Genomic DNA, 57,465 nt, shown 5'->3' on the forward strand with positions numbered 1-57,465 from the left:
TATGCGTGCCTCCTTTCTGAAAAACAAAAAGAGCCAGAAAACACCCCTTGTCAAAAGGGGTTGGATTCCTGGCTCTCCTCATCTCCATCCAAGCTATTAACTTATTATGATAGCGCTTTCTTAAGTTATCATAGTCTAGAGTGAATGTAAACGGGTAATTTCAAATTGGGTATTGAGAAAGTAAATATAATCCTTTTACTAAATGGAGTTATGTTTTTTTACTGGCAGCATAAAAATCTTGAGGGAGGCTGTTGCAGGTGGATGAATTAGATATCGCATTCGGTATTTTACCGTTAGGAATTATGCTGTTGTCGATTGTCGGAACTTGTATTTGTAAAAACGCGTATCTGATGCCAATGCTTAGTTTGGTGATTTCTCTAGTGCTCACCTTTACCATTTTTAATGAATCATTTTTGGGATGGGTTGTAGTCTATAGCTTGATTTCCCTGGCTTTATCCTATATCACATTGATTGTGATAAGGAAAAAGAAAGAATCAGGAAAATAAAAATCCTCACTTTCTAACAGATTGTTGACTGAGGCAACTATATGTGATTATAATTGGCTTAGTCAACGATATTAGAAAGTGGGGATTTGATTTGAAAACAAGTGAATCATCTATCGAATTAAAATTCAGAAAGTTCAATCGATTTTATACAAACGTCCTTGGTTTCCTTAATGAGCACATTTACGACAGCCCGTTTTCCTTAACGGAAACACGGATATTATTTGAAGTTTATAATACGCCTAATTGTACGGCAAAAGCCCTTCAGGATAAGCTGGGGCTTGACCGGGGATATGTCAGCAGGATTGTGAAGCAGTTTGAAAAAGAAGGTTTGATCTATAAACAGAGGAGCAAAGATGACGCCCGCCACCATTATATTTTTGTCACAGAAACAGGAAAAACGATTTATAAAAAGCTGGAGGAGAAAGCCAACGAACAAGTGGAACTGATGCTGAAGGAAATCAACCAAAAGGAGCAGCACAAGCTTGCCGAGGCGATGGCAGAGATTGAAGCGATCCTTTCACAGTCGCTTTCTGCCAGAACATCAGAGATATCGATTAGAGATTATTTTCTGTCGGATGATCTTCAACTCCTTATTGAGAAACAAAGACAATTTTACGCGGAGGCTCACGGTTGGGATGACACGTTTTTAGCTTACCTTCAGGAGACATTTGACGCTGACATCGAAAACATATGGATTGCGGAAAGCGGCGGGAAATTTGCCGGCTCTGTCGGGCTGGTCAAGCATGATGATAAGACAGTCCAGCTCAGATGGTTTCTGGTTGATGCGGCTTTTCGGGGCAGGGGGCTCGGCACTCAATTGCTGGAGCATCTGGTTGCATACTGCCAAGACATGAAATTTGACCGTATTTTCCTTTGGACGGTGAGCACCATGGCTGAGGCTCGACCGCTCTACGAAAAATTTGGATTCAGGATAAGTGAAGTGAAACAAGAAGCGCCATTATGGGGACAGCAGCTGACAGAAGAACGGTGGGATTTGGAACTGGCATGAAAAGACTGCACTATGCTTGGATCATCGTCTCCGTCACCTTTTTGATCTTATTGGCGGTTCAGGGGGTGCGGCTGTCGTTTGGTGCATTTGTGGAGCCGTGGGAACGGCAATTTTCAATGGATAGAAGCACCATCTCGTTGATTTCGACGATGAGCTTTATTGTTTACGGCATATCACAGCCTGTGATCGGCCGGCTTGTGGACAAGTGGGGTGCTCGGGCTGTTTTGGCATGGAGTGCGTTACTGACAGGCGTCAGCATTTTCTTAACATACCTTGTGACTTCGCCTTGGCAGCTGTTTTTGCTTTATGGGCTGGGTGTCTCGCTTGGGGTTGGCGGAGCATCGAATGTGGCAGCAAGTGTATTGGTCGTCAATTGGTTCAGCAAAAAGCGGGGACTAGCCTTTGGGATCATGGAAGCAGGATTTGGCGCGGGGCAAATGCTTCTCGTCCCTGGCTCACTCATGCTGATCCATTGGTTTAGCTGGAAGCTGACGGTTGTGGTGTTGGGGCTGCTGTTAATCGTGATTGTTTTTCCGGCTGCCCTGCTGATGCTGAGGAACAATCCTTCAGAAAAGAAGACAGAGCCGATAGGCGGACTGGCTGCTTCAGAAAAAGAAACGGCACCTAAAACAACTGCTCTTTCAGTGACCGGGATGTTTCGAATGAGGCAATTCTGGTTTTTGATATTGCCGTTTTTGATCTGCGGATTTACGACCGTGGGGCTGATGGATACCCATTTGATTCCCTTTTCTCACGATCACGGCTTTTCCACGACGGTCACGAGTGCCGCTGTCAGTCTGCTGGCAGGCTTTAATATTGCCGGCATCTTACTGTCGGGAATTGTAGCGGACCGGTGGAGCAGCCGGAAAATCCTTTGCTTTTTATATGCGGTGCGCGCGATGTCGATCGTGATTCTCATATACAGCCACGAGCCCTACTTGCTTTTAGCCTTTGCGATTCTGTTTGGGTTAGTGGACTTTGCAACGGTAGCACCGACTCAAATGCTCGCCACCCAGTACTTTCAAAACTACTCGATCGGCCTCATGATTGGCTGGCTCTCACTCGCCCACCAGATCGGATCGGCACTTGGCGCGTACGTGCCTGGCGTCATCTATACGATAACAGGTGAGTATACACTGGCTTTTTATTTGTCGATTGGAATGCTCGTGCTGGCGAGCGTGATGAATGTGATGCTGAGGGAGCCCGCGGCGGTCACACGTGACAGTACGGCTGTGATAGAGAAATGATAAGGGCAGAGGGGAAGCATCTCTGATTTCGGAATTATTCAGAGATGCTTTTTTTGTATTTTTGTTCTAACACGAAGTCGATCATACCGACAATGCGGGCGTTTTCTGATTTTTGTTTGAAGCGCTCAGAGATTTGAACTTTTCTTGAAAATGGGGAAACACCAAATACCCATATTAGGCCAATTAACACAAAAAACATTTGTACACCTATTTCTATTAAATCATTGTAATGAGAACTGAAAAAATAAATATATAAGGTTATTAGTGTCACTGTAAATACGATTTTGACAGTGTGTTTGAATGTGAGCTGTGGTTCAATTAAACACACTTTCATTTGGTTGAGTGTGAAAGAGTCTTGTTTCATTAGGTAAGAAAGTAAATCATTATCGTTTTGACTGATAGGGTACAAGTCAGTTTCTATTTTTTTTGTGATCTCCTGATATGTATGTATATTACTTTTCATACAGTATTCCCCCTTTTTTAAGAAGATCTCCATGAATCCTCTAAAAGGATCCATGGAGATCAAGACTATTAATAATGTACGGAAGAGTCCTGCAACTGCTCCTGCTTCAGGGCCTATTTTAAATGTAATCCAATTCTTAAGTCCAGAAGTAGCGCTGTTACATATTGCAACGTCAAAAAGGTACAAATTAAGTATTCAATGTTTGAGTTATTGAATGACATAAAGTTCAGTCGGTAAGCTAAGACTGTTAGATAGATTTTGATAAAGTGGATTTGGAACCCAGTGAGCGCCGTTTGTGTCTGCCCATACACCCCGTGTATAGATGCCGTTAAGCATCCATTCTAGATCCGTTCTCCATCAGCTTCGCTTTCGGTTTCAGCTCTGAAATGTAGAGGCCTAAAAGTGTAAGCGCGCCTCCTAGAAGAGCGATCCATGTCATGTTTTCGTGCAGAATCAGGACAGAAGCGGCGATCGTGATAACCGGGACCATGTAAATATACGCACTGGATTTGACGGCTCCGAGCACGCCAACTGAATAATTCCAAGTGGCGAAGCACAGGGCGGAAGCGCCAATGCCTAGGAAAAGCATGTTAAGTGCATTCGAAGCGGATGAAAATCGGCTCAGGCCAAAATGGAAGTCGAACAAAAATAAGGCGGGCACCATAAACAATAAGCCGTATAAAAATACTCTCTGTGTCAGCTCGATGATGTGGTATTCGTAAGCGCTTAATTTTTTCATGAATATCGAGTAGCCTCCAAACACGAGAGCGGCCCCGGCTGCCATGATGTCTCCGAGCGGATTCAGACGCAGTACCACATTGCCGTTAAATGTAATCAATAAAAGCCCGATTAGTGCCGAGACAAATCCAATGAAAAAAGTCAGACGCAGTTTTTCGCCTTCGAGCAGAAAATGGGCCAAAACCGCAGTGATCATCGGTATAATGGACACGATCATGCCGACATTGGATGCGTATGTATAGGTGAGAGCTATATTTTCTAATAAAAAGTATAAGGTTACGCCAAATAAACCAGCCCCGGCAAACAACAGTTCCTGCCGCCAATTTCTGAACGGAATCATGTTGGGACGAACGAGGATCAGAGCGATAAAGCCCATCAAAAACCGATAAAATAATATTTCCATTGGAGAGAAGTCAGCCAGCAGAACTTTGGTCGAAATAAAGGTCGTCCCCCAAATCAGAATGGTCACAATGGCTGCGATATGCCCGGAAGTTTCTCTTTGTATGTTCATCTGTGAAGCTCCTTTTCAAAAATCTTCATGTATTGCTTCGGTGTCAGCCCCACCTGCCGTTTAAAAAACTTCGTCATATGGCTCTGATCACTGAACCCTGTCTGAAATGCGGCATCAATTGGTCTTACCCCTTGTTCAAGAAGTTTTTTCGCTTGATTAATCCGGATTGTTTCCATATAGCTATTAGGCGTAATTCCTTTTTGTTTTGTAAACGAACGCAATAAATGATACTTGCTCCATCCTGTTAATTCACTCAAATCATTGAGCGTGACGTTTTCGGCATAATGCTCTTCTAAAAATTCGCAAACCAATTTGACTTCGTCGGATGGTTCGGGAACGCTATTAAGGAACGTAACATCCGAATAGTGGCGAATCAGCTCTTCCAGCAGATGAAGAAACAGCTCCTCCTTACGCAAAGCTTGTTTTTCGTCTGATATCAAAATATGCAATTCCTGCAGGCTGGCTGTCAGCTCATGGCGGAATAACACATGCTGGGAGAAATAAGGGAGATGCCCGGCGCCGGTAATTTCCTTCACTGCCTTCTCCATGACATCCGGCATGACATTGATACACCGATAATCAAGCGTCCGGCCGTCAATCTGTTCACAGCTATGCGTGTCACGGGGGTTAAAGAGGAGAAGATCACCTGGATTGATGATATATTCTTGATCCTGACAGGCCAGATACCGTTGCCCTTTTTCAATAAATCCAATCACATAATAATCGTGAAAGTGGTTCGGGAACTTTTGCATAATCCCCTTGAAGCGGTAGGCTTCTATATGAAGATGTGGGTCAAGCTGCAGTGTGCGGGTTTCGTTTTGCATGGGATGCCTCCTGTCGGTATGGTGGTCTTGGATTAAGTGTAGCATGGTTTTGGGGGATTTCTTGTATGATGTTGCTGTTTAAAAAGCTAATCTTTATTGGCCTGCTTTCGTTTAGGAATCAAATTATAATATTTTCTATTTTAATAAAAATTTATTTTTCAAATATTTCAGTTATAATGGTTTGGAACAGATAGGAGGGGCAAAGATGTATCAATCAAAGAAGGTTTTATTGTTAGGTTCAGGTGAGTTAGGTAAAGAGGTAGTGATTGAAGCCCAGCGTCTTGGGGTACAGACGGTGGCAGTTGACAGTTACGAGCATGCTCCGGCGATGCAGGTGGCGCATAACAGCTATGTCGTTGATATGCTTGACCCCGAGCAGATCAGAGCCATCATTGAGAAAGAAAAGCCGGATTTGATTGTGCCTGAGGTTGAGGCGATTGCGACGGATGAATTGCTGAAGCTTGAAGAAGAAGGATTTCACGTTATCCCGAATGCCCGTGCTGCCAAGCTGACGATGGATCGGGAAGGCATCAGACGGCTTGCGGCGGAAACGCTTGGACTTGCGACAGCTGGCTATGAATTTGCGAATACATATGATGAATTTATACAAGCGGCAGCTCAGATCGGTTTTCCTTGTGTCGTTAAACCATTGATGAGTTCTTCTGGAAAAGGCCAAAGTGTGTGCCGCTCTGAAGCGGATTTAGAGAGCTGCTGGGAGACGGCGATGGAAGGCGGACGGGTGAAAAACGGCCGCGTGATCGTTGAGGAGTTTATCCCTTTCGAATCAGAAATCACACTCTTAACCGTACGTGCGGTTAACGGTACGGCATTTTGTGAGCCGATCGGTCATGTGCAAAAGGACGGGGATTATATCGAATCGTGGCAGCCGCATGATATGACAGAGCAGCAAATAGAAGAAGCGAAACATATTGCAAAAGCGATCACGGATGAGCTTGGCGGATACGGCCTGTTTGGTGTTGAGCTGTTCCTTGCGAAAGATAAGGTATATTTCAGTGAGGTATCTCCCCGTCCGCATGATACAGGCCTTGTCACGCTGGTAACGCAAAATTTGTCAGAATTCGCGCTGCATGTCCGGGCGATTCTCGGCTTTCCGATTACAGAAATCACACAGCTTTCTCCTGGCGCCAGCAGGCCCCTCAAAGCACCAGAAGAATTAGCGGATTACACTGTTGAAGGACTGGAACACGCACTGGCAGTCCCACAGACACAAGTGCGCGTCTTTGGAAAGCCAATAACGAAAGCCGGACGGCGTATGGCAGTTGCGCTTTCTGCTGCTGATACAGTCGAAACGGCGAGAGAGAACGCTAAGAAAGCATTGGATCAGCTAACGATAAAATAGAGTTTGAGCAGGCTTTGTCATCGCACAAGGCCTGTTTTTTTTCTTTCTCCATAAAAGTTTTATCATAAGAATCCGAAACCTGATTATAATGTAAAAGTCTTCCATCAATACGGGTGGTTGACACTAAAGGAGGGAGATGACAAAATGAAATTAGTTCCAAGATTCAGAAAACAATGGTTCGCTTACTTAACGGTTTTGTGTTTGGCTTTGGCGGCAGCGGTATCTTTCGGTGTACCGGCAAAAGCAGCAGAGAATCCGCAAACTTCTGTATCGAATACCGGTAAAGAAGCTGATGCCACGAAAAACCAAACGTCAAAAGCAGAACAGGTTTCCGCACCTTATGAGGGAACTGGGAAAACAAGCAAATCATTATACGGCGGCCAAACGCAACTGGAAAAAAACATTCAAACCTTACAGCCTTCGAGCATTATCGGAACTGATGAACGCACCAGAATCTCCAGCACGACTTCTTTTCCATATAGAGCAACCGTTCAGCTATCAATCAAGTATCCCAACACTTCAAGCACTTATGGATGTACCGGATTTTTAGTCAATCCAAATACAGTCGTCACGGCTGGACATTGTGTGTACAGCCAGGATCATGGATGGGCTTCAACGATAACCGCCGCGCCGGGACGCAATGATTCGTCATATCCATACGGAACTTATTCAGGCACGATGTTTTATTCAGTCAAAGGATGGACGGAAAGCAAAGACACCAATTATGATTACGGAGCTATTAAATTAAACGGTTCTCCTGGAAACACGGTTGGCTGGTACGGCTATCGGACTACAAACAGCAGCAGTCCCGTGGGCCTTTCCTCGTCAGTGACAGGATTCCCGTGTGACAAAACCTTTGGTACGATGTGGTCTGATACAAAGCCGATTCGCTCAGCTGAAACGTATAAGCTGACCTATACAACCGATACGTACGGCTGCCAAAGCGGATCGCCTGTATATCGAAACTACAGTGATACAGGGCAGACAGCTATTGCCATTCACACGAACGGGGGATCGTCATATAACTTGGGAACAAGGGTGACGAACGATGTATTCAACAATATTCAATATTGGGCAAATCAATAAATACAGCAAACTAGCCATATTCATATCTATTTTGTTTTTATGCGGATGCAGTTCGCAGACGCATTCTTCACAAAAAGAAATGACGATTCCTGTCACTCTTCATGTGGAGGATGCTAAGGGGCTTCCGGTCGAAGGAGTTCAAGTGACGATTGTCAAAGCGCCTGCGTCAGATGAGGAGCCGAATACAGAGATCGGCGAGATACTCGGTAAAACAGACAAAAACGGAGACATCAAATGGGATACCGGTAAAAAAGGCGATTATTCAGTCGCGTTAACGAAGGGTGAAACATCAGTAACCCATCAAATTTCATTAACAGAGGATAAAAAAGATCATGCCATTCCATTGGTCTTCAAAGAATAGCAGTTTCCCTGATTTTAAGGGAAACTGCCTTTTTTATTGATCACAGGAAGCCAAACTATATACTGGAAATTTATAATATGAGATAATAAGAAATAGGTATTTTTTCTTACGAGACAAAAGGGGCGCTATCCTTTCATTTATATCAATCAAACCCGGAGGAAAAAGAAGAAGATGACACAAGATTCGATGCAGCTTGCCGCGGTAGAAAGCGGTCTTCGCTTTTACAAGGCGTATAATCAAAGCCTTTCTTTGTGGCCGATTGAGTCGGAAGCATTCTATGTTTCTACTCGTTTTGGAAAAACACATATCATTGCAAGTGGGCCAAAGGGCGCACCTTCGCTCATTTTGCTTCACGGAGGCCTTTTTAGCTCTGCGATGTGGTATCCGAATATTGCGGCGTGGAGCAGTCAATTTCGTACATATGCGGTCGATATAATAGGAGACAAAAATAAAAGTATACCATCAGCAGCGATGGAAACAAGAGCTGATTTTGCAGAATGGATGAAAGATGTCTTTGATTCTCTTGGACTTGAGACAGCACACCTGGCCGGTCTTTCGCTTGGCGGCTCCCATATCGTGAATTTTTTGCTTCAAGCGCCTGAAAGAGTAGAGCGGGCGGTTGTTATGAGTCCCGCTGAAGCGTTTATTTCATTTCATCCGGATGTCTATAAATACGCTGCGGCGCTTACAGGGGCAAGAGGAGCTGAAGCATATATCAAGTGGATCACAGATAACAGATATGATCTGCATCCTTTACTGCAAAGCCAAATTATGGAGGGTGCGGCGTGGCAGGATGAACAAAGGAGCCTGAAGCCGACAGAAAATGGTTTTCCGTACGTGTTCACAGACCAGGAATTGAAATCAATACAAGTCCCGATACTGCTGATGTTCGGTGAGCACGAAGTCATGTACCATCAGCAAATGGCTTATGAGCGGGCGTCGGTGCTGGTGCCGGGAATTCAGGCTGAAATCGTAAAGGACGCCGGACACCTGTTATCTCTGGAGCAGCCAGAGTACGTCAATCAACGCGTTTTGTCCTTTTTGGGCGGAGAATAAATGAGTAAAAGGCATGAAAAGATTGGCATTCATTTTTCAAATGGTAACAAATGTTGTATAATAATAGAATTTGAATGCTGCTTTTTTGGGGGCATTTTATGTTATCATGCTTATTGAAGAAATTTTTTCCTGAAACGCTATTCGATTACTATCGTCGAATAATATAGATGGTTTTACAATTGGAGGTTTGGTTACACTGTGAATTACATCCCCTGTATGATTACGATAGGAAACTTCATTTGCGGATTGCTGGCGATTCATTCCTTGCTCTATCACAACATTCATTCAGCAGTGCTATTCATTTTTACCGGCATGTTCCTTGATTTCTTTGACGGTATGGCTGCACGTAAGCTGAATGCCGTTTCTGATATGGGAAAAGAATTGGATTCGTTTGCCGACTTGGTTACGTTTGGGGTGGCTCCCTCTATGCTTGCTTACAGTGTCGCGTTGTATACCCTGCCATTTATAGGGATCTTATGCGCATTGACGTACAGCATTTGCGGAATGCTTCGTCTCTCTAAATTTAACATTGAACAAAGCAAACTCCCGACATTTATTGGTATGCCGATTCCATTTGCGGGCATGTGCCTTGTTATTCTAAGCTTCACCTATAACCCGATCCTTCTGGCAATCGGCACTTGCGGACTTTCATATTTAATGGTGAGTAAAATAAAATTCCCTCATTTTAAAAAACATGCGGCAGAAAACCTGGAGTCCGGGAGATGGAATTAGTTCAGCAGCTCATAGCGGATTACGGTTATCTCGCTATTTTTTTGATGCTCGTATTAGGGATTGTAGGATTGCCGATTCCAGATGAAGTGATGATGACTGTTGTTGGCTATTTCACGCATACCGATGTATTGAATTATGAGCTTTCGATATTGATCAGTTTTGTCGGGGCTTTGTTAGGTATGCTGATCAGCTACATGATTGGCAGAAAAGCCGGACGCCCGTTTATCGATAAGTACGGCAAGTGGGTCGGCTTAAAAGAAAAAAGAATGATGAAAGTGGAAAAATGGATGAAGAAATACGGTCCATATTCTCTTATTTTAGGTTATTTTATTCCCGGCGTCAGACATGTGACATGCTACTTTTCGGGGATCGGCAAAATGGATTTGAAAACGTATATTGCGTTTGCGGCAATCGGCGCCTTTTTGTGGTGCTTTGTTTTTATTACAATCGGAAGGGTAATAGGGATTATTCATGTTTAATACGGCTGTAAAGATTCTGTATCGATCATTGATAGAGCTGACGAATCATCGTCTGTCATCCTATCTGATTAAAGGATTTTGCGAGTCGAAAATCAGCAAACCGGTCATTCCGCTGTTCTCAAAACATTTTCGGCTGAATTGGGATGATGTGGACGGGACGGCTGCTGATTACGGATCGCTGTCCGAATTGTTCATTCGACAAATTAATCTGGAGCGGCGCCCTGTTTCAAAAGAGGCGCATGCGGTGGTCAGCCCTGTTGACGGTGTGGTTCAGACGGTAGGAATCATCAACCCGAATCAAACCTTTACGGTAAAGGGAAAAGATTACTCATTCGCTGAGCTGACAGGCTGTAAAAGCGCGGACCATCAATACAATGGCGGATATTTCGTTGTGCTGTATCTAAGCCCGCGTCATTATCATCGTTTCCATTCTCCGATCAGCTGCAAGTATCAAAAGCTGGCCGAGCTCGGAAATCGCTCATACCCGGTAAATCAATTAGGCTTAAAATACGGAAAAGATGTGCTGTCGAAAAATTATCGGTTTGTGTATGAACTGAATGGCGGCAGCCGAAATGTCCTGATGATTCCTGTCGGCGCGATGAATATTAATTCTATCGTGCAGACAAATACCCGTGCTGAATTGGAGATCGGCGAGGAGCTGGGATACTTTTCATTTGGATCAACCGTCATTTTGATTTTTGAAAAAGACGCGTTCCAGCCGTCCACCAATTTAACAGAAGGCCAAGAAGTTCAAGTCGGAGAACTGATAGGTTACGAAGAGTAAAAAGAGGAGCTTGCATAGACGCAGCGCCTCTTTTTTTGAAGAAAGGTGAGACCCATGGAGAAACAAATCATCAGCTGGATTACAGATTATCAGAACACCGGAGATGAAGCCGTCCTGAGGCAAGTGCGGAAAGCGTGCTGTCCGATTATTGAAGCGGTTTTGCAAGAGACGGCAATAGATGAAGAGCAAGCGAACAATTTGCGCGAAAAAGGAATCGAGCGGTTTCCCTTTATCATCAGCAAATACCAAGCGGATGTGCAGCTTCCGGTTGAGACATTTTTACGAAATACATATCGGTTTTACTTTCATCAGGTGATGAGAGAATCCAGCTAAAGCTTCTTTCAACAGAGAAGCTTTTTTTGTTGGCGGAAAAAAGGAAACTTTTTCAATATCTATCTCGTAACGACTAGAGAACCTAATAGCAGTGATATCCTTTGGCGTTCAATTATCTGGACCGGGGCAGGTGTGGATGGATCATGTTGTTTTTGAAGAGGTAGATAAGAGCGTACCTTCAACAAACCTTGAAATGCCGGGAGAGCTTTTAGATGAACCGGTAAATTTATCTTTTGAAGAGGAATGATAATAATAGTTTTCAGACAACTACATTTATTAGTAAGTTAATGGAAAATACTATCCGTTATTCAGAAACCCTTGTGCCGCGCAGGTTTGTAAGAGCTTGGATATTTTTATCAGTCTGGGCGGATCTGTTCATCTTTGCGGCATTTTCCTGTATGATATAGTAAGAGTGTGCATAGCAACTAACTATAATTGAACAGGGTGTTTAAAACATGGAAAAACAATACAGAGTATTACTTTACTATAAATATGTTCCGATTGAAGATCCAGAGGCGTTTAGAGAGCAGCATCTGGCTTTTTGTAAGGAGCTTGGTTTGTTAGGCCGTATCCTTGTTTCTTCTGAAGGAATTAACGGTACGGTATCAGGAACGGTTGAACAGACTGAAAAATATATGGAAACAATGAAAGCTGATCCTCGTTTTGCGGACATGGTATTTAAAATTGATGAAGTAGAAGGCCATGCCTTCAAAAAAATCTTCGTGCGCCATAAAAAAGAGCTTGTCACGCTTCGTCTTGAAGATGATGTCGATCCGAATGAAACAACAGGTCAACATTTGAAGCCAGCAGAATTTTATGAGAAGATGCAGGACCCAAACACAATTGTAATCGACGCGCGTAATGATTACGAGTACGACCTTGGCCATTTCAGAGGTGCAGTCCGTCCTGACATCGAAGCCTTCCGCGAATTACCGGAATGGATCGAAGAACACAAAGATATGCTTGAAGGCAAAAAGATTTTAACGTACTGTACAGGCGGCGTACGCTGTGAAAAGTTTTCAGGATGGCTGGTGAAGCAAGGCTTTGAAGATGTAGCCCAGCTTGACGGCGGCATCGTGACATACGGAAAAGATCCTGAGGTGCAAGGCAAGCTTTGGGACGGCCAGTGCTACGTATTTGATGAAAGAATCAGCGTGCCTGTCAACCGTGTCGAGCATGTGATTGTCGGAAAAGACTACTTTACAGGAGAACCGTGTGAGCGTTATGTGAACTGCGCGAATCCATCTTGCAATAAAAAAATGATATGCACACCTGAAAATGAGTATAAATATATGCGCAGCTGCAGCCACGAGTGCCGCACGAATCCAAGAAACCTGTATGTGAAAGAGCATAATATGACAGAAGAAGAAGTAAATGCAAGACTGGCAGCGATTGAAACAGAAGAACATGCTTCTGTTGAATAATGGAAAGAACACCTCGGAATGAGGTGTTCTTTTTTTATAAGCTTTCGGTTTGGCTGTTTGCGGAAACCCATTCTTTTTGGCGGAAGGCTTTTTCCCATTTTGACACCACGATGCAGGCGATCGCATGTCCCGGAACGTTCACGCCTGTTCGCGCCATGTCCATGACACGGTCAACACCCGCGATAATGGCAACGCCTTCAGCCGGCAGTCCTACAGCATTGGCAGTCGCCAGCAGCACAACAAGCGAGCCAGAGGGAACAGCTGCAATGCCTTTACTGGTCATCACAAGCACAAGCATCATGAGGAGCTGCTGGGACAATGTCATGTCTACATGAAAGGCCTGCGCCAGAAAGATACAAGAAATCGATAAATATAAGCTCGAGCCGTCACAGTTCAATGACAAGCCGGAGGGAATGACGAATGATACCACTCGTTTGGGACAGCCGTATTTCTCCATTCTATCCATCAGCTGAGGGAGAATGGTTTCAGTGCTGGTGGTGGAAAATGCAATTAAAAACAGATCCCATATCATTTTCAATACTTCGAAATACTTAATCTGAAAGATGAGACCGACAAGCGGAAAGAGGACAAAGAGGATTAGGAACAGGCCAAGGAATACTGTGCCAACCAGCTTAAACATAGGAAGGAGGAGTTCAATGCCATATTGGCCTACAGAAGCTGCCATCAGGGCTAACACGCCGATAGGAGCAGTGACCATAACGATTTGCGTGAGTTTGAACATAATTTGAGCGGCGGATTCAAAGAAATTCATCACGGGTTCAGAGGCTTTGCCAATACCGGCAGCGGCGACACCGAATAAAATCGCAAAGAAAATTACGGCAAGCAAATCATTTCTGGCCATGACATCAATAATGTTTGTAGGGATAATATCGAGGATCATTTGTTTGAAATCAACAACTTTTTCAGTGTAGCCTGACAGTTCATTGATATCTTTTTTCGCCAAATGGGAAAGATTAAGCCCGACACCTGGTTTTAAGACATTTGCTAATAAAAGACCGAGCGCCAATACAAGCGTGGTAATCACTTCGAACCAAATGATTGTCTTGATACCGAGGCTGCCCATTTTTTTCATGCTCCCGCTTCCTGCGGCTCCGATGACAATGGTAGAAAACACAATCGGCACAACAATCATTTTAATCAAGCGGATAAATCCATCTCCGACAGGCCTGAGTGCCATCCCGAAATCAGGAAAAAAGTGGCCGATCATCGCTCCGGCAGCCAAAGCGATTAAAATTTGAAACGCGATTAATTTTTTCAAATGAATCCCCCTTTAGAATGATAGAATGAAGGCATATTCATATCATTCGTGATTCTAATGCAAACCCCTTTTTTCAAGTTATTTTATTTTGGTAACGCTTTCATTATGTTGGCGAAAAAGTCCCCCGCAGCAGGGAGGACTTTTTTACTTCATTTGAATGTGCTTCATATTATCTTCAGAGATATTTGTAAAAATAACCGGTGTTACGGCTGAAGCGGCATGCTGCTTGATGTAATCAAGATCAAATGTGAGAAGCAGTTCACCTTGTTTGACGGCTTGTCCGCTCGTGACATGTGCTTCAAAGCCTTCCCCATTCAATTTGACGGTATCAATGCCGACATGAATCAGGATTTCGGTGCCTCCGGCGCTCATAAAGCCGATGGCGTGTTTTGTTGGAAAGATCGAGACGATCTCGCCGTCCGCAGGTGCGACGACTTTTCCTTCTGTTGGATTAATCGCGATCCCCTCGCCCATCATTCTTTCTGAAAAGACTTGATCGGGCACGTCCCCCAGAGAGACTGTTTCTCCTTTGAGCGGATAAATAAAGGCCTCGCCGGAAACAGGATTTTGCTGCTTGTCCGTTTCCGTGTCCAGCGCGGCGGCGGTGCCAGAGACGCCTCCGGCCATGATCGTTTTGATGTCGTCTTTTAAGGCATCGGATTTTGTTCCGAATATCGCCTGAAAGTTGTTGTTGATTTCGAGCACACCTACTGCGCCAAGCCGTTTTAATTCATCTTTGCTGACTTTGCTTGGCTGATGAACGGTCACGCGAAGCCTTGTGATACACGCATCCAGATTAGCGATATTTTGCTGTCCGCCCAAGGCCTGCAGCACGTGAAAGGCAAGCTGGTCTTTTGCGACTGGAGCTTTCTCCTCATTCTGACCGTCTTCATCTGTGTCACGGCCGGGCGTTTTCAAATTCCATTTCAGAATCGCAAATCGGAACAAATAATAATAAATGAAAGCAAACACGATCCCGACAGGAATGACAACCCAGCCGTTTGTTGACAGTCCGTAGTTCAAGACGTAGTCAATTCCGCCGCCTGAGAACGTATAGCCGTGGCGGACATGGAATAAATCACAAACGACAAAGATGACGCCGGCAAGAATAGAGTTAATAAAATAGAGCACGGGTGCAACGAATAAGAAAGAAAACTCAACCGGTTCTGTAATTCCGGTCAGCATAGATGTGAGCGCCGCAGAAATCATAACGCCGGAGATCATTTTTTTCTTTTCCGGACGCGCGGTATGGATAATGGCAAGAGCAACTGCCGGCAGACAGAAAATCATGTAAGGGAAATCCCCCATCATAAAGCGCCCTGCTGTCGGGTCTCCCGCGAAAAACCTTGTCAGGTCGCCGGTTACGGTGTTGCCTGTTGACGGGTCTGTGTATTCTCCCATCATAAAATAGAAAGGTGTATAAAAAATATGATGCAGGCCGAAAGGAATCAGCAAACGATAGATCGTTGCATAAAAGAACAGGCCGACTGTTGAATCGGCAATTAAACTGCTGGCTGCGTTAATTCCATTTTGGATCAGCGGCCAAACGAATGAGAAAATGACACCGATCACTAATGAACTGACGGACGTAATAATCGGGACAAAGCGTTTTCCAGAGAAAAATCCAAGGACCGGATGCAGCTCGATTGATGAAAACCGCTTATATAAATAGGCGGCGAGAAGCCCGATGATGATTCCTCCGAAAACTCCCATATCAATCAGGTGCTCGGCTCCTTCATACGGAGGCTGAAGGCCGAGTAATTTTCCCATATTGTCGAGGGTAACGGTTAAAATTAAGTATCCAATGACAGCGGCAAGTCCGGCTACACCTTCGCCGCCGGCTAATCCGATCGCGACCCCGACGGCGAAAATCAGCGGAAGATTATCGAATACAACGCCGCCCGCATCCTTTATAATAGGGATGTTCAGTAAGTCTTTGTCTCCGAAACGGAGCAAAAGGCCCGCTGCCGGCAGGACGGCAACCGGAGTCATCAACGCGCGGCCAAGCTGCTGCAGAATTTGAAATGCCTTTTTAAACATGACAGTCTCCTTTTATTGTTTTATGAGTATGGTGCACTCTTTAATTTTTGAGCTGCTTTATTATCGACGATAACGGTTACATGATTGTGTTTTTGAAGAATGGAGGCCGGTACATCTGTCGTGACAGGACCTTCAGCCATCTTTTGAATGGCGTCTGCTTTTTCCTCGCCGCTTGCTAAAAGCACAATATGTTTGCTGAATTCCATGATGGTTTTAATGCCCATTGAAATCGCGAGTCTCGGCACCAGCACCGGATCACCGCCGAAGAATCTGGCATTTGCCTGTATCGTGCTTTCTGAAAGCTTCACAACACGTGTCCGGTCCTCAAAATCAGATCCCGGTTCATTGAAACCGATATGGCCATTGGCGCCGATGCCGAGAATCTGGACATCAATGCCTCCCGCCTGGCGGATGAGATCTTCGTATACCTTGCATTGAGCCTCAAGCTGCGGATTGTCTCCTTGCGGGATATGAATATGATCAGGCTGCATATTGATATGCTGAAAAAGATGCTCATGCATAAATTTGTTATAGCTTTGAGGATGAAATGGAGAGAGACCAGCGTACTCATCCAAATTAAATGTAGTAACCTTTGAAAAATCAATTTCACCTGCCTGATAGTCTGAAATCAGCTGCTTGTACAAGCCGACCGGCGTGCTTCCGGTTGCCAGGCCGAGAACGGCATCTTTCTTAGCTTGTATTTGCTCTTTAATAATGGTAGCGCTTAACTTACAGAGTTCATCGTAGTGATTAGCGATCAGAATCTTCATGTGACACCCCCTCAAAGAGATAGACAAGCACCATATTTGTTATGACCAATTTTCGATACTTGTCATTACGAATTTAGCACCAGCGTTATCAAACTGTCAATATAAATTTCTGAAAATTTGTTATAAAGGAAGGATACAAATCTTTCATATTGGGATGGCAAATGGTATTATGGTCTCAATGAAAAAGAACGGATTGCATACAGAATGGGGAGAATGAAATGACAGCTTTATATTCTGTTATCAAGTTTAAAATCATTGAATTAATTAAGTCGGGCAAATATCAGGCGAATGATCAGCTGCCGACGGAGAGTGAGTTTTGCGAACAATATGATGTCAGCAGAACAACTGTGAGACTGGCCCTGCAGCAGCTAGAGCTTGAAGGATATATTAAGAGAATTCAGGGGAAAGGGACGTTTGTATCGGCGGCAAAAATACAAACGCCGATTCCGCATAAGATTACGAGCTTTGCAGAACAAATGAGAGGCCTGCGTTCCGAATCAAAAGTGCTTGAGCTTGTGGTGATACCCGCTGATCACTCCATTGCCGAGCTTTTGAAAATGAAAGAGAATGAACCTGTCAACAAGCTTGTCAGAGTCAGATACGCCGAGGGGGAGCCTTTGCAGTATCATACCTCGTATATTCCCTGGAAGGCGGCACCGGGGCTGGCGCAGGAGGAATGCACCGGCTCGCTGTTTGAATTGTTAAGGACAAAATACAATATTGAAATCAGCAAGGGAACGGAATCGATCGAACCGATTTTAACGGATGAAACGATCAGCGGCCACTTATTAACCAATGTCGGAGCGCCTGCGTTTTTATCAGAATCCCTTACCTATGATAAAAATGAAGAAGTGGTGGAATATGCACAAATTATTACGCGGGGAGACCGAACGAAATTCACCGTAGAACAGTCATATCATTCATAAAGCAATAAGTGATAAGAAGGGAATGGTCGTTCTATGTTTCTATTGACGAATGAAAAAGTGCTGTGGGGAGCTGTAATTGTTGCATTCATCCTTTCAATCGTGTTTTACCCTTTTCTGCCGGCGCAGATGCCGATTCATTATGATGTAGCGAACAGCCCGGATCTGACAGTGAACAAGCTGGCGGGGACTGTGCTGCTGCCTGTTTTGATGGTGGTGTTTGCATGGGCGCGGAAGATCAATTGGCAATTAGTGTTCGCAGTGTATATTTTGCTGATTTGCCACGTTGTCGTCCTTTGTTTAGCGGTCTAAATCAAACAGCCAGAATAAAACTGGCTGTTTTTCTTTAATTTCAGCTTCATCTGACAATGAATGTGGTGTATAATAGCTGATGATCCTAAAGAATATTCTGAAATTTATCGGTGTGGAGCGGCGTATCATGAAAGGAAGGGCTGTATATTTTTTGCAGCTTTAAAAAGACTGAATATTTAAACAATTGTATGAAAGGTGTGCTGATCAGATTGAATAAGCTTATTGAACGAGAAAAAACTGGATATTATAAGGAAAAGCCCGACCCGTCTTCCTTGGGGTTTGGACAATATTTTACAGATTATATGTTTGTGATGGACTACGAAGAGGGAATTGGATGGCATCATCCCAGAATTGCACCGTACGCACCGCTTACGCTCGATCCGTCTTCCTCTGTTTTTCATTACGGCCAGGCTGTTTTTGAAGGGTTAAAAGCATACAGAACAGAGGATGGCAGGGTGCTCCTGTTCCGTCCGGATCAAAATATCAAACGGCTGAACAGATCGTGTGAGCGAATGAGCATGCCCCCTTTAGACGAAGAGCTTGTGCTTGAGGCATTGACGCAATTAGTTGAGCTGGAGAAAGATTGGGTTCCAAAGCAAAAAGGAACGTCACTTTATATTCGTCCTTTTGTCATTGCCACAGAACCGAGTCTCGGTGTGAAGGCATCCAGGAGCTATACATTTATGATCGTGCTTTCGCCTGTCGGCTCCTATTATGGCGACGATCAGCTGAAGCCGGTTAGAATCTATGTCGAAGATGAGTATGTGCGGGCGGTCAACGGCGGAGTCGGATTTGCAAAAACGGCTGGAAACTACGCGGCCAGTCTTCAGGCACAGCGGAAAGCGAATGAGCTGGGCTATGACCAGGTACTGTGGCTGGACGCCATTGAAAAGAAATATGTGGAAGAAGTAGGGAGCATGAACATCTTTTTCGTCATAAACGGGGAAGCTGTCACACCTGCTTTAAGCGGAAGCATTTTAAGCGGGGTGACACGCGCGTCTGCGATTGAATTGATTCGAAGCTGGGGCATTCCGGTTCGTGAAGAGAGAATATCAATTGATGAGGTGTATGCAGCCTCTGCACGCGGAGAATTGACAGAGGTCTTCGGCACAGGCACGGCAGCCGTCGTTACGCCTGTCGGTGAACTCAACATTCATGGAAAAACGGTGATTGTAGGCGACGGGCAAATCGGGGACCTCTCGAAAAAGCTGTATGAAACGATAACAGATATTCAGCTTGGCAAGGTAAAAGGCCCGTTCAACTGGACAGTGGAAGTGTAAAAATTGAAAAAGAACCTGCCTGAAGGCAGGTTCTTTTTATTTTGAATGAGTCATATCAGCAGCCGGCAGGCTTTTGCGGTTTTTCACATAATACATTGCATAGCAAATGGCCATAAACGGAACGCCGCAATACAGTGCGATTCTTTGATTCGGATCAAAGGCAATGCCAATGACGGAAGCCAGGCATAACAGAAACGCTGCAATCGGCACGATCGGATACAAAGGCGTTCTGTATTTCAAATCAGAAACTTTGTTTCCCGCTTCGATATAACGTTTTCTGAACATGAATTGAGATGCAGCGATTCCCATCCACACGACAACGACAGCAAAACCGGAAATCGACACGAGCACAACGTATACAGTGTCTGGTGCAAATACACTGGACAGCAGCGACAGAATGCCGCCGATCATGCTGAACACCAGCGCGTTAAACGGGGTTCCTTTTGACGTCAGCTTTGCAAATGTCGGATGAAGCGTTTTTTCTTTTGATAAAGACCACAGCATCCGGGAAGAAGCGTAGAGTCCGGAATTAGCCGCTGACAGGATCGCTGTCAGGATAACAAAGTTCATGAGATCGGCCGCGTATGGTACACCGACTCTATCAAAGACAGCGACAAACGGGCTTTTGATGACACCTGCATCTTGAATCGGAATCAGCCCTGACAGCACAAAAATTGTTCCGACAAAGAAGAGTGAGAGGCGCCAGACCGTTGTTTTAATCGCTTTTGGTATCGTCTTGTCCGGATCAACACTTTCACCCGCTGCGATTCCGATCAGTTCCGTTCCCGAAAAGGCGAAATTGACGGACAGCATCGTCATCAATATCGGAATAAATCCATTAGGAAAGAGCCCGCCTTCCGCCGTGAAGTTAGACAGCATCGGAGCGGATTCTCCGCCTTTGATGGGGATGAGGCCGAACATGGCAGAACCGCCTAAAAGAATAAATAATATGATGGCTAATACTTTGATGCTGGAAAACCAAAATTCTGATTCAGCGAAAAACCTGACCGAAAATGCGTTAAGCAAGAAAATGAACAGCGCAAATACGGCACTCCACATCCAAACCGACGTATGGGGAAACCAGCGTTGCATTAGCAGGCCGGCTGCTGTGAATTCCGATCCCAATGCCACGGTCCATGTCAGCCAGTACAGCCAAGCGACCGTAAAACCGGTGCCAGGCCCTATGTATTTGGCCGCATAGGTGTGAAAGGCGCCGGTCACAGGCATGGCGACTGACAGCTCACCGAGGCATAGCATGACCAGATAGACAATTCCGGCCCCGACTAAGTAGGCAAGTATCGTTCCAGCCGGGCCTGCCTGCTGAATGGTATAGCCAGAGCTTAAAAACAGTCCTGTTCCGATGACACCTCCTAAGGAAAGCATAAAGAGGTGCCGGCTTTTCATACTTCTCTGAAAGGTTGTCTCATTCTTGTTGTGAGCAGAGTCCATCTTTTTCCAACTTTCTATCGGCGATTTATTTCCTTCCTAATAAAAAATCTCATGTCAGGAAGTGACACGAGACTCCGGCGAACCGGCTTTAAGTTAGAATATACAAACAATTCCGATAAGTCAAGTTGTTTTTAAAGAGCGGACCCAAGCCGCGATTTCTTGAATATCTTCGGGTTTTGTCCGGCAGCAGCCGCCGATCAGCTTCGCACCTTTTTCATGCCAGATGCGGGCGCTCGCCCCGTAAGATTCTGCGCATGCTGCGCCGTTCCACGTTTTAGTTCCCGGATCATATTGCTCACCTGAATTCGGGTAGACGATGATCGGCTTTGACGTGTTCTTTTTTAACTCCTCTATCAAGGAAGAAATATGCTGAAGCGGCGTACAATTGATGCCGAGCGCTGCAATTTGGCGATGTTCATCAAGCCAAGCCGCGCAGTCAGCGGCCGGTGTTCCGTCACTGATATGTAGGCCGTCTTTGGCACTGAAGCTGATCCACGCATACGTTTCGGGAAATTCCTTCAACAGCCGCACAATCGCTTTTGCTTCAGTCAGACACGGGATCGTTTCGCATGCCAAAACATCAGCTCCGGCTTCAATCAGCGCTTTCATCCGGGGACGATGAAATTCAATCAGTTCATCTTCTGATATTGCATAGTTGCCGCGATACTCAGAACCATCTGCAAGATAAGCGCCATAAGGGCCTACAGAAGCCGCAATGATCGGTTTTGGCCGATTCAAACGGTTCTCTTCAAACGACCAAAATTCATCACGTGCTTCAGCTGCGATGCTGACGGACAACTCGATGAGCCGGCGTGCTTCCGCTTTGCTCAGCCCGCGTGCGGCAAAACCTTCGAATGTGGACTGATAGCTGGCGGTGATCGCACAATCGGCACCTGCTGCGAAATAATCAGTATGAACTTGTTTAATCAGGTCCGGCTCTTCCATCAGGATTTTTGCCGACCACAGACTGTCGTTCAAGTCACAGCCCTTGCGTTCAAGCTCGGTCGCCATGGCGCCGTCTAGCACAATAAGCGGGAATGTATCTAGTATGTGTTGGATAGGATTCATAGAATGTACCGATGCCTTCTTTCAGATTTTTTAAAAAGATATGAAAATCGTAATGGAGGCTTACGTGTTTGTCAATAAACGCAAATAGAGAAAGGTGTTCAGCCATATGTCTGAACACCTCTTTTTTATGATATTTGTTTGTTGTGTGAGTCTGACGATGTATCAGAAAGCGGCCAGCATTCAATGCCGTTGTGGTTCTTGAGAACATCTTTATAGAAGACCGGATCTTTGCCAGCTTTTTTCTGGCGTGTATAGTCCTTCAGCGCTGTAAAAACGACCTTTGATAATAAGAAAATTGCAATTAAATTCACGACGACCATCAAGCCCATGAACAAATCAGCAAGATCCCAGACGAGCTGGACTTTGGCGACACAGCCAAACACAATCATCGCCAGCACGCCGATACGGTAAACGAATATCAGTTTTTTGCTTTTGTTCAAAAAGCCAATATTGGTTTCGCCATAATAATAGTTTCCGATTAAAGCACAGAATCCGAATAACAAAATCAGAATGGCGAGAAAGCCTGATGCCCATGATCCGACATGGGAGCTTAGAGAGGCTTGTGTCAAGGCGATTCCGCTCAGACCCGGAGTATGATAGGCATCCGAAAACAGAATGATAAAGGCGGTGCTTGTACAAATGACCAGTGTATCAGTAAGCACACCAAAAGCTTGGATCAGCCCCTGTTTGACGGGATGGCTTGTTGTGGCGGTGGCAGCGGCATTCGGTGCGCTCCCCATTCCCGCTTCGTTTGAAAAGATTCCCCGTCTGACGCCTTGCATGAGTGCCGCGCCCAAAGCCCCGCCGGCGGCCTGGTCAAAACCAAACGCATTTTTCACGATTAGCGCAAGCACATCTGGCAGCTGCGTAATGTTGGTGAAAATGACGAAAAACGCAACTCCGATATACAGAACAGCCAATACGACGACAATGGATTCAGCCAATTTTGCAATGCGCTTGACTCCGCCGAAAATGATCGTGCCGAATACAGCAATTAAAATGAGTCCCAATGTCAGGCGGTTTGTGCCGAACGCGTTTTCAAAGGCAAGGCTGACTGTATTGGATTGAACCGAGTTGAAGACGATACCGAACGATAGGGTGATTAACACAGCGAACAGCGCGCCCATCCACCTTTTGTTCAGCCCTTTTTCCATGTAATACGCCGGCCCGCCGCGGAAGCCGTTTACATCTTTCACTTTATAAATCTGAGCCAGTGTGCTTTCCACAAAGCTGGATGCTGATCCGATAATGGCGATAATCCACATCCAGAAGATTGCACCGGGCCCGCCGAGTGCAATGGCGATGGCAATGCCCGTAATATTTCCCGTTCCGACACGGGCTGCCATGCTGATGCAAAAGGCTTGAAACGGAGAAATGGTGTTTTTCGACCGGGAAGCAGCACCTTCTCTTAACACTCTCACCATTTCTTTCAACATGCGAACCTGTAAAAACTTAAGCCTGAACGTAAAATAGATTCCAAGAGAAAGAAGCAATACAATTAATAGCTTTGACCACAAAAGATCATTTGCGATACCGACGATATGTTCCAGGATTTGCTGCATACAATCACCTCTTTTTTATGTTTAAAAAATACTGAGTTCCCACTCCTGTGCCATATGCTTCAGCAGCATACCCCCGGTGAGGCTGTTGCCGTATTCGTCAATGGCAGGCCCGTAAATGCCGATACCGCATCCGGATTGAAAAGGCTGTTCTCTTCTGGCGCTTGGAGGAACCAGCGCCATGATGCCGCCGGAGACGCCGCTTTTGGCCGGCACGCCGACAAACGCCGCATATTTGCCTGAAGCATTGTACATGCCGCACGTCAGCATTAACGCCTTGGCCAATTTTGCCACATCTTTTGGAATCACCTGCTCGCGTCGAATCGGATGATACCCGTCATGGGCAAGGATCAGGCCGATCAACGCGATGTCTTCTGTGGTGCTCTCCATGGCGCATTGCTTCAAGTACACCTCAAGTGTTTCTTCTACGTCAGCTTCTAAAAAGTTTGTTTCTTTTAAATAGTAGGCCAGCGCCCTGTTGCGGTGGGCGGTTTCCCATTCAGAACGGAACACTTCCTCATTAATTCTCGGACGTTTTCCTATTAAGGTTTCCATCACCGAGTATAGAAACTCGAGCTTTTTGTATGCCGATTCACCGGGAAGAATCGAGGCGATGGTAAGGGCACCCGCGTTGATCATGGGATTAAACGGCTTTCCCGGCTTGTTGATTTCGAGCCGAATGATTGAATTAAAGGCGTCGCCTGTCGGTTCGACATCTACGCGGTCCAGCACATAGGGAATGCCGCGGCTCATGCAGGCGGCGATAAAGCTGATCACTTTGGAAATGCTTTGCAGGGTAAAAGGGACGTTCCAATCTCCGGCATGTATCATCGTTCCGTCAGGCTCCAATATACAAATGCCGAGCTGTGAGTCATTGACTTTTCCTAAAGCGGGGATATAGTTTGCACTTTGTCCATTGGCGGCAAAGGGGCGATAATGCTCAACCCAATGATGCAGCTGTGACGCCGGGTTTATTTCTTTCAGAGTCTCTTTTATCAATTCTTTCATCGAATTCCTCCTCACTGATTTTCTTCTTTAAGGACTGAGGTTTATCAAAGCGAAGGCTGAAGGGGCGTTAAACGCTTTCATAAAAGCGGATGGTATATTTACTGTATAATGGCGACTACAGAATCATACAAAATACGACAAAAACATTTTGAAAATAAGCAGTAAGATTTATAAAAACCTGATTTTCTGGGTCAAAAGCAATTTGCAGGTTTTCTCCCGTTTCTCCAAAATAAAAAGCGAGGATGTGATCATCATAAAACTGGAACGTTTTATCGAAAAAGACGGATATATACTGGCTCTCATGCTGATTACGGTGCCGCTGGCCGGTGAACTGAAATTTTATCCCCTCAATGAAGAATTCCGGGTCAGCTTTGGCGCACCGGTTTTTTTCTTCTTTTTATCGTTGTTGCGGCATGTGCCCGCTGTGCTGCCGGGTTTTCTGACTGGAGCGGCTGTTTTTATCTTTCGCGTCTTTCTGGAATTATGGGGCGGAGGGCACAACGGATTGACTCCGATTCTGTATGACCAAGCGTCTAGCTTTTTCTTTTATATGACTTACGCCTGCCTGTTTTACATACTAAAGGCCAATCGTTTCCGTGAACGGCCGATTATGCTCGGTTTCATTGGGTTTATGATTGAAGTTGTGTCAGATTGTGTCGAGCTGGCTGTGCAATTTCTCATTTTTCATACGGTTGTCACGCCTGAGGAAATTACTGACATTGCGGTGATTGCGATTTCTCACACATTTATCGTGATGAGCTTTTATAGTGTGCTGAAGCTGTATGAAACACAATCGAGAGAAAAACAGACAAGGCAGCAGCATGAGCACATGCTGATGATCGTTTCTAATTTATATGAAGAAACGGTGCACCTAAAAAAGACTTTGAAAACGACAGAGAAAGTGACAAACGATTCGTATCAGCTCTATCGGGAAATGAAGGGCAAGGATCATCAGCTCAGCGGCAGAATCCTGAGACTGGCCGGGGAGATTCATGAAGTGAAAAAGGACAACCAGCGGATATTCGCTGGGCTTTCAAAACTGATTTCGAATGAGAGTTTGAGAGATTATATGAGGGCCTCTGATTTGCTGCAGCTCGTGATTCGAATGAATGAAAAGTACGCTGAAGCACTGGGAAAGCAGATTGATTTTTACTGCTCCATAGAGGGAGAGCATGACGAATATCACGTATTTATTGTGCTTTCGATCATTAATAATCTAACGGCAAATGCGGTAGAGGCTATGGATGAAGAGGGAATGATCAGCCTGAGGCTCCATAAGTTAAATGAGAGTATGGTAGAATTTCAGGTGGAAGACAATGGTCCCGGTATATCTGAAAAAATAGGGGAGATTGTGTTCGACCCGGGCTTTACTTCAAAATATGACGAATTCGGCACGCCTTCTACGGGAATAGGACTTTCCTATGTGAAGGAAATCGTGACTGAACTAGATGGGGATATTACGTTTAATAATCAGCAGCGGGGAGTGGTGTTTGCCATCAGGCTGCCTGTCCGGCATTTGATTCAGAAAGGGTGAACCGAAAGCTATGCGTTTTTTTATCGCTGATGATGACCGTGCGGTACGGTCGATTTTAAGGCAGATCATTGAGGACGAGGATCTTGGGGAGGCTGCTGGTGAAGCAGACGACGGAAGCCAAGTGGAAGGGCATATGCTGCAGTTCAAACAGATTGATATTTTATTAATCGATCTGTTAATGCCCGGAAGAGACGGCATTGAGACCATTCGTGAGATCCAGCATACGTACTCCGGCAAAATCGTCATGATCTCTCAAGTGGAGGCAAAGGAAATGGTCGGAGAAGCGTACTCGCTTGGCATCGAATATTTTATCCATAAGCCGATTAACCGCATTGAAATTGTTACGGTTCTCCAAAAGGTGAAGGAGCGGATTGAGCTTGAACACTCGATTGGAGCCATTCAGCATTCACTAAGCCGGCTTGTCAATCGGACTGATCGGAAAGCGCGTCCCCAGCAGAAGAGTGACAGCGGTTTAAAAGAGGCGGGAGCATTTCTGCTGTCCGAGCTGGGCATGATGGGAGAAGGCGGCGCGCAGGATCTCATGGCGGTCCTGCAGTATTTAGCAGAATACGAGCAATCCGAGCCGCACGAAAAACAAAGCCCTTCGCTAAAACAAATATTCACCCAAGTAGCCGAACGGAAGCTGGGGACAGGGGCCTCTCAGACGGAGGTCAATCGGGAAATGAAAGCCTCAGAGCAGCGTATCCGCAGAGCGATTATTCATTCGCTGCACCATTTTGCATCACTGGGGACAACTGATTTTTCGAATCCAAAATTTGAAACCTATGCGTCGAAGTTCTTTGATTTTCCGGTAGTCAGCCAGAAAATGAAAGAACTCCAATCCAAGGATGCAAAACCTCTCGCCCCTGCTAGAATAAATATGAAAAAATTCATCCACGTGTTTTTTTTGGAAGCGAAGCTTTTGCACGAGACGATGAAACAAAGAAGGATATAAACCAAACAGCCGGCTGATCCGGCTGTTTTTTTGCTGCGCAGAATCCCGGCGGGACAGCGGTTTACTGTTTTTTATAAAATATCAGAAAATAAAGATATTGACTTATTGTTTATTTGTCTTACAATTAAACAAAAGGATATATGGGAAGGAGCGGATGTGAAAGAAAGATTTATAAAGCGCTTTCAGTTAGGGGCTGTATACACAAATAACAGGAGGTTATGTTGATGAGCCGTATCAGAAAAGCACCCGCTGGCATTTTAGGTTTTCCGGTTGCTCCTTTTAACACACAAGGAAAGCTGGAGGAAGAAGCTCTTTTTCAAAACATTGAGTTTTTGCTGAAAGAGGGCTTAGAAGCGATATTTATCGCTTGCGGGTCTGGTGAATTTCAATCTCTCAGCCAGAAGGAATATGAGCAAATGGTGGAAGTCGCAGTCTCTGCAGCCGGGGGAAAGGTGCCGGTTTACACTGGGGTGGGTGGCAACCTCAGCACAGCGCTTGAATGGGCGCAGCTGTCGGAGAAAAAGGGCGCCGACGGCTACTTGATCCTGCCCCCGTATTTGGTGCATGGCGAACAGGAGGGACTGTATCAGTATGCGAAAACGATTATTGAAAGCACTGACTTGAATGCGATTCTCTATCAGCGTGATAACGCCATTCTCGCTGTAGAACAGATCAAACGCTTGACCGAATGTGAACAGCTTGTCGGTGTCAAAGACGGGGTAGGGAATATGGATTTAAATATCAACCTCGTCTATACGATCGGCGACCGCTTGGGATGGCTCAATGGAATGCCTATGGCTGAAGTGACGATGCCGGCTTACCTGCCGATCGGATTCCACTCTTACTCTTCAGCGATTTCAAATTATATCCCGCATATTTCGCGAATGTTCTATGATGCATTGAAAAACGGAGATGCCGAGCTGGTGAAGGAAATCTATCAGCATGTGATTCTCCCAATCAACGACATTCGCAAACAACGAAAAGGCTACGCCGTATCCTTGATTAAAGCGGGGATGGAGATCATGGGGCTGAATGTAAGAAATACAGCCAGACCGCCTGTCGGCCCGGTTGAAAAGGATCATTATCAGCAATTGGAAGCGATTTTGAAGCAGGCGGCTGACCGTTTTCCGAAAAAAGCTGCAACGGTTTGACCAGAAAAAACACGAAAGGGGTAATGGACATGTCTGTGATCACGGAACAAAACACGTATCTCAACTTTATTAACGGAGAGTGGGTTCAGTCTCAATCAGGCGATATGGTTAAGGTCGAAAACCCTGCCGATGTGAATGATATTGTCGGTTATGTACAGAACTCAACAGCTGAGGATGTGGAACGTGCCGTCGCCGCCGCCAATAAAGCCAAAACGGCTTGGAGAAAGCTGACGGGTGCCGAGCGAGGCCAATACTTATACAAAACAGCGGATATCATGGAGCGGCGCTTGGAGGAAATCGCCGCCTGTGCAACGCGTGAAATGGGCAAAACACTGCCGGAAGCTAAGGGAGAAACAGCCCGGGGGATTGCCATTCTGCGCTATTACGCCGGAGAGGGCATGCGCAAAACGGGTGACGTCATTCCGTCTACTGACAAAGACGCCCTCATGTTTACCACCCGTGTCCCGCTCGGTGTGGTCGGCGTGATTTCTCCGTGGAATTTCCCTGTGGCGATACCGATTTGGAAAATGGCGCCGGCACTGGTATATGGCAATACAGTTGTCATCAAACCGGCGACAGAAACAGCTGTGACATGCGCAAAGATCATTGCCTGCTTTGAGGAAGCGGGGCTGCCGGCAGGGGTCATCAATTTGGTGACAGGCCCAGGCTCTGTTGTCGGGCAGGGACTTGCTGAGCATGACAGTGTAAACGCCGTTACGTTTACCGGTTCAAATCAAGTCGGAAAAATCATCGGGCAAGCCGCTTTAGCGAGGGGAGCTAAATATCAGCTTGAAATGGGCGGCAAAAACCCTGTCATCGTAGCTGATGACGCTGACCTTGAAGCTGCGGCTGAAGCTGTCATTACGGGGGCCTTTCGTTCAACCGGCCAGAAATGCACCGCGACAAGCCGTGTCATCGTACAAAGCGGCATTTATGAGCGCTTTAAAGAAAAACTGCTCCAGCGCACAAAGGATATTACAATCGGAGACAGCTTAAAAGAGGATGTCTGGATGGGACCGATCGCCAGCAAGAATCAGCTTGATAACTGCCTGTCATACATTGAGAAAGGCAAGCGGGAGGGCGCTTCCCTTTTAATGGGAGGAGAAAAGCTGGAGAACGAAAAGTATCAAAACGGCTATTATGTTCAGCCTGCCATCTTTGACAATGTGACATCTGAGATGACGATTGCCCAGGAGGAAATCTTCGGTCCGGTGATTGCTTTGATCAAGGTTGATTCGATGGAGGAGGCGCTGGACATCGCCAATGATGTGAAGTTCGGTTTAAGTGCATCCATCTTCACGGAAAACATCGGCAAAATGCTTTCTTTCATTGATGAAATTGATGCCGGGCTGGTTCGGGTGAATGCAGAAAGCGCAGGCGTTGAGCTGCAGGCGCCTTTTGGCGGCATGAAGCAGTCGAGCTCCCACTCCCGCGAACAGGGCGAGGCAGCGAAGGACTTTTTCACAGCGATCAAAACCGTTTTTGTGAAGCCGTAATGGTGCTGGAAAGAGGCGTATGTCTCTTTCCCAGCTTTATCACAGCCAGCATATGATTCTCTACTTTGAAAAGGAGAAGATACTATGAAAAAAGACTATGCGAGTGTTACACCGGCGGGCAAAAAAACGTCTGTGCGCTGGTTCATCGTGTTTATGCTGTTTCTTGTGACCTCTATTAACTACGCGGATCGAGCGACGCTTTCCATCACCGGAGATTCCGTCCAGCATGATTTGGGGTTGGATTCGGTCGCCATGGGATATGTCTTTTCTGCCTTTGGCTGGGCCTATGTCATCGGACAGCTTCCGGGCGGCTGGCTGCTGGACCGTTTTGGTTCAAAGACTATCATTGCGTTAAGCATCTTTTTCTGGTCGTTTTTTACGCTGCTGCAAGGGGCGATTGGCTTTTTCTCAGCCGGCACAGCGATTATCCTGCTATTTGCACTGCGTTTTCTGGTAGGCTTATCAGAAGCGCCTTCATTTCCCGGAAACGGCAGAGTTGTTGCCTCATGGTTTCCAAGTTCCGAGCGCGGGACAGCTTCAGCCTTTTTTAATTCAGCACAATACTTCGCAATCGTCATATTTTCTCCTTTAATGGGCTGGCTCACCCACTCTTTCGGCTGGCATTCCGTCTTCGTTGTCATGGGGGCTGCGGGGATTCTTCTGGCTGTCATCTGGCTAAAAACGGTGTATGAACCGAAAAAACACCCAAAGATTAACGAAGCTGAGCTTGCGTACATCGAACAGGGCGGCGGGCTGATTTCCATGGATGACAGTAAAAGCAAACAAGAAACAGAATCGAAATGGCCGTATATCAAACAGCTGTTAACGAACCGCATGCTGATTGGCGTGTACATCGCGCAATATTGCATTACGACTCTCACCTATTTCTTTCTCACATGGTTTCCGGTATATTTGGTTCAGGCCCGCGGCATGTCTATTCTAGAAGCTGGGTTTGTCGCCTCCCTGCCGGCGCTGTGCGGATTTGCCGGCGGCGTGCTTGGAGGTATTGTGTCCGACATCTTACTCAAAAAAGGCCGTTCACTGACCTTTGCTAGAAAAGTGCCAATCATTGCCGGCATGCTGCTGTCTTGCAGTATGATCGTCTGCAACTATACAGCTTCAGCGTGGCTCGTCGTTGTTATTATGTCGCTCGCGTTTTTTGGAAAAGGCTTCGGCGCACTGGGCTGGGCTGTCGTGTCGGACACGTCTCCGAAAGAGTGTGCAGGACTGAGCGGCGGTTTGTTCAACACTTTCGGAAATATTGCCTCGATTACAACACCGATTATTATCGGTTACATCGTCAATGCCACAGGATCATTTAATGGCGCGCTCGTGTTTGTCGGCGCTAATGCGATTGTTGCGATCCTCAGCTATTTGCTGCTGGTCGGCCCGATTAAACGGGTCGTGTTAAAGAAACAAGAACAAGACCCCGATCAATCATTGCCTGTCTAATATTTATGAAAGCGCTTTATAAAAGGAGGAGAAAGCATGGGTTCATCGATACAAGAGCAGGTTCAAAAAGAAAAGAGATCGAATATTCCCTTAATTTCAGAAATGAAGGTGATTCCGGTTGCGGGACATGACAGCATGCTGCTGAATCTAAGCGGAGCGCACAGCCCGTTTTTCACCCGGAATATCGTAATCTTAACAGACAGCAGCGGAAATCAGGGAGTCGGTGAGGTGCCAGGCGGAGAGCGTATTCGCCGCACACTGGAGCTGGCAGAGCCGCTTGTTGTCGGAAAATCTATTGGTGCGTACCAGGCGATATTGCAAAGGGTCAGAAAGCAGTTTGGCGATCAGGACAGGGGAGGACGCGGAATCCAGACTTTTGATTTGCGCACCACTGTGCACGCCGTCACCGCATTGGAAGCGGCTTTGTTAGATTTACTTGGAAAATTTCTTCAGGAACCTGTCGCAGCTTTGCTTGGCGAAGGGAAGCAGCGCGATGAAGTGAAAATGCTTGGTTATCTTTTTTACATCGGTGACCGAAAGCGGACGACCTTGCCGTATCAAAGCGATGAGCAGTCAGATTGTGCGTGGTTCCGTCTGCGCCATGAGGAAGCGCTGACGCCGGAGGGCATTGTGCGTCTTGCCGAATCCGCACAGGAGCGCTATGGCTTTCAGGATTTCAAGCTCAAAGGCGGGGTGCTGCGGGGAGAAGAAGAAATCGCAGCTGTTACCGCCTTATCGAAACGTTTTCCGGAGGCAAGAATCACCCTTGATCCGAACGGGGCATGGTCATTAGAGGAGGCTATCGCATTATGCAAAGGAAAGCAAGATGTACTCGCGTACGCTGAAGATCCATGCGGGGATGAGAACGGCTACTCCGCTCGCGAAGTGATGGCTGAATTCCGCCGCGCGACAGGGCTTCCGACTGCGACAAATATGATTGCGACAGACTGGCGGGAAATGGGTCACGCGATTCAGCTTCATGCGGTGGATATACCGCTGGCTGATCCGCACTTTTGGACGATGCAAGGGTCGGTGCGGGTTGCGCAAATGTGCCATGATTGGGGTTTGACATGGGGCTCACACTCCAACAACCACTTTGATATTTCCCTTGCGATGTTTACCCATGTGGCAGCAGCGGCTCCGGGGCGCATCACGGCGATTGATACCCATTGGATCTGGCAGGACGGCCAGCGATTAACGAAACAGCCTTTTGAGATTACCGCTGGCTGTGTCAAAGTCCCGGATAAACCTGGGCTAGGCGTCGACATTGATATGGAACAAGTGGAAAAAGCGCATGAGATATACCGGAAAATGAATGTAGGCGCCCGAAATGACGCGATTTCTATGCAGTTCCTGATCCGCAACTGGGAATTTGACCGGAAGCGCCCGTGTCTTGTACGATAAGTTTTATTGTAAATATTGTCATATCGGCTATTTTGTCTTACAATTGAACAACTGAAGGGAGAGTTGTTCGTGTACGAAGGTTTAGAGGATTTGAAAGTCGATACAGTCAATCGGAAAACATTAGCCAAACAGGTCATCGAACGGATTGTCCATTTATTATCGAGCGGCCAGTTGAGGGCCGGAGACAAATTGCCGACAGAAATGGAACTGATGGACATTTTGCATGTCAGCAGGCCGGTGCTTCGGGAGGCGCTCAGTTCACTTGAAACGCTGGGCGTCATTACGAGAAAAACACGCGGGGGCACATATTTCAACGATAAAATCGGCATGCAGCCATTTTCCGTCATGCTTGCCTTGGCGACTGATAATCTTCCGGCAATCATTGAAGCGCGGATGGCGTTAGAACTAGGACTCGTGACGATTGCCGCAGAAAAAATCAACGAGGATGAGCTTCAGCGTTTGCAGAAGACGATCGACGATATTGCCAACAGCACTGACAATCTTTATGGTGAAGCGGATAAAGAGTTCCATCGAATTATAGCGTTAAGTGCCAATAATCCCGTTGTAGAGGGGATGATTCAATCCCTCTTAATCACCCATGCGAAAATTGACAGCCAAATTCCGTACAGGGAGAGAGATATAACGGTCGAATATCACAAAAAAATCTACGACGCCCTTGCCAACAGAGATCCTTACAAAGCGCATTACCACATGTATGAGCATCTGAAATTTGTCCGTGACAAAATTTTAAAAGGGCTGGATGAAAAATAATCGTGAGACAACCGCAGTTGAAACGTAAGAGCTGCGGTTTTTTAAAACCAATTTAGAAAACGCTTACTAAGATATGAGGAGTGATTTTCATATGGCGATGAACCTCAGGCAAAACCAAGCGCCTCTCTACATCAAAGTGAATGACACAGATAACACGGCGATTATTGTAAATGATGGAGGACTGCCAAAGGGCACTGTTTTCTCATGCGGGCTCGTCCTTGAAGAGAATGTTCCTCAAGGCCATAAAGTGGCCTTAACCGATCTCAATCAAGGGGATGAGATCGTGCGTTACGGAGAGGTGATCGGGTTTGCTGATGAGACGATCAAGCGCGGAAGCTGGATACGGGAATCCCTTGTGAGAATGCCTGATCCCCCGGCGTTAGGCGATCTTCCTCTCGCAAACAGAGTGCAGAAGCCGCTGCCCCCTCTTGAAGGATATACATTTGAAGGCTACCGGAATGCGGACGGCAGTGCGGGGACAAAAAATATTCTCGGCATCACCACAAGTGTTCAATGTGTCGTTGGCGTATTAAATTATGCGGTCAAACGGATCAAAGAAGAGCTGCTGCCGAAATACCCAAATGTCGATGACGTTGTGCCGCTGCATCATCAATACGGATGCGGCGTGGCGATCAATGCGCCCGACGCCGTCATTCCGATCCGCACGATTCAAAATCTCGCGAAGCATCCGAACTTCGGCGGAGAAGTAATGGTAATCGGATTGGGGTGTGAAAAGCTCCTTCCGGCAAGAATTGCCTCTGGGAATGATGATGACATTCTATCGCTCCAGGATCATCAAGGTTTTGCGGCGATGATCCAATCCATTTTGGAAATGGCGGAGGAGCGGTTAATCAGGCTGAACAGCAGAACCCGTGTGACATGCCCTGTTTCAGATCTGGTTATCGGTCTGCAATGCGGCGGCAGTGATGCGTTTTCCGGCGTGACGGCGAACCCTGCCGTGGGGTATGCGGCTGATTTATTGGTTCGCGCAGGTGCGACGGTTTTGTTTTCTGAAGTGACAGAGGTACGTGATGCCATTCATTTATTAACGCCGCGGGCTGTCAGTGAAGAGGTCGGACAATCGCTGATCAAAGAGATGAAGTGGTATGACAGCTATCTCCGGCGGGGAGACGCAGATCGAAGCGCAAACCCGTCACCAGGCAATAAAAAAGGCGGATTATCCAATGTTGTGGAAAAAGCGTTAGGCTCGGTGGCGAAATCAGGCACTAGCCCTATCTCCGGCGTGCTCGGCCCAGGTGAAAGGGCAAAGCAAAAAGGCCTGCTGTTCGCGGCGACACCGGCAAGCGATTTTGTGTGCGGCACCCTGCAGCTGGCTGCGGGCATGAATCTGCAGGTGTTTACGACAGGGAGGGGAACACCGTACGGCCTGGCGGCTGCACCGGTGCTGAAAGTATCGACGCGGCATTCATTATCAGAGCATTGGGCGGATTTAATCGATATCAATGCCGGCCGAATCGCGACAGGAGAGGCCAGTATCGAAGATGTAGGCTGGGAAATCTTCAGAACGATTTTGGATGTGGCAAGCGGCCGCAAACAAACGTGGGCTGACCGTTGGGGTCTTCATAACGATTTGTGCTTGTTCAATCCTGCTCCAGTGACTTGATTCATTTTTTTATAGCGATGAGATGGAATATGCTGTAAAATGAAAATCAGCGTATAGGAAACGGAGGGGTTACAGCATGGCATTCATTAGATTCCGAGTGACACGAATTCAATAGTGAACAACTCTCGCCTGAATGCGGGAGAATCGGGATGAATCCGCCTATGTATGAGCCCTTATATGGTTATCAAAAAAGAGGGTGGCGATACCTGCCTTCTTTTTTTGTGCCTTCAAACATCCCTTCTCTCTACAGCAGGCCGGAGCATGAGAAAGGGGAAATGGGGATGACAAACCTTACCGAAAAACAGCTAATTACAGAGATTGTCGGGCTTGCACGCAGCCAAGGTTTGACGGTTCATTCTAAGAACGCGCAATTGAATGAAACCGGAATGGACTTTCAAGTTGTATTTGCCGAGGACGATACAGGTATGCAATGGGTGCTGCGAAAGCCGCGTCGCAGTGATGTTGTGGAAAGAGCATCTGCGGAAGGCAAAACGCTTGCCTTTCTCAGCACGAATCTTACAGCTGATGTGCCGGATTGGAGAATTCACACACCGGAATTGATCGCTTACCCAATGTTAAAAGGAACGCCGACGGCTGAAATTGATTTGGAACAGAAACAATATGTATGGAACATGAATCATCAGCCGCCATCAGACGATTTTGTTCATACACTTGCCGGCATACTGGCAGAATTACATGACACAAATCAAACAGCTGCCGGACAATCGGGAATAGAAGTGATAAAGCCAGGAGATTTCAGGCAAATGACAGCAGACTCTATGGTTGATGTGAAAAATAAGCTTGGTGTATCTAGTCAGCTTTGGGAAAGATGGCAAACGTGGATAAATGATGATGCATACTGGCCTGGTTTTTCTGCACTGATACACGGCGATCTCCACCCGCCGCATATTCTTATCGACCAAAATGAACGTGTCACAGGGCTTCTGGATTGGACAGAAGCGAAGGTTGCCGATCCAGCCAAGGATTTTGTTCTTTATCAAACCATTTTCGGGGAAAAAGAAACTGCCCGTTTACTTGAACACTATGATCGAGCAGGCGGCCAAATATGGGCAAAAATGCAGGAACACATTTCAGAGATGCAGGCGGCGTATCCGCTGGAAATCGCCAAGCTCGCTCTGCAAACACAGCAGGAGGAGCACGTTGATATGGCGCTTGAAGCACTCGGTGTAACATCGGATTAAGAATTGACTTCATTTCATGAACCAAGTATTATAAACTTTACAAATAATAGAACGGAACAACAATCGTGAGGAAGAGTAAGTACGCATCAGAATGGAGGTTCAGAGAGTCGGTGGCAGGTGTGAACCGATCCTCCCCTGATGCCGAATGGGCTTCTGAATTGCTTTGCTGAACGGATAGTAGGCGATGCCGGGTTTCTCTCCCCGTTACCAAGAGAGGAGTATTGAAACATAGGTTTTCTGTACTTAGAGTGAACGGCTGTATAGCTGTTAATAAAGGTGGTACCGCGAGACCCTCGTCCTTTGCATAGGACGGGGGTTTTTTTGTGTTTCTTAAAGGAGGTGACGGCCAATGGACGATGGCTGGTGGTGCATAGCAGATGAATAGGAAAGGAGGATGTCAAATGGTCATTGCAACTGATGATCTTGAGGTCACATGTCCTAAATGTGAAAGAGCGGGAGAAATTGAAGGAACACCATGCCCGGCTTGCAGCGGGAAAGGTGTTATTCTGACTGCCCAAGGATATACGCTTCTCGATTTTATCCAAAAGCATTTGAATAAGTAAAGGAGAATAGCTGAGCTGAGATGAGAGAAGAAGAGAAAAGGAAGTTTCGCGAGGCCGCTTCAGGTACAATTTTTTTGCTGATCGGAACGGTTTGTTTTGCGTCTAAGTCAATTTGGATTAAATGGGCCTATCAAATGGGTGCTGAGCCAGACGCGGTGTTGTTATACAGACAGCTGTTTGCTGTTCCGCTGTTTTGGCTGATTTTTTTGATATACCGCCCTTCAATGCCAGACGGCAATAAAAAAGGGGACCTAGTGAAGGCCTGTGTCGCGGGCGTGTTTTGTTTTTTTCTGTCTCCCTTGCTTGATTTTATCGGGCTGAACCATGTATCCGCAATGGTTGAGCGTATATTGCTTATGAGCTGTCCGATATTTGTAATCCTATTTACAGCGTGTCGTGATCGGAATATGGTTACAGTTCAGGACCTTTTCACAGTGCTGGCGGTCATGTTTGGCCTTTTCTTTGCGCTTGGCGGATGGGATACTGAGCTCTTTCAGGCAAATATGATTGGATCTGCATTCATTTTGTTATCCTCGGCCGTCTATGCTGGTTATCTTGTTCTTTCCGGGCGGCTCGTCCATCAAATCGGAGGCATCCGTCTTAATGCATACGGGATGACAGCAGCCGGAGCGGCCATGATGCTTTACACAGGGATCAAATCGGCGGCTGGCATGAATACGCCAATAGCAGCATACCCGCTTGCTATGTACGGTGTTTTTGCGGTCATTGCAGTCGCTACCACTGTGGTTCCATTTGTGCTAATGCTTGAGGGGATTAAACGAATCGGGGCACAGCGAGCCGCCGCCATTTCAATGACAGGGCCTGTCCTGACGATTTTCATTGGAGCTTTATTTCTCGATGAACGGCTTCGGCTTATTCAAGCCATCGGGTGTGGTGCCGTATTCTTTGTCATTACGGTGATGGAATACAAGAAGCTGAAAACAGGAAAAAATGAATAATTTTTATAAAACACACACGTTTTTCAATTACAATAAGTGTAATTACGTGTGTGTTTTTTGATTTTGTAAAGGTTAGGTGAGAAGATGCAGAGCATATTGCTTGTGGAAGACGACCACTCAATCAGTGAAATGGTGGATCATTATTTAACAAAAGAAGGCTTTCGGATTGTACATGCTTTCGACGGAGAAGAGGGCATCCGGCTGTTTCAGCAGAGTTCATACGATTTGATCCTCCTCGATATCATGCTCCCGAAGCTGAACGGCATGGATTTTCTGAAAATCATCCGGGAAAGAAGCAATATACCGGTCTTAATGATTTCGGCAAAAGACGGAGAGGTTGACAAGGCATTGGGATTGGGTTTTGGGGCGGATGATTATATCGCCAAACCGTTTTCGATGATTGAGCTGACAGCAAGAGTAAAAGCCGCGATACGAAGGGCGACGCAATATTCAGCAGAGGAACCGGCTGAGAATAAGGTGATCCGGATTCACCAGCTTGCGATCGATATAGACAATGTCTCAGTTATGAAAAATGGAGAACCGCTTCAGCTGACATCAACAGAATGGCAGCTGCTGTGCCTATTTGCGGCAAATCCTAAAAAAGTGTTTACGAAAGAACAAATCTACCGTTCTGTCTGGAATGAAGAGTATTTTGGCGATCAAAACATTATTAACGTACATATGCGGCGGCTTAGAGAAAAGATTGAAGATGACCCCTCCTCCCCTCAATATATTAAAACGCTATGGGGCATCGGTTATAAATTAGGAGAGTTTTAGAATGACAGTGCTATGGGTGGCCGCCGTCATCGTTCTGGCGTGCCTGAATGTGATTCAATTCATAATGAAAAAGAAGCGAGACGGGAATTTGGCATATATGGCAGAACAGCTTGGCTCCATGCTCAGGCAGGATTCGGCGGGGCGAATTTTGCTTCCTACAGACGATCAAGCGCTCAAAGACTTGCTTGTTAACATCAATCTTTTCCTTGAGAATCGTCAGCAGATCAGTGCCCGGTTTGCGAAAACAGAGCATTCCATGAAGCGAATGCTGACCAATATGTCGCACGACCTGAAAACGCCGTTAACGGTCATTCTCGGTTATATCGAAACCATCCAAAGTGATCCGAACATGCCAGACGAAGAGCGGGAAAGATTGCTGGGGAAGCTCCGCCAGAAAACAAATGAACTCATTCAGATGATCAATTCCTTTTTTGATTTAGCGAAATTAGAATCTGAAGATAAAGACATCCCAATCACCAAAGTGCATATGAACGACATATGCAAACGCAATATCCTGCATTATTATGACGCAGTTCAGTCTAAAGGCTTTCGTGCAGCCATTGATATCCCGGATACGCCGGTGTATGCGCAGGCGAATGAAGAGGCTCTGGACAGAATCCTGCAAAACCTATTGTCAAATGCGATTCAGTATGGCGCGGCCGGCAAGTTAATCGGACTGACGCTGTCATATGATGAGAGGAACATTGCCATCACCATATGGGATCGCGGAAAAGGGATAAGTGAAACCGATCAGCAGCGGGTGTTTGAAAGGCTGTACACACTTGAAGAATCCAGAAATAAAGCATTTCAAGGAAGCGGTCTCGGTTTAACCATCACAAAGCGGCTTACAGAAAAAATGGGGGGCGCTATATCTGTCAAAAGCAAGCCGTACGAACGGACTGCATTTACGATCACATTGAAACGCATGACATTTTAAACGTAAGAATTTCGTAAGGTTTGAGAAATAAAAATGACAGGGCTCGCCGCTACAATAGAAAACAGGAAAAGAGAGGGAAGGAGAAACAAATTTGACTTATATCGTACAAACAAACGGACTGACCAAAACGTATCAGGGCAAAGAGGTTGTATCCGATGTCAGCATGCATATTAAAAAAGGTGAAATCTATGGCTTTCTCGGCCCGAACGGCGCGGGGAAAACAACCATTATGAAAATGCTGACCAGCCTTGTTAAACCGACAAGCGGTGAAATCAGCATCCTTGGGAATAAGCTCACCCACACGTCATATGAGGTGCTGGGGAACATCGGCAGCATGATTGAATATCCGATTTTTTATGAAAACCTGACAGCTGAAGAAAATTTAGAGCTGCATTGTGAATACATGGGATACCACAATAAAAAAGCCATTCAAGAAGTGCTGGATATGGTGAATTTAAAACAAATCGACAAGAAGCCAGTCAAAACATTTTCGCTCGGTATGAAGCAGCGCCTTGGAATTGCTCGTGCCATTCTCACAAAGCCGGATCTGCTTATTCTGGATGAGCCGGTGAATGGGCTTGACCCTCTCGGCATTAAAAAAATCAGGCAATTGTTTCAAGTGCTGAGCAAAGAGTACGGCATAACGCTGCTGATTTCAAGCCACCTGCTGGGTGAAATCGAACAAATCGCGGACACAATCGGCGTCATTCGGGACGGCAGACTGCTTGAAGAGGTATCAATGGAGGATGTCAGAGGCCAGAACACTGAATACATTGAGCTTGTTACATCGAATCAGACAAAGGCCTGCTTTGTGCTTGAGAAAGAGCTGCATTTATCGAACTTTAAAATCTTAAATGAAAAAACGATTCGAATTTACGAGGCTGAAGCCTCTCAGTCTGACATATCCAAAGCATTGATTTTGAATGATGTAGACATTGAATCAATGAACAAAAAGTATACGTCGCTGGAGGATTATTTTATCAACTTGATCAACGGCAATAGCATCAGTGCGTAAAGGAGGAGAGACACGTTGATGAATTTGATCAGAATCGAATTAAGAAAAATGAAGATGGGCTGGTATGTCAGAGGCGCCCTCATTGCCAATTTGATAATCATGGGCTTTTTGTGGCTGATCAGTTACTCCGAAAAAGCCGAAGGCGGGGTTTCGTTCCAAAGCATGGAGGAAGCGTTTCTCATCATCGGCACTTTCGTCAGAGCGGTATTCATCGTTTTTGGCGCGGTGCTGATCGCAAAATTGGTGATTTCCGAATATAAAAACAAAACCATTCTTGTCATGTTCACGTACCCGATCAGCCGTAAAAAACTGCTCACTGCTAAACTCATGATCGCGGGCGGACTGACATTTATCACGATCTTACTTTCGAATACACTTATAGCTGCCGGTTTCGTTGCGCTGAACTCAATCTATCATTTCATACCGGGAGAGCTAACTTCTGACATCATGTCACAGCAGGCCATAAAAATGGCGGTTTTCGCTTTTGGCGCCGCTGGAACCAGTTTAGTTCCCATCTTTTTTGGGATGCGTAAATATTCGGTTCCGGCAACCATCATTTCGTCTGTCGTGATTGTAATGCTCATCAGTTCAACCAGCCCGGGTTTCTCCATTTCGTCTGTCGTTTATATTCCATTATCTTTGGCAGCTTTCGGTTTGGTTTTTTCATACATGGCGATCCGGAACGCAGACAAACAGGATGCGTAAACAAAGGCGCCCAATATTCAGAAAGAGCCGATGCTGTCAGCACCGGCCTTTCCATTATGAGTCTGTTCTTGTTTCAAGATAATGCTTCTTGCCAATCTCTTTGCTCATCATATAGAAATGGAAGCAATATTCACCGATTGCCATGGCGATCGCGCCGAATAAAGCCGCCAACGCAACTTCACCGCCAGTCATCCCCAGGGAGAGCGGCATGCCCATCAGCCAGATCACGAGAAAGGCCAAGCCAAAGTCAGCCAAAGTTGCAATCATATTATTCCATCTCGGCAATACATAAAGATCGCCCAGCAAATAAGAAATAACCCCTAACACAATCGTCATTAGCAGCGTATCACCAAACGTGAAACCAAAGCCCAGACCAAGCACCAGATACAACACAATAATCGTCATAATACCTTTAATCGCGAGCGCTTTCACATGTGTCATTACATTTCCTCCTTTTGTCAGTTGATTTGTTATGTATAATTCCTCAAATGTAAAAACTTAAACCTTATTTCGTGTTTTTCCGGAGGCGGGTGCAAAATTGCTGGGAGAGGGGGGGGCCAGCGCCCATACGTCAGCGGAAATTGCGGCGGCCGTCTCGCACCAGACGCTGCCTTGACGGCCAACCGCCCATTTTTCTTTGTAGCAAACAAAATGTTTGGTGTTTTAAGATGAATTAATTTAAAAACTTCTCCTGTCCCTCCGTCATCACTTCTGAAGTAATGAAATATGATGAAAAGAGATCAAGGGGAGGTGACGTGATGGCGGTCGTGAGAGCAACGAGTGCGGATGTCGATTTGATGGCAAGGCTGCTCAGAGCGGAAGCGGAAGGCGAAGGCAAGCAGGGGATGCTGCTTGTCGGCAACGTTGGAATTAATCGGCTGCGGGCGAATTGCTCAGATTTTAAAGGCCTCCGCACCATCAGGCAGATGATTTATCAGCCACACGCGTTTGAGGCTGTGACTCATGGATATTTTTATCAAAGGGCGCGGGATAGCGAGCGTGCCCTTGCACGCCGGTCGATTAATGGTGAAAGGCGCTGGCCTGCGAAATTTAGTTTATGGTACTTCAGGCCGGAGGGAAACTGTCCCGCCCAGTGGTATAACCAGCCGTTTGTGGCCAGGTTTAAGTCACACTGCTTTTATCAGCCGACGGCGGAGACGTGTGAAAATGTATATAACACATTTTAGACAGGACACCGTTCAAATTGAACGGTGTTTTTCTTTGAAGAAATGCAATGGAAAATATTCCTGTGAAAAGAACTGACGGAGATGACAGAATGGTAACAATCGACCTGCAAAAGAAAAGTGTAATGATCGTACTGGAAAAAAGCAATTAACGAAGGTGATGGCTCGTGTCGGACTGGTTCTTGATATAACGGGACGGTTCAACATGTGGTGGAGCGGAATTTGGCAGTGGCTGATCAGTTTGATGAGTTGCTGGATGTATGTGTGTATGATAATGAATATTCCCGATAAAAGCCAGTTTCAGAAAAGGATTTTTCGGGCTATGTCGAGCGTGGAATTTAAAATAATGATCGCTTGCATAAATTCGGCAGAAATGATGAGCCGCCGGTCATGAAGGACATGTTGCGCAAATATGTTGCGGAGGAACCGAGCTCGTATCCCGCTTTCATTGTTTTTATCAATGACGGAGGCTGTAAAAAGTCAATCAAACCAATTATTGAAGCCTCCTTTGATAAAACGGTGTTCTGGCAGTTTGGCGGCATTGGAAAATTGATTTTCTCAATAAACTCCATACGCTAGAAGGGCGTGTCGTTGGTAACACGAACTTCCTGTATATCGAAGAAATTGACCGCATTTCTGATGATGAGCTTTATGATGCTCTGCCCTGCTGAATTTCCATTTTGGCTGAAAGAAGCGATGGAAAAAGGAATTGTAAGAGATCAAGAGCCCCCTGCTGAAAACCCGAAAAAGAAGGGCTTTTTCAGCAGATTGTTTTCGAAATAACTGATAAGGCACTGAGCCATTCTGCGAAATGGCTCAGTGTTTTTGTTTTTTTAAGTTCATGTGAAGAAAAATAGGCCGAATGGGCGGCTTGCAAACGACAGGATATGCAGGAAACGCGCAATTCAGCCAGCTTTCGGCATGTTTCAGCGGCAGGCTTGTGAGGGAAGACCTGTTTTTGATGTTCAGCGCTTACAATCGGTTCACACTTCTTCACAGTCGTTTAACAATGATTTCCTATAATGGAGACGATCAATGAGGAGAGAGGGGATCTTGAATGGCATACGACAGTCGTTTTGATGAATGGGTACAGAAACTGAAAGAGGAAAGCTTTCAAAACAATACGTTTGACCGCCGCAAATTTATTCAAGGAGCGGGGAAGATTGCAGGACTTTCTCTTGGATTAACGATTGCCCAGTCGGTTGGAGCCTTTGAAGTAAATGCTGCGCCTAAATTCTCAAGCTATCCGTTTACATTAGGGGTAGCGTCAGGTGATCCGCTTTCTGACAGTGTCGTGCTCTGGACGCGCCTGGCACCAGATCCGCTGAATGGCGGGGGAATGCCGAAGCAAGCGGTGCCTGTCAAATGGGAGGTTGCAAAGGATGAGCATTTTCGCAAAATCGTAAGAAAAGGCACTGAAATGGCTAAACCGAGTCTTGCCCATTCCGTTCATGTGGAAGCGGACGGGCTTGAGCCGAACAAAGTGTACTATTACCGTTTCAAAACCGGACATGAACTAAGCCCTGTCGGAAAAACAAAAACACTGCCTGCCCCTGGCGCCAATGTGCCGCAAATGACCTTTGCGTTTGCTTCCTGCCAGCAATATGAGCATGGATATTATACGGCCTACAAGCATATGGCGAAGGAAAAGCTTGATCTTGTCTTCCATCTCGGTGATTACATATATGAATACGGGCCAAATGAGTATGTATCAAAAACGGGCAATGTCCGCACGCACAACAGCGCGGAAATCTATACGCTGCAAGACTATCGAAACCGTCACGCCCAATACCGCTCTGATGCCAATCTTAAAGCAGCACATGCTGCGTTCCCTTGGGTTGTGACATGGGATGACCATGAAGTCGAAAACAACTATGCCAATAAAATACCGGAAAAAGGACAGTCGGTTGAAGCATTCGTGCTCCGCCGCGCGGCAGCATATCAGGCATACTATGAACATATGCCGCTCCGCATTTCATCTTTGCCGAATGGCCCGGATATGCAGCTGTACCGGCACTTTACGTACGGAAACCTGGCGTCCTTCAATGTGCTTGATACCCGCCAGTACAGGGATGACCAAGCCAATAACGACGGCAATAAGCCGCCTTCTGATGAATCACGAAATCCGAATCGAACCCTGCTTGGAAAAGAACAGGAGCAGTGGCTTTTCAACAATTTGAGCAGCTCGACCGCCCACTGGAATGTGTTGGCGCAGCAAATTTTCTTTGCGAAATGGAATTTTGGGACAAGCGCAAGCCCGATCTACAGCATGGATTCTTGGGACGGCTATCCGGCTCAGCGCGAACGGGTTATCAATTTCATTAAAAGCAAAAATCTGAATAATGTTGTCGTACTGACGGGTGATGTACACGCAAGCTGGGCATCGAATTTGCATGTCGATTTCGAGAAGACAAGTTCAAAAATATTTGGAGCCGAATTTGTCGGAACCTCGATCACATCCGGAGGAAACGGCTCAGATAAGCGGGCGGATACAGACCAAATTCTAAAAGAAAATCCGCACATCAAGTTCTTTAACGACTATCGCGGATATGTCCGATGTACAGTGACGCCTCACCAGTGGAAAGCCGACTATCGGGTGATGCCGTTTGTGACCGAGCCGGGCGCAGCCATTTCCACGCGGGCTTCATTCGTTTACCAGAAAGATCAAACCGGGCTGAGAAAGGTATCATCTACAACAATCCAAGGCGGGGTGAAGCAATCCGATGAGGTCGAAGAGGATCGTTTCTTTGCGCACAACAAAGCCCACGAGAAACAAATGATTAAGAAGCGTGCAAAAATCACGAATTAAGGAGTGAAAATTATGTTTTCAAACATTGGAATACCGGGCTTGATTCTGATCTTCGTCATCGCCCTCATTATTTTTGGCCCTTCCAAGCTGCCGGAAATCGGACGAGCCGCCGGACGGACACTGCTGGAATTTAAAAGCGCCACAAAATCACTTGTGTCTGGTGATGAAAAAGAAGAGAAATCAGCTGAGCTGACAGCGGTAAAGCAGGACAAAAACGCGGGCTGAATGCTGAGGAGGCAGACACCGGGTCTGCCTCTTTTTTTTTTATGAAAGGGAGGGCTTTTTTGAATGGATAAAAAAGAAACCCATCTGATCGGGCATTTAGAAGAGCTTCGCCGCCGGATGATCATAACCCTCGCGGCATTTCTTCTATTTCTCATCACAGCTTTTTTATTTGTACAGGACATTTATGACTGGCTGATCAGGGATTTGGACGGAAAGCTGGCTGTGCTTGGTCCGAGTGAAATTCTTTGGGTGTATATGATGCTTGCCGGCATTTGTGCCATTGCAGCCTCCATCCCTGTTGCCGCGTACCAGCTGTGGCGTTTCGTTGCCCCGGCGCTGACGAAAACGGAGCGGAAGGTGACGCTCATGTACATACCAGGTTTATTTACGTTGTTTTTGGCGGGCATCTCCTTCGGTTACTTTGTCTTGTTTCCAATCGTGCTCAGCTTTTTGACTCATTTATCCTCGGGCCATTTTGAAACGATGTTTACGGCTGATCGCTACTTCAGGTTTATGGTGAATTTGAGCCTGCCGTTCGGCTTGTTGTTTGAGATGCCCTTGGTGGTGATGTTTTTAACAAGGCTGGGCATCTTAAATCCCTACAGGCTGGCCAAAGCGAGAAAGCTGTCCTATTTTCTGCTGATCGTTGTGTCTATATTGATTACACCGCCGGATTTCATTTCTGATTTTCTCGTGATGATCCCGCTTCTTGTCCTGTTTGAAGTAAGTGTCACCCTATCAGCGTTTGTGTACAAAAAGAGGCTGAGGGACGAAACGGCGGCCGCTTAGTGCAGCGCACCGCCTGGTGACTTCACATCCTCATCATATTGTGCGGCCGTAACAGCGGCGATTCTCAATGCCCGGACAATCGTGTCGAGGCTGAGGCTCGGCGCTGTTTTGTCTGTTGTTTGCTCCGGAATGTAAGGAATATGAATAAACCCTCCGCGAATGTGCGGAGCTGTCTGGCTAATGTGATCCATTAATCCGTAGAACAAATAGTTGCATACAAAGGTCCCCGCTGTATACGAAACAGCGGCCGGAATGCCGTTTCCCTTCATTTTTTCAGTCATTCGTTTCACGGGAAGTCCCGTCCAGTAAGCGGCGGGCCCGTCTGGAGAAATCTCCTCATCAATTGGCTGCTGTCCTTCGTTATCGGGGATTCGCGCATCTGCAAGGTTGATCGCCACTCGTTCCGGTGTGACCTGCATCCGTCCTCCTGCTTGGCCGACACAAATCACGATATCTGGCTGATGCTTTTGAATGGCTTGGCGCAGAGTGTCCAGAGCGGATCTAAAGACGGTTGGAATTTGTTCCGCTGTAATGATGGCTTCATCCGTCTCGAAACCATTAAGACGTTTTGACGCTTCCCATGATGGATTGACGGTTTCTTTGTCAAAAGGATCAAAGCCTGTGATCAGCACTTTTTTTCTCATCTACTCATCTCCTTTTTCTTTTATTCTATTGTTTATTTATGGGTTTTTCATCAAAATAATGTAAAGGAGTGAATCATAATGGCACATTTGCCGGAGCAGTATCGCCAGTTATTCCCAACCTTGCAGACACATATGATGCTTGCCAGCTGTTCTCAGAGCGCGTTGGCAGAGCCTGTATCAAGGGCGATCCAGGATTATCATGACAGCTTGCTGCATAGGGGGACGAACTGGAAAGAAGCGATTGAAAAAACAGAGAGTACGAGAAACGAGTTTGCTAAGCTGATCGGAGCTGAACCGGATGAAGTGGCGATTGTGCCGTCAGTTTCTGATGCGCTAGTTTCCGTAGCATCGGCCCTATCTGTTTTTAGAAAGAAACATGTTGTGTATACGGAGATGGATTTTCCGGCAGTGTCTCATGTCTGGCAGGCACAATGCGACTATCACATATCTGTCATTCCATCAATAGACGGCGTGATGCCGCTCGAACAGTATGAAACGCATATTTCAGAAGAAACAGTGCTGACGTGTATTCCTCACGTTCATTATCGTGACGGCTATGTTCAGGATATAAAAGCGATCGCCGAGATTTCTCAGAGAAAAGGCTCTCTATTATTTGTGGATGCTTATCAATCAGCGGGTCACATTCCCATTGATGTGAAGGAGTGGGGCGTAGATATGCTGGCGGCAGGCTCCCGGAAGTATTTGCTCGGCATACCGGGTGTGGCGTTTCTTTATGTAAGAAAGGAGCTGGCAGACGCACTGAAGCCGAAAGCATCAGCTTGGTTCGGCAGAGAGAACGGATTTGATGGGGCTTATGCAAAAGACGCGCGCCGTTTTCAAACGGGCACCCCAGCTTTTATTAGCGTATACGCAGCTGCAGCGGCTTTGTCGCTGTTGAATCATATCGGGGTTTCTCATATCCGGAAGCATGTAAAAACGATCTGTGCCGATGCTTGTCAATATGCTGCTGCAAAAGGCCTGCAGCTGGCGTCAGCACAAGGCGGGGTTCAGCCGGGCATGGTTGCGATCCGGGATGAGCGGGCATCGGAAACGGCGGAATTGCTGAAGAAGAAAAAAGTGATTTGCGCGCCGCGGGACGAAGTCATCCGTCTCGCTCCCCACTTTTATAATACGAAGGAGGACATGCGGCACGCGATTGATGAAATCGCGGTGAAAATGATTGATAAGTAAACATAGAAAAGCCCCTGAACACTAGGTCAGGGGCTTTTCATATTAATGATCTACTTTAACGCGCTTCATAAAGAATGCGCCAACTAAACCGATAATGGCAACAATCATCGCAAACACAAACGCGTGCTGCACACCCGCTGTCAAAGCTTGCGGGATGACTGCCGGATCGGCAGGGTTTTTAACGGTGCTCATATAATCATGCTGGCCTGCAGCCATAATGCTGACCGCAACCGCTGTTCCGATAGCGCCCGCCATTTGCTGCAGTGTATTCATAATGGCGGTGCCGTCTGGATAAAACTCGCGCGGCAATTGGTTTAAACCATTTGTCTGCGCAGGCATCATGATCATAGAAATCCCGATCATCAAGCAGGTGTGCAGGATGATAATCAGCACAGCCGTTGATGTGGTTGTGACATTTGAGAAGAACCAAAGAACAACAGTGACAATCACAAATCCAGGAATGACAAGCCATTTCGGCCCGTATTTATCGAACAAGCGGCCTGTAACAGGGGACATAAATCCATTTAAAATACCGCCTGGCAAGAGAACAAGACCAGATGCAAATGCCGTCAGGACTAAGCCGCCTTGCAGGTACATCGGCAGAAGCAGCATAGATGACAGAATGACCATCATGCAAATGAACACCATGACCACACCCAAAATAAACATCGGGTATTTGAACGCACGGAGGTTCATCATCGGCTGCTTCATTGTCAGCTGGCGGATTGAAAATAGGATAAGGCCGACAACGCCGACAATCAGCGACACGATAACAGTCGGGCTGGACCATCCCCCGGAGCCTTCACCCGCGTTGCTGAATCCGAACACAATGCCGCCGAAGCCAATCGTCGACAGGATGATAGACAATACATCGATTTTCGGCTTTGTCGTTTCAGATACATTCTGCATATATGCGATACCGAAAACAAGCGCCAGCACAAGGAACGGAAGAGAGATCCAGAAAATCCAATGCCAGTTGAGGTGCTCCAGAACCAATCCTGAAAAAGTTGGGCCGATGGCGGGCGCGAACATAATGACAAGCCCGATCGTTCCCATTGCGGCGCCCCGTTTATGAGGCGGGAAAATCACCAAGATTGTGTTAAACATCAGCGGCAGTAAAAGACCGGTTCCAAGTGCTTGAACGATCCTTGCCGCTAATAAAAACGGGAAGCTCGGCGCAAGCGCCGCAATGAATGTGCCTAAAATTGAAAAGATAAGTGACACGGTAAAAAGCTGTCTTGTTGTGAACCACTGCAACAGCAGTCCAGAAACAGGAACCAGGATACCGAGGACAAGCAGGTAGCCCGTCGTTAACCATTGAACGGTTGCCGCTGTAATGTTCAATTCCTTCATAAGGTCGGTTAACGCAATATTCAGCGCTGTTTCACTGAACATGCCGATAAAACCGGCCAACAGCAAGGAAATCATAATCGGCATCACTTTGTATTGCTGAGATGCTTTAGCTGTTGTTTCCAAAATCATTTCCCCTCTCTATCAACTGCATGTAGGATGTCGTTTTTTATCTCTTCAGCAGGTCAGGAATGCAGCTGGAGATATGAAGGAGCGGCGTACTGTTTTTTGCCGTCAAAGATAAAAGAATGCCGCCTTCAATCATCGCGTTAACTACAGTGCTGGCTTCTTTTGCATGGCTCTCGCTGCAGCCAGCCTGCCGCAGTTTTTCCTCATATACAGAGGCCCATTCTTTGTAGGCTTCATGGCAGGCTTCACGCAATGGTTCGCTTTTCAATGACGTCTCAGCCGCTAGCAAGCCCACAGGCAAGCCTTCAATGTCTTCCGTACATGAAAACTGGCAGGAGAGCTCCTTCAAAAAGGCTTGAATGCCTTCCGCTGGATCGGTGTAGGCTTCCATACAGTCGGCGATTTTCTGGCGGATATACTCCTTCATCTCATTCACGGCTTCGATCGCAAGCTGTTCTTTACCGCCGGGAAAGTGGTAATAAAGAGAGCCTTTAGGTGCGCCGCTTTCCTTTATAATCTGGTTCAGCCCCGTGCCGTAATACCCTTGCAGCTGAAAAAGCCGGGTAGCTGCCGAAAGGATTTTCTCACGGGAATCTCCATAACTCATAACATTCCCACCTTACTGAATTCAATCAAAAATATAGTGACTGGTCTATTATCTTGATTCGTTCATCAATTGTCAAGAGAAATTCATTGTATGAAAAGGCAAAAAAAGAAGTATATTACAACAAAAAAGTGAGAGAAAAGCTGACTGGACTTTTGACTGAATAGATAAAATATTCAATGATTAATCATCATAAGGATGTAAGGAGAGAAAGAGATGAAAAAACAACGACTGCTTGTACTTTTTACCGCACTACTGTTTGTTTTTGCCGGATGTTCACATTCTCCTGAAACAAAAGAATCCCCGAAAGAAAAAACGCAGACACAAAAAGTCTCTTCGGCGTCCGCCTCTGACAAAAAGGACCTGCCAAACGTTACAATTTTAGCGACAGGAGGCACGATTGCAGGAGCCGATCAATCGAAAACCTCAACAACTGAATATAAAGCAGGTGTTGTCGGCGTTGAATCATTGATCGAGGCAGTCCCGGAAATGAAGGACATCGCGAACGTCAGCGGCGAGCAGATTGTCAACGTCGGCAGCACAAACATTGATAATAAAATATTGCTGAAGCTGGCGAAACGCATCAACAACTTGCTTGCTTCAGATGATGTAGACGGAATCGTCGTGACTCATGGAACTGACACGCTGGAAGAAACAGCTTATTTTTTGAACCTCACTGTGAAAAGCGATAAACCGGTTGTTGTCGTCGGTTCGATGAGACCATCCACAGCGATTAGCGCCGACGGGCCGTCTAATCTGTACAATGCAGTGAAAGTGGCAGGCGCACCTGAGGCAAAAGGAAAAGGTGCGCTCGTCGTTCTTAACGACCGGATTGCTTCAGCACGGTATGTCACCAAAACAAACACAACCACAACAGATACATTTAAATCAGATGAAATGGGCTTTGTCGGAACAATTGCCGATGATATTTATTTTAATAATGAAATAACCCGCAAGCATACGAAGGATACGGACTTTTCGGTTTCTAATCTTGATGAGCTGCCGCAAGTAGACATTATCTATGGATACCAAAATGATGGAAGCTACCTGTTTGACGCAGCTGTAAAAGCCGGAGCAAAAGGGATTGTGTTTGCTGGTTCTGGGAACGGGTCTTTATCTGACTCAGCCGAAAAAGGAGCGGGCAGTGCAGTCAAAAAAGGCGTCACTGTGGTGCGTTCAAGCCGTACGGGAAATGGTGTCGTAACGCCAAACAAAGACTATGAGGAAAAGAACCTCCTGGCATCGAACTCTTTAAACCCCCAAAAAGCGCGGATATTGCTGATGCTTGCGCTTACCAAAACCAACGATCCTAAAAAGATCCAAGCTTATTTCAATAAGTATTGAAGAGAAAAGAAGGCGAATAAGCCTTCTTTTTTTGTTTTTTAGGACCAATAATGACCTCTGAATCTTAAAATTTCTTTAAAAATAAGCCAAAATTACCCTTTACTTAATTAATTTGGTAACGTAATATATTTGGAGAATTTGTTACAAAAAAAGGAGGATATTATGAAATTTGTAAAAAGTAAGTTCATTGCAGTTGTAACAATTTTGATGCTGGCTGTTACATCGCTGTTTGCGTTGCAGCCGTCAGCAAAAGCCGCTGAACATAACCCAGTTGTTATGGTTCACGGTATTGGAGGAGCATCATTCAATTTTGCTGGAATTAAGAGCTATCTCGTATCTCAAGGCTGGTCACGGGACAAGCTGTATGCGGTTGATTTTTGGGACAAGACAGGCACGAATTATAACAATGGCCCGGTATTATCACGATTTGTGCAAAAGGTGTTAGATGAAACGGGTGCGAAAAAAGTGGATATTGTCGCTCACAGCATGGGGGGCGCGAACACACTTTACTACATAAAAAATCTGGACGGCGGAAATAAAGTTGCAAACGTCGTGACGCTTGGCGGCGCGAACCGTTTGACGACAGGCAAGGCGCTTCCGGGAACAGATCCAAATCAAAAGATTTTATACACATCTATTTACAGCAGTGCCGATATGATTGTCATGAATTACTTATCAAGATTAGATGGTGCCAAAAACGTTCAAATTCATGGCGTGGGACACATCGGTTTATTGATGAACAGCCAAGTCAACAGCCTGATCAAAGAAGGGCTGAACGGCGGAGGCCAGAATACGAACTAATGAAAAACAAAACCTTGAAGAATGCTATTCTTCAAGGTTATTCTGCTTTCAGCACAATGGTTTTTGCAGCCATATCATGAACGGTTTGTTTTTTCTTCGTAAATGCGGCAGTCAAATAGATCAGGCGGGAGAACACGTGCACCCACGCTATGATGTAGCGGACAATTGCCTGTAGGAGAGAAATTTTCTCGTGTGTTTCATCTCTTACGATTTGCAGTCCGATGATTTTTTTGCCCAGTGTCCCTTTCCACTTTGTCAGCGGCATCAGCAACGGGTACACAATCAGCATCAATATAGCGACTATAATGACACCGGCGGACCCGTCGCCAAACGTAAATCCGGCTGCCAAAATCACTGCTGCGGCAATGACCACATCAAGTACAAGAGCGCAGGCACGCAGCATAAAACCAGCTAGTTCCAATAGAAACACTCCTTAAAATGTTAAATAAATACCTAATGATTGTAAAAAAGAAGGGTCTAAAGTGGGAATAGGTGATAAGTCTTAAATCACAAAATTTGATGAAATTGTCATAGGTAAATTGGCATGATCAACCAGCTTATCCTATTACCAAATTCTTTTTTAGCCCGAAACCAAGCCCTCAGAAGTTATTTTTGTTAAAATAGAAAAGTTACAACAGAATTCGGAGGGTTTATTGTGGGAAAAGTGAAACGAAATGCCCCTTGCCCGTGCGGCAGCGGCAAGAAATATAAAAAATGCTGCGGAAGTAAAGTAGTCGACTTCCCGGCAGAGTTAGCGGCAAAAGAAGCAAAACAAATTCAGGAAGACTTAGTGGAGTATGCCTTCACAGTACATAGAGAAAGCATTTCAGGCTTTATCAACCAGCATGATTTTCTTTCTGCTATGGACAGACAGACGAAAGACATCAGCGTATTTAACTTGGGTATCTGGGGAATCTTCTTCCATCCGCTTGCCGGTGAGAAGACAATCTTCGAAGAGTACCTGCAGAAAAAAGGCGATTCGATCACTCGTCCGAAAACGCGTGAGATCGTTGAATCATGGAACAGCATGACGCCAGCTTTATTGTTGCTGAAGGATCTGAAAGAAGGCATCATTCACTTTGAAGATGTCATTACGGCAAAACAATTCGAAGTGGAAATGGACGCCAGCAATCAAGACCTTCCTCCAGTGGGAAGCCTGATTCTTGGATATCCAATCCATGAAGCCGAAAAAGCAGAATTCTTCATGCAGTTCACGATCTTCCCGGTGAAGAGAACAGAAGCGCTGATCAGCAAGGTGAAGAAATATGCGGATGCCGCTGTGAAGAACGGCAAAACGCCGGAGGACTTCATGAAGCAGGAATTCAACAGCGTTCTGTTCGCGCTGTTAGCTGAAAAGGATGAAGAGCCGCAAGCAGAAAAAGCGGAGGAAAGCTCTGTTGAGTGGGCAAACGACTTGGAGAAAGAAACCGCTGCGGCTATCGAAGAAGGCATGAGCGGGGATGAGTATCCGACTGAGTTGATTCCGGCTGTTATTGAGATTTGGAAAACATTCTGTGAGAAAAAATCACCTGTCATCAGAAAGCCGGAAGCTTTTGCGGCGGCAGTTGAATATTATGTGAACGCGATTTCTCTTAACGGCGCGTCCGTTTCCCAGGCTAAACTGGCGAAAAAATACGGCGTCAGCGCATCAACCATTTCCAGCCGTTACAAAGAAATTGAAAGCACGCTGCAGGATGAGGCGGATCGCTTTGCCCAAGCGTTATCCTCATAATGAAAAAAACCTTGAAAAGCCAGGCTTTTCAAGGTTTTTTTATTTCTGAAACGGAATTTTGATTTCTAACCGGAAGACGGGGTGGCGGTAGGTAAAATCCAGCCTGCCAAAAGCGCTCTTCACCAGTTTTTGAATGATATATGTGCCCATGCCTTCATGAGCACCGCCTTTTGTTGAGCGGCCAAACGATTGATACAGAGTATCGAGCACCGTAGGGTCCATGCCGGGGGTGCTGTTTTCACAAATCAGTACATAAAGCCCGCTTCGCAGCGAAGTTTCCAGCTTAATCTCCGCTTTTTCTCGGGCCTCCGCCGCGCTGTCGAGCGCATTTTCCAATATGTTGCCGACCAAGCTGACCTGATCAGCAGCTGAAAATGGAAGTGAAGAAAGCGGTGTATGCATATGAAGTGAAACACTCACATTTGAGGCGGTGGCTTTTTCTAGAAAATCATAAAGCACCCCTGCAACGTACGCATTCTCTCCCTTCAAAAAACGGTCATATTGACTGTATTGATCCGTCCAGTTTTGAATATATGCTTGTGTATCTGCCTTGGGCTGAGCTGATTTGATTGCTGTGATATGTTTCATTGTGTCATGATTCCGGCTTCTGACATCGATCAGCATTTGATTGGCGTGCTGTTCAGCTTGTGTCAGCTTATCAATTTGATCAGAAAGCCTTGCTTGCAGGGCAGACTGTCCGATACGGAGCCCTTCACACCCTGCAAATATCACGATCGCAAATAATGCCGGCATTATGTCAGAGCTGAACGGCACTACCGCCGCTGCCATCGCTTGAATCACCGCAATCCACGCACAAAGCTGGAAGGAACAGCGGTCCCACACCAGCTTCGTTTTCCATAGGTACAATCCTGCTGCCGCCGCACCTAAAGCAGCGGCGAGCCAAGAGCCGGCTGTACTGTGCCAAAGAGCAGCAGCCCCCTGATAACATATGAAACTAAATAAAATCAGATAAAGACCTTTAAAAAGGGTAACCACGTACTAAACTCCTCAAAAATAGTAGTTTTGAAAATAATCAAGCTGCTGCTTGGTGATCATCGCTTTTTTAGACGTTCCCTCAAAGGAAACCGTGAATGAATGCTTGGTATAAGCGGAAAAGTGCTTTATGTAATGAATGTTGATAATAAAGGAACGATGCGAACGGAGAAAATCCTTTTCGGGCAGGTCGCCTTTAATATCATTTAATGTTTGATACGTTTGCACCTCTTCAGCGGTTGTCACAATCGTCGTGGAACGTCCCGTCCGTTCTGCGAAAATAATATCCTTCTTTTGCAGGACGTGCATTTCAGATTTTTGCTTGATCAATATACGCCCATTCAAACTCGTTTCCGTTTTCTTTTTCAAATAACGGTCGAAGGAAGCGGCCAGACGGTCAGCATAGTAAGGCTTCATAATATAATCGTGGACGTTCAGGTCAAAGGCGTGAACCGCATAACCGCTGTGGCCGGTAACAAAAATCACATCCACATCAAGTGAATGGGATCTGATCAAATCCGCAAGCTCGTAGCCAGACATATGAGGCATCTCGATATCGGCAAGCAGCAGATCAATGTCTTCATTCTTTACCCGGCTGTAGGCTTCCTCCGCTGAATCGGTGGAAAAGACAATTTCGACATTTTGCATTCTGGATACGATCGCTTCCAGCTTCTCTAAATCTACTCGATAATCATCGACAAGTCCGACTTTTACCATTATCATTCTCCTAGTTACATAGAATCATCTTTATTCTATCCCATTTCGCGACATAAAAAGAACTCTTCGCGACAACTTTATCCAACAAATCCAGCATTTCGTATATAGTCATTATTAGAAAAAAGAAAAGGGAGATTATGACATGATTACACTGACCGATTGCAGCCGCAGGTTTCAGGATAAGAAAAAAGTAGTCAAAGCGGTGCGAGATGTAAGCTTAACAATTCAAAAAGGAGAAGTCGTCGGCATTCTCGGAGAAAATGGTGCGGGCAAAACGACGATGCTGAGAATGATTGCTGCCCTGCTTGAACCGTCACAAGGGGCAATCACGGTAGACGGCTTTGACACGGTCAAGCAGCCGGCTGAGGTCAAAAAAAGAATCGGTGTCTTATTCGGAGGAGAAACCGGGCTTTACGACAGGATGACCGCTAAAGAAAATCTCCAATACTTCGGCAGGCTGTATGGGCTGAACCGCCACGAGATCAAAGCAAGAATTGAAGATTTATCGAAACGATTTGGCATGCGCGATTATATGAACCGCAGAGTGGGCGGGTTTTCGAAAGGGATGAGGCAGAAGGTCGCCATTGCCAGAGCGCTGATTCATGATCCGGACATCATTTTATTTGATGAACCGACTACAGGGCTTGATATTACATCCAGCAATATCTTTCGCGAATTCATCCAGCAGCTGAAAAGAGAACAGAAAACCATTCTTTTTTCCAGCCACATTATGGAGGAAGTGCAGGCGCTCTGTGACAGTGTCATCATGATTCACAGCGGAGAGGTGATTTACCGGGGGGCGCTTGAATCACTATACGAGAGCGAGCGCAGTGAGGATTTGAATTACATCTTTATGTCTAAGCTTGTCAGGGGGATTTCTTAAATGCTGAGCCATATTTATAAAAAAGAAATGATCGACGCTTTGCGCGACAGAAAAACAATATTACTCACAATCTTAGTCCCGATGATTATGATGCTTGGGCTTGTATTCTTTTATGAAAGCATGCTGTCCGACAAAGAGGAGCAATACACGCTGGCTGTCGGCCATTCTCTGCCGCCCGCACTGGAAAGTAAGCTTCATGCGATTGACGAGATCAGCGTAAAAACGTTTGCTGAGCCTAAAGAAGCGGTTGACGAAGGAAAAGCAGATGCCTATCTGAACGTCCCGAAAGAGTTCGACTCATATGTCAACAGCATGACGCCATTTAAGATTGATGTTTACGGCAATTCAGTCGATCAAGGGTCGTCAAATGCGATGCAGCTTGTGCAATCTGCCTTAGATCAGTATAAAAATGAAATTGTGCAGGAACGTTTAACAAATAAGCGCATTGATCAATCGGTTATCCAGCCATTTACGATTCAGCAAAAAGAAGCGGATGAGGAGAAAGGGGTTTCCGCTATTATGCTTTCCGCCATCCTGCCCATGCTGATTCTGACTTCCATTGTTTCCGGCGCAATGCCGATCGCTCTTGATATCATGGCCGGGGAAAAGGACCGGAAATCAATTGAGGCGCTGTTATTGACGCCAGTCAGCAGAAACAAAATGCTGGTCGGCAAGTGGCTTGCGGTTTCTACTTTTGGCGTTGCTTCAGGTGTATTTGCTTTGGTGTTTTTGATTTTGTCCACCGTCTTATTTACTGAGAATTTAAAAACGGCCCTCCAGCTGGGAGATCATATGTGGAGTGTAATCGGCGCTTCAGCCTTAATCATCGTGCTTTCTGCATTGCTGATCTCTGCGATGGAGCTTTTCATCAGCATCATTTCCAGCTCGGTAAAGGAAGCGCAAAGCTATATGTCTCTCGTCGTC

At 46.1% G+C, this 57,465-nt stretch carries 58 protein-coding genes, 3 pseudogenes and 1 other annotated feature (1 of these 62 running past the window's edge); of the genes and pseudogenes, 43 read left to right on the forward strand and 18 right to left on the reverse strand.

Annotated elements, in window-relative coordinates:
• Positions 1–257 precede the first annotated feature (257 nt).
• From MY9_RS01315 to MY9_RS01325, 3 genes are all read left to right on the forward strand, one after another.
• Positions 258–506 (forward strand): YbeF family protein, encoded by a 249-nt coding sequence (locus MY9_RS01315; protein ID WP_014662601.1) that lies wholly within the window; start codon positions 258–260, stop codon positions 504–506.
• Positions 507–597: 91 nt separating this feature from the next.
• Positions 598–1,515: a bifunctional helix-turn-helix transcriptional regulator/GNAT family N-acetyltransferase gene (locus tag MY9_RS01320; RefSeq protein WP_014662602.1), complete on the forward strand. Its 918-nt coding sequence runs from the start codon at positions 598–600 to the stop codon at positions 1,513–1,515.
• Positions 1,512–2,762, forward strand: coding sequence for an MFS transporter (locus MY9_RS01325; protein WP_041521468.1), 1,251 nt, complete (start codon positions 1,512–1,514; stop codon positions 2,760–2,762). The genes MY9_RS01320 and MY9_RS01325 overlap by 4 nt, the downstream gene beginning before the upstream one ends.
• Positions 2,763–2,796: 34 nt before the next feature.
• Here the strand turns inward: MY9_RS01325 and MY9_RS01330 are convergent, their stop codons facing one another.
• The 3 genes from MY9_RS01330 to MY9_RS01340 form a co-directional block, all read right to left on the reverse strand.
• Positions 2,797–3,225, reverse strand: a complete 429-nt coding sequence (locus MY9_RS01330; protein ID WP_014662604.1) for a hypothetical protein — start codon at positions 3,223–3,225, stop codon at positions 2,797–2,799.
• Between the two features lie 328 nt (positions 3,226–3,553).
• On the reverse strand, positions 3,554–4,474 hold the full coding sequence (locus MY9_RS01335) for a DMT family transporter (RefSeq protein WP_014662605.1): 921 nt from the start codon (positions 4,472–4,474) through the stop codon (positions 3,554–3,556).
• Entirely contained in the window at positions 4,471–5,298 is an 828-nt protein-coding gene (locus tag MY9_RS01340) for an AraC family ligand binding domain-containing protein (RefSeq protein WP_014662606.1), read from the reverse strand. Before MY9_RS01340 ends, MY9_RS01335 begins: the two co-directional genes overlap by 4 nt.
• 205 nt (positions 5,299–5,503) lie before the next feature.
• On the opposite strand from MY9_RS01340, the gene purT reads away from it, so the two are divergent.
• The 10 genes and pseudogenes from purT (at position 5,504) to trhO (ending at position 12,913) form a co-directional block, all read left to right on the forward strand.
• The gene (gene purT, locus MY9_RS01345; RefSeq protein ID WP_014662609.1) at positions 5,504–6,658 is read left to right on the forward strand and encodes a phosphoribosylglycinamide formyltransferase 2; all 1,155 of its coding nucleotides are present in this window, start codon (positions 5,504–5,506) and stop codon (positions 6,656–6,658) included.
• A 144-nt stretch (positions 6,659–6,802) separates the two neighbouring features.
• Positions 6,803–7,744 carry an extracellular metalloprotease Mpr gene (gene mpr, locus MY9_RS01350; protein ID WP_014662610.1) on the forward strand — a complete coding sequence of 314 codons (942 nt, stop codon included), beginning with the start codon at positions 6,803–6,805 and terminating at the stop codon, positions 7,742–7,744.
• On the forward strand, positions 7,707–8,105 hold the full coding sequence (locus tag MY9_RS01355) for a YbfJ family protein (protein ID WP_014662611.1): 399 nt from the start codon (positions 7,707–7,709) through the stop codon (positions 8,103–8,105). The genes mpr and MY9_RS01355 overlap by 38 nt, the downstream gene beginning before the upstream one ends.
• A 171-nt stretch (positions 8,106–8,276) precedes the next feature.
• Positions 8,277–9,161 (forward strand): alpha/beta fold hydrolase, encoded by an 885-nt coding sequence (locus MY9_RS01360; RefSeq protein ID WP_014662612.1) that lies wholly within the window; start codon positions 8,277–8,279, stop codon positions 9,159–9,161.
• Positions 9,162–9,359: 198 nt separating this feature from the next.
• Positions 9,360–9,893, forward strand: a complete 534-nt coding sequence (pssA, locus tag MY9_RS01365; protein WP_014475661.1) for a CDP-diacylglycerol--serine O-phosphatidyltransferase — start codon at positions 9,360–9,362, stop codon at positions 9,891–9,893.
• On the forward strand, positions 9,884–10,372 hold the full coding sequence (locus tag MY9_RS01370) for a DedA family protein (RefSeq protein WP_014662613.1): 489 nt from the start codon (positions 9,884–9,886) through the stop codon (positions 10,370–10,372). The genes pssA and MY9_RS01370 overlap by 10 nt, the downstream gene beginning before the upstream one ends.
• Positions 10,365–11,156: a phosphatidylserine decarboxylase gene (locus MY9_RS01375; protein ID WP_014662614.1), complete on the forward strand. Its 792-nt coding sequence runs from the start codon at positions 10,365–10,367 to the stop codon at positions 11,154–11,156. The genes MY9_RS01370 and MY9_RS01375 overlap by 8 nt, the downstream gene beginning before the upstream one ends.
• A gap of 54 nt (positions 11,157–11,210) precedes the next feature.
• On the forward strand, positions 11,211–11,489 hold the full coding sequence (locus MY9_RS01380; protein WP_014662615.1) for a hypothetical protein: 279 nt from the start codon (positions 11,211–11,213) through the stop codon (positions 11,487–11,489).
• 88 nt (positions 11,490–11,577) lie between these two features.
• Positions 11,578–11,736: pseudogene (locus MY9_RS20995) on the forward strand (AraC family transcriptional regulator); the annotation flags it as partial.
• 208 nt (positions 11,737–11,944) lie between these two features.
• Positions 11,945–12,913, forward strand: coding sequence for an oxygen-dependent tRNA uridine(34) hydroxylase TrhO (gene trhO / locus MY9_RS01385; RefSeq protein WP_014662617.1), 969 nt, complete (start codon positions 11,945–11,947; stop codon positions 12,911–12,913).
• Between the two features lie 34 nt (positions 12,914–12,947).
• Here trhO and gltP read toward each other — a convergent pair whose 3' ends face one another.
• The 3 genes from gltP to nagB form a co-directional block, all read right to left on the reverse strand.
• Positions 12,948–14,192, reverse strand: coding sequence for a glutamate-aspartate/proton symporter GltP (gltP, locus tag MY9_RS01390; protein WP_014662618.1), 1,245 nt, complete (start codon positions 14,190–14,192; stop codon positions 12,948–12,950).
• A 144-nt stretch (positions 14,193–14,336) separates the two neighbouring features.
• On the reverse strand, positions 14,337–16,232 hold the full coding sequence (gene ptsG, locus MY9_RS01395) for a glucose-specific PTS transporter subunit IIBC (protein WP_014662619.1): 1,896 nt from the start codon (positions 16,230–16,232) through the stop codon (positions 14,337–14,339).
• Positions 16,233–16,252: 20 nt separating this feature from the next.
• Positions 16,253–17,002, reverse strand: a complete 750-nt coding sequence (gene nagB, locus MY9_RS01400) for a glucosamine-6-phosphate deaminase (RefSeq protein WP_014662620.1) — start codon at positions 17,000–17,002, stop codon at positions 16,253–16,255.
• 218 nt (positions 17,003–17,220) lie between these two features.
• Between nagB and gamR the strand changes: the two genes are divergently transcribed.
• The 3 genes from gamR to MY9_RS01415 all read left to right on the forward strand — a co-directional run bounded on the left by gamR (position 17,221) and on the right by MY9_RS01415 (position 19,517).
• The gene (gamR, locus tag MY9_RS01405) at positions 17,221–17,928 is read left to right on the forward strand and encodes a transcriptional regulator GamR (RefSeq protein ID WP_014662621.1); all 708 of its coding nucleotides are present in this window, start codon (positions 17,221–17,223) and stop codon (positions 17,926–17,928) included.
• Between the two features lie 33 nt (positions 17,929–17,961).
• On the forward strand, positions 17,962–18,237 hold the full coding sequence (locus MY9_RS01410; RefSeq protein WP_014662622.1) for a DUF1648 domain-containing protein: 276 nt from the start codon (positions 17,962–17,964) through the stop codon (positions 18,235–18,237).
• 209 nt (positions 18,238–18,446) lie between these two features.
• Entirely contained in the window at positions 18,447–19,517 is a 1,071-nt protein-coding gene (locus MY9_RS01415; protein ID WP_041521238.1) for a branched-chain amino acid aminotransferase, read from the forward strand.
• A 36-nt stretch (positions 19,518–19,553) separates the two neighbouring features.
• Here the strand turns inward: MY9_RS01415 and mmuP are convergent, their stop codons facing one another.
• The 4 genes from mmuP to MY9_RS01440 all read right to left on the reverse strand — a co-directional run bounded on the left by mmuP (position 19,554) and on the right by MY9_RS01440 (position 24,601).
• Positions 19,554–20,966 (reverse strand): S-methylmethionine permease, encoded by a 1,413-nt coding sequence (gene mmuP, locus MY9_RS01420; RefSeq protein WP_014662625.1) that lies wholly within the window; start codon positions 20,964–20,966, stop codon positions 19,554–19,556.
• A gap of 120 nt (positions 20,967–21,086) precedes the next feature.
• A complete protein-coding gene (mmuM, locus tag MY9_RS01425; RefSeq protein ID WP_014662626.1) occupies positions 21,087–22,034 on the reverse strand; it encodes a homocysteine S-methyltransferase in 948 nt (315 codons plus the stop codon).
• A gap of 125 nt (positions 22,035–22,159) precedes the next feature.
• The gene (locus MY9_RS01435) at positions 22,160–23,596 is read right to left on the reverse strand and encodes an alanine/glycine:cation symporter family protein (protein ID WP_014662627.1); all 1,437 of its coding nucleotides are present in this window, start codon (positions 23,594–23,596) and stop codon (positions 22,160–22,162) included.
• Positions 23,597–23,617: 21 nt separating this feature from the next.
• Positions 23,618–24,601 (reverse strand): glutaminase, encoded by a 984-nt coding sequence (locus tag MY9_RS01440; RefSeq protein ID WP_014662628.1) that lies wholly within the window; start codon positions 24,599–24,601, stop codon positions 23,618–23,620.
• A 301-nt stretch (positions 24,602–24,902) separates the two neighbouring features.
• Between MY9_RS01440 and glnK the strand changes: the two genes are divergently transcribed.
• The 15 genes from glnK to MY9_RS01515 all read left to right on the forward strand — a co-directional run bounded on the left by glnK (position 24,903) and on the right by MY9_RS01515 (position 41,146).
• Positions 24,903–26,135, forward strand: coding sequence for a two-component system sensor histidine kinase GlnK (glnK, locus tag MY9_RS01445; protein WP_081483657.1), 1,233 nt, complete (start codon positions 24,903–24,905; stop codon positions 26,133–26,135).
• 10 nt (positions 26,136–26,145) lie between these two features.
• Entirely contained in the window at positions 26,146–27,090 is a 945-nt protein-coding gene (gene glnL, locus MY9_RS01450; RefSeq protein ID WP_014662630.1) for a glutamine utilization two-component system response regulator GlnL, read from the forward strand.
• Positions 27,091–27,314: 224 nt separating this feature from the next.
• On the forward strand, positions 27,315–28,241 hold the full coding sequence (gene kdgD / locus MY9_RS01455) for a 5-dehydro-4-deoxyglucarate dehydratase (RefSeq protein ID WP_041521239.1): 927 nt from the start codon (positions 27,315–27,317) through the stop codon (positions 28,239–28,241).
• A 29-nt stretch (positions 28,242–28,270) separates the two neighbouring features.
• The gene (gucD, locus tag MY9_RS01460; protein ID WP_014662632.1) at positions 28,271–29,737 is read left to right on the forward strand and encodes an alpha-ketoglutaric semialdehyde dehydrogenase GucD; all 1,467 of its coding nucleotides are present in this window, start codon (positions 28,271–28,273) and stop codon (positions 29,735–29,737) included.
• Between the two features lie 84 nt (positions 29,738–29,821).
• Positions 29,822–31,189, forward strand: a complete 1,368-nt coding sequence (gene gudP, locus MY9_RS01465) for a glucarate transporter GudP (RefSeq protein WP_014662633.1) — start codon at positions 29,822–29,824, stop codon at positions 31,187–31,189.
• 36 nt (positions 31,190–31,225) lie between these two features.
• On the forward strand, positions 31,226–32,593 hold the full coding sequence (gene gudD, locus MY9_RS01470; protein ID WP_014662634.1) for a glucarate dehydratase: 1,368 nt from the start codon (positions 31,226–31,228) through the stop codon (positions 32,591–32,593).
• A 69-nt stretch (positions 32,594–32,662) separates the two neighbouring features.
• A complete protein-coding gene (locus tag MY9_RS01475; RefSeq protein ID WP_014662635.1) occupies positions 32,663–33,364 on the forward strand; it encodes a FadR/GntR family transcriptional regulator in 702 nt (233 codons plus the stop codon).
• Positions 33,365–33,455: 91 nt separating this feature from the next.
• The gene (gene garD, locus MY9_RS01480) at positions 33,456–34,988 is read left to right on the forward strand and encodes a galactarate dehydratase (RefSeq protein WP_014662636.1); all 1,533 of its coding nucleotides are present in this window, start codon (positions 33,456–33,458) and stop codon (positions 34,986–34,988) included.
• 281 nt (positions 34,989–35,269) lie between these two features.
• Positions 35,270–36,190 (forward strand): macrolide 2'-phosphotransferase MphK, encoded by a 921-nt coding sequence (gene mphK / locus MY9_RS01485; RefSeq protein ID WP_041521469.1) that lies wholly within the window; start codon positions 35,270–35,272, stop codon positions 36,188–36,190.
• Positions 36,191–36,246: 56 nt separating this feature from the next.
• Positions 36,247–36,494, forward strand: a binding site (T-box leader).
• Positions 36,495–36,591: 97 nt separating this feature from the next.
• Complete coding sequence (rtpA, locus tag MY9_RS01490) at positions 36,592–36,753, forward strand: anti-TRAP regulator (protein ID WP_014662639.1); 162 nt, start codon at positions 36,592–36,594, stop codon at positions 36,751–36,753.
• Positions 36,754–36,773: 20 nt separating this feature from the next.
• Positions 36,774–37,712, forward strand: coding sequence for a DMT family transporter (locus tag MY9_RS01495; protein WP_014662640.1), 939 nt, complete (start codon positions 36,774–36,776; stop codon positions 37,710–37,712).
• 96 nt (positions 37,713–37,808) lie between these two features.
• Positions 37,809–38,489 carry a two-component system response regulator YcbL gene (gene ycbL, locus MY9_RS01500; RefSeq protein WP_080478300.1) on the forward strand — a complete coding sequence of 227 codons (681 nt, stop codon included), beginning with the start codon at positions 37,809–37,811 and terminating at the stop codon, positions 38,487–38,489.
• 1 nt (position 38,490) lies between these two features.
• Positions 38,491–39,426, forward strand: a complete 936-nt coding sequence (locus tag MY9_RS01505; protein ID WP_014662642.1) for a HAMP domain-containing histidine kinase — start codon at positions 38,491–38,493, stop codon at positions 39,424–39,426.
• 91 nt (positions 39,427–39,517) lie between these two features.
• A complete protein-coding gene (locus tag MY9_RS01510) occupies positions 39,518–40,441 on the forward strand; it encodes an ABC transporter ATP-binding protein (RefSeq protein ID WP_014662643.1) in 924 nt (307 codons plus the stop codon).
• 18 nt (positions 40,442–40,459) lie between these two features.
• A complete protein-coding gene (locus MY9_RS01515) occupies positions 40,460–41,146 on the forward strand; it encodes an ABC transporter permease (protein ID WP_081483658.1) in 687 nt (228 codons plus the stop codon).
• Between the two features lie 20 nt (positions 41,147–41,166).
• Here MY9_RS01515 and MY9_RS21800 read toward each other — a convergent pair.
• A pseudogene (locus MY9_RS21800) lies at positions 41,167–41,229 on the reverse strand (hypothetical protein); the annotation flags it as partial.
• Positions 41,201–41,587: a YndM family protein gene (locus tag MY9_RS01520; RefSeq protein ID WP_014662645.1), complete on the reverse strand. Its 387-nt coding sequence runs from the start codon at positions 41,585–41,587 to the stop codon at positions 41,201–41,203. The pseudogene MY9_RS21800 and the gene MY9_RS01520, both read right to left, overlap by 29 nt.
• Before the next feature lie 317 nt (positions 41,588–41,904).
• Between MY9_RS01520 and cwlJ the strand changes: the two genes are divergently transcribed.
• The 6 genes and pseudogenes from cwlJ to tatC all read left to right on the forward strand — a co-directional run bounded on the left by cwlJ (position 41,905) and on the right by tatC (position 46,153).
• Positions 41,905–42,333: a cell wall hydrolase CwlJ gene (cwlJ, locus tag MY9_RS01525; RefSeq protein ID WP_014662646.1), complete on the forward strand. Its 429-nt coding sequence runs from the start codon at positions 41,905–41,907 to the stop codon at positions 42,331–42,333.
• An 89-nt stretch (positions 42,334–42,422) separates the two neighbouring features.
• Positions 42,423–43,113: pseudogene (locus MY9_RS01530) on the forward strand (VWA domain-containing protein).
• Positions 43,114–43,192: 79 nt separating this feature from the next.
• Positions 43,193–43,369 (forward strand): hypothetical protein, encoded by a 177-nt coding sequence (locus tag MY9_RS01535; RefSeq protein ID WP_014662649.1) that lies wholly within the window; start codon positions 43,193–43,195, stop codon positions 43,367–43,369.
• A gap of 18 nt (positions 43,370–43,387) precedes the next feature.
• Complete coding sequence (gene phoD, locus MY9_RS01540) at positions 43,388–45,139, forward strand: alkaline phosphatase PhoD (RefSeq protein WP_014662650.1); 1,752 nt, start codon at positions 43,388–43,390, stop codon at positions 45,137–45,139.
• Between the two features lie 12 nt (positions 45,140–45,151).
• A complete protein-coding gene (gene tatAD, locus MY9_RS01545) occupies positions 45,152–45,364 on the forward strand; it encodes a sec-independent protein translocase protein TatAD (protein WP_003223835.1) in 213 nt (70 codons plus the stop codon).
• A 63-nt stretch (positions 45,365–45,427) separates the two neighbouring features.
• A complete protein-coding gene (tatC, locus tag MY9_RS01550; protein WP_014662651.1) occupies positions 45,428–46,153 on the forward strand; it encodes a twin-arginine translocase subunit TatC in 726 nt (241 codons plus the stop codon).
• On the opposite strand, the gene pcp is transcribed toward tatC, so the two are convergent.
• Complete coding sequence (pcp, locus tag MY9_RS01555) at positions 46,150–46,797, reverse strand: pyroglutamyl-peptidase I (protein ID WP_014662652.1); 648 nt, start codon at positions 46,795–46,797, stop codon at positions 46,150–46,152. The two genes, tatC and pcp, sit on opposite strands and share 4 nt — an antisense overlap.
• A gap of 78 nt (positions 46,798–46,875) precedes the next feature.
• On the opposite strand from pcp, the gene MY9_RS01560 reads away from it, so the two are divergent.
• Positions 46,876–47,988, forward strand: coding sequence for an aminotransferase class V-fold PLP-dependent enzyme (locus tag MY9_RS01560; protein WP_014662653.1), 1,113 nt, complete (start codon positions 46,876–46,878; stop codon positions 47,986–47,988).
• Positions 47,989–48,030: 42 nt separating this feature from the next.
• Here the strand turns inward: MY9_RS01560 and lmr(B) are convergent, their stop codons facing one another.
• Entirely contained in the window at positions 48,031–49,470 is a 1,440-nt protein-coding gene (gene lmr(B) / locus MY9_RS01565; protein ID WP_041521240.1) for a lincomycin efflux MFS transporter Lmr(B), read from the reverse strand.
• Between the two features lie 37 nt (positions 49,471–49,507).
• Positions 49,508–50,074 carry a transcriptional regulator LmrA gene (gene lmrA / locus MY9_RS01570; protein ID WP_014662655.1) on the reverse strand — a complete coding sequence of 189 codons (567 nt, stop codon included), beginning with the start codon at positions 50,072–50,074 and terminating at the stop codon, positions 49,508–49,510.
• Positions 50,075–50,287: 213 nt separating this feature from the next.
• Between lmrA and ansZ the strand changes: the two genes are divergently transcribed.
• Together ansZ and lipA are read left to right on the forward strand one after the other, a co-directional pair.
• Positions 50,288–51,415 carry an asparaginase AnsZ gene (ansZ, locus tag MY9_RS01575; protein ID WP_014662656.1) on the forward strand — a complete coding sequence of 376 codons (1,128 nt, stop codon included), beginning with the start codon at positions 50,288–50,290 and terminating at the stop codon, positions 51,413–51,415.
• A 162-nt stretch (positions 51,416–51,577) separates the two neighbouring features.
• The gene (gene lipA, locus MY9_RS01580) at positions 51,578–52,216 is read left to right on the forward strand and encodes a lipase LipA (RefSeq protein WP_014662657.1); all 639 of its coding nucleotides are present in this window, start codon (positions 51,578–51,580) and stop codon (positions 52,214–52,216) included.
• Positions 52,217–52,253: 37 nt separating this feature from the next.
• On the opposite strand, the gene MY9_RS01585 is transcribed toward lipA, so the two are convergent.
• Complete coding sequence (locus tag MY9_RS01585; protein ID WP_014662658.1) at positions 52,254–52,637, reverse strand: RDD family protein; 384 nt, start codon at positions 52,635–52,637, stop codon at positions 52,254–52,256.
• 234 nt (positions 52,638–52,871) lie between these two features.
• Here MY9_RS01585 and MY9_RS01590 point away from each other — a divergent pair, with 234 nt between their 5' ends.
• Positions 52,872–53,948 (forward strand): helix-turn-helix domain-containing protein, encoded by a 1,077-nt coding sequence (locus tag MY9_RS01590; RefSeq protein WP_014662659.1) that lies wholly within the window; start codon positions 52,872–52,874, stop codon positions 53,946–53,948.
• Between the two features lie 39 nt (positions 53,949–53,987).
• On the opposite strand, the gene MY9_RS01595 is transcribed toward MY9_RS01590, so the two are convergent.
• A complete protein-coding gene (locus MY9_RS01595; RefSeq protein WP_014662660.1) occupies positions 53,988–54,944 on the reverse strand; it encodes a sensor histidine kinase in 957 nt (318 codons plus the stop codon).
• 12 nt (positions 54,945–54,956) lie between these two features.
• Positions 54,957–55,658 (reverse strand): two-component system response regulator NatR, encoded by a 702-nt coding sequence (gene natR, locus MY9_RS01600; RefSeq protein ID WP_014662661.1) that lies wholly within the window; start codon positions 55,656–55,658, stop codon positions 54,957–54,959.
• A 142-nt stretch (positions 55,659–55,800) separates the two neighbouring features.
• On the opposite strand from natR, the gene natA reads away from it, so the two are divergent.
• Positions 55,801–56,541, forward strand: a complete 741-nt coding sequence (natA, locus tag MY9_RS01605; RefSeq protein ID WP_014662662.1) for a sodium ABC transporter ATP-binding protein NatA — start codon at positions 55,801–55,803, stop codon at positions 56,539–56,541.
• Positions 56,542–57,465: the 5' portion of a sodium ABC transporter permease NatB gene (gene natB, locus MY9_RS01610; protein WP_014662663.1), read on the forward strand. It continues 237 nt past the right edge of the window; only the first 924 of its 1,161 coding nucleotides appear in the window; it begins with the start codon at positions 56,542–56,544; its stop codon lies off the right edge, out of view.

Source organism: Bacillus sp. JS (assembly GCF_000259365.1).
GTDB classification, from domain to species: domain Bacteria; phylum Bacillota; class Bacilli; order Bacillales; family Bacillaceae; genus Bacillus; species Bacillus stercoris.

What these genes read in the sequence shown, in the direction of transcription:
- MY9_RS01325 (WP_041521468.1), top strand. Translation starts at nt 1,512, where the DNA reads ATGAAAAGACTGCACTATGCTTGGATCATCGTCTCCGTCACCTTTTTG.
- MY9_RS01330 (WP_014662604.1), bottom strand. Translation starts at nt 3,225, where the DNA reads ATGAAAAGTAATATACATACATATCAGGAGATCACAAAAAAAATAGAA.
- MY9_RS01335 (WP_014662605.1), bottom strand. Translation starts at nt 4,474, where the DNA reads ATGAACATACAAAGAGAAACTTCCGGGCATATCGCAGCCATTGTGACC.
- MY9_RS01340 (WP_014662606.1), bottom strand. Translation starts at nt 5,298, where the DNA reads ATGCAAAACGAAACCCGCACACTGCAGCTTGACCCACATCTTCATATA.
- purT (WP_014662609.1), top strand. Translation starts at nt 5,504, where the DNA reads ATGTATCAATCAAAGAAGGTTTTATTGTTAGGTTCAGGTGAGTTAGGT.
- mpr (WP_014662610.1), top strand. Translation starts at nt 6,803, where the DNA reads ATGAAATTAGTTCCAAGATTCAGAAAACAATGGTTCGCTTACTTAACG.
- MY9_RS01355 (WP_014662611.1), top strand. Translation starts at nt 7,707, where the DNA reads ATGTATTCAACAATATTCAATATTGGGCAAATCAATAAATACAGCAAA.
- MY9_RS01360 (WP_014662612.1), top strand. Translation starts at nt 8,277, where the DNA reads ATGACACAAGATTCGATGCAGCTTGCCGCGGTAGAAAGCGGTCTTCGC.
- MY9_RS01370 (WP_014662613.1), top strand. Translation starts at nt 9,884, where the DNA reads ATGGAATTAGTTCAGCAGCTCATAGCGGATTACGGTTATCTCGCTATT.
- MY9_RS01375 (WP_014662614.1), top strand. Translation starts at nt 10,365, where the DNA reads ATGTTTAATACGGCTGTAAAGATTCTGTATCGATCATTGATAGAGCTG.
- MY9_RS01380 (WP_014662615.1), top strand. Translation starts at nt 11,211, where the DNA reads ATGGAGAAACAAATCATCAGCTGGATTACAGATTATCAGAACACCGGA.
- trhO (WP_014662617.1), top strand. Translation starts at nt 11,945, where the DNA reads ATGGAAAAACAATACAGAGTATTACTTTACTATAAATATGTTCCGATT.
- ptsG (WP_014662619.1), bottom strand. Translation starts at nt 16,232, where the DNA reads ATGTTTAAAAAGGCATTTCAAATTCTGCAGCAGCTTGGCCGCGCGTTG.
- nagB (WP_014662620.1), bottom strand. Translation starts at nt 17,002, where the DNA reads ATGAAGATTCTGATCGCTAATCACTACGATGAACTCTGTAAGTTAAGC.
- gamR (WP_014662621.1), top strand. Translation starts at nt 17,221, where the DNA reads ATGACAGCTTTATATTCTGTTATCAAGTTTAAAATCATTGAATTAATT.
- MY9_RS01410 (WP_014662622.1), top strand. Translation starts at nt 17,962, where the DNA reads ATGTTTCTATTGACGAATGAAAAAGTGCTGTGGGGAGCTGTAATTGTT.
- mmuP (WP_014662625.1), bottom strand. Translation starts at nt 20,966, where the DNA reads ATGGACTCTGCTCACAACAAGAATGAGACAACCTTTCAGAGAAGTATG.
- mmuM (WP_014662626.1), bottom strand. Translation starts at nt 22,034, where the DNA reads ATGAATCCTATCCAACACATACTAGATACATTCCCGCTTATTGTGCTA.
- MY9_RS01435 (WP_014662627.1), bottom strand. Translation starts at nt 23,596, where the DNA reads ATGCAGCAAATCCTGGAACATATCGTCGGTATCGCAAATGATCTTTTG.
- MY9_RS01440 (WP_014662628.1), bottom strand. Translation starts at nt 24,601, where the DNA reads ATGAAAGAATTGATAAAAGAGACTCTGAAAGAAATAAACCCGGCGTCA.
- glnK (WP_081483657.1), top strand. Translation starts at nt 24,903, where the DNA reads ATGCTGATTACGGTGCCGCTGGCCGGTGAACTGAAATTTTATCCCCTC.
- glnL (WP_014662630.1), top strand. Translation starts at nt 26,146, where the DNA reads ATGCGTTTTTTTATCGCTGATGATGACCGTGCGGTACGGTCGATTTTA.
- kdgD (WP_041521239.1), top strand. Translation starts at nt 27,315, where the DNA reads ATGAGCCGTATCAGAAAAGCACCCGCTGGCATTTTAGGTTTTCCGGTT.
- gucD (WP_014662632.1), top strand. Translation starts at nt 28,271, where the DNA reads ATGTCTGTGATCACGGAACAAAACACGTATCTCAACTTTATTAACGGA.
- gudP (WP_014662633.1), top strand. Translation starts at nt 29,822, where the DNA reads ATGAAAAAAGACTATGCGAGTGTTACACCGGCGGGCAAAAAAACGTCT.
- gudD (WP_014662634.1), top strand. Translation starts at nt 31,226, where the DNA reads ATGGGTTCATCGATACAAGAGCAGGTTCAAAAAGAAAAGAGATCGAAT.
- garD (WP_014662636.1), top strand. Translation starts at nt 33,456, where the DNA reads ATGGCGATGAACCTCAGGCAAAACCAAGCGCCTCTCTACATCAAAGTG.
- mphK (WP_041521469.1), top strand. Translation starts at nt 35,270, where the DNA reads ATGACAAACCTTACCGAAAAACAGCTAATTACAGAGATTGTCGGGCTT.
- rtpA (WP_014662639.1), top strand. Translation starts at nt 36,592, where the DNA reads ATGGTCATTGCAACTGATGATCTTGAGGTCACATGTCCTAAATGTGAA.
- MY9_RS01495 (WP_014662640.1), top strand. Translation starts at nt 36,774, where the DNA reads ATGAGAGAAGAAGAGAAAAGGAAGTTTCGCGAGGCCGCTTCAGGTACA.
- MY9_RS01505 (WP_014662642.1), top strand. Translation starts at nt 38,491, where the DNA reads ATGACAGTGCTATGGGTGGCCGCCGTCATCGTTCTGGCGTGCCTGAAT.
- MY9_RS01515 (WP_081483658.1), top strand. Translation starts at nt 40,460, where the DNA reads ATGAATTTGATCAGAATCGAATTAAGAAAAATGAAGATGGGCTGGTAT.
- MY9_RS01520 (WP_014662645.1), bottom strand. Translation starts at nt 41,587, where the DNA reads ATGACACATGTGAAAGCGCTCGCGATTAAAGGTATTATGACGATTATT.
- cwlJ (WP_014662646.1), top strand. Translation starts at nt 41,905, where the DNA reads ATGGCGGTCGTGAGAGCAACGAGTGCGGATGTCGATTTGATGGCAAGG.
- MY9_RS01535 (WP_014662649.1), top strand. Translation starts at nt 43,193, where the DNA reads ATGGGCGGCTTGCAAACGACAGGATATGCAGGAAACGCGCAATTCAGC.
- phoD (WP_014662650.1), top strand. Translation starts at nt 43,388, where the DNA reads ATGGCATACGACAGTCGTTTTGATGAATGGGTACAGAAACTGAAAGAG.
- tatAD (WP_003223835.1), top strand. Translation starts at nt 45,152, where the DNA reads ATGTTTTCAAACATTGGAATACCGGGCTTGATTCTGATCTTCGTCATC.
- tatC (WP_014662651.1), top strand. Translation starts at nt 45,428, where the DNA reads ATGGATAAAAAAGAAACCCATCTGATCGGGCATTTAGAAGAGCTTCGC.
- pcp (WP_014662652.1), bottom strand. Translation starts at nt 46,797, where the DNA reads ATGAGAAAAAAAGTGCTGATCACAGGCTTTGATCCTTTTGACAAAGAA.
- MY9_RS01560 (WP_014662653.1), top strand. Translation starts at nt 46,876, where the DNA reads ATGGCACATTTGCCGGAGCAGTATCGCCAGTTATTCCCAACCTTGCAG.
- lmrA (WP_014662655.1), bottom strand. Translation starts at nt 50,074, where the DNA reads ATGAGTTATGGAGATTCCCGTGAGAAAATCCTTTCGGCAGCTACCCGG.
- ansZ (WP_014662656.1), top strand. Translation starts at nt 50,288, where the DNA reads ATGAAAAAACAACGACTGCTTGTACTTTTTACCGCACTACTGTTTGTT.
- lipA (WP_014662657.1), top strand. Translation starts at nt 51,578, where the DNA reads ATGAAATTTGTAAAAAGTAAGTTCATTGCAGTTGTAACAATTTTGATG.
- natR (WP_014662661.1), bottom strand. Translation starts at nt 55,658, where the DNA reads ATGGTAAAAGTCGGACTTGTCGATGATTATCGAGTAGATTTAGAGAAG.
- natA (WP_014662662.1), top strand. Translation starts at nt 55,801, where the DNA reads ATGATTACACTGACCGATTGCAGCCGCAGGTTTCAGGATAAGAAAAAA.